The organism is Bacillus sp. ISL-75 (assembly GCF_018613095.1).
The window spans coordinates 1-55,156 of sequence record NZ_JAGGQX010000050.1 but is presented as its reverse complement, the minus strand read 5'-3'; the positions used below and the strand labels follow the sequence as shown (position 1 = coordinate 55,156).

Below are 55,156 nucleotides of genomic sequence, written 5' to 3'. Positions count from 1 at the left end.
CACAGACACTGTTAAAGTTATCTACTGTTTTAGATCTCCCAGCTGCAGAGTTATTAAAACAATAACAATATTCAACCATTTTTTTGATGCAATGATCCCCATGGTAAAATAATCCGTTTTTTCTTTTCACGACGGTATAAAAAAAGGGAATACTGGAAAACCTTTATATCATAAGGCTTTCTAGTATTCCCCCCTTTTTTGAAGTGGACATCCAATAATGGTATGTCCCTTTTTTTTTCCTAAATTGCTAAATGGAACAAGAATCATTTGCTTTAATAGCTAGTAATTCTTTTGCTACTTTCAGACATTTTTCCATCGGTATTACCTTTTCAAATGAAAATTCATAAATGCTTTGTATTTTTTTGGCCAACTCATCCGAGGCATCAAGTTCATGAATTGCTTGGATCGTATCAGCGATTTCTGTTTCATATCCTCCGTTGGTCAATTGGAATGGGTCCCACTCATTTAATACGTCAACATATTGCAAATTTATTTGAAGCTCTTTTCTCATATGCTTTTACTCCTAATTGCTTTTAAATTGTATACCATATTACACCGTTTCACTTACTTAAGAACATACTCAGCTAGGACACTTTGAAGCTCGTAGATGTTCAAGTTCTTGTTAAATTGTTTTTGCAATGGCAGGGCATTTCCAGAAATCCATATTTTCAGTTCCGCATCTAAATCAAAGTTACCCGCAGTTTCAATGCTGAAATGTGTAATGCTTTTATAGGGAATGGAATGGTATTCAACCTTTTTACCCGTTAGCCCCTGTTTATCCACTAAAATCAAACGTTTATTGGTAAAAATAAACATGTCACGAATTAACTTGTACGCTTTATCAATACGCTCATTCGGTGAAAGCACTTTTCCAAATTCCCGCTGTACATCGGCGGCATTTACCTCTGATGCGTTACCCATCAATCCATCTAAAAACCCCACTAACTTCACCCTTTCAAACTAATAATTTACTTCAAGTCCATCCTTACCTTTGGTTAAATAGGCACTTTTATATTGCCCTGGGGTCAACCCTGTATACTTTTTAAATAGGGAGGTGTAATAGATTTGATTGCATTGGGCCTCCCTGGAATGGAGGCCTATTTTGCGTTACGGGACTATTTTGCAGTTTCCAATATATGCTGCAGCATTTGCTCCCCTGACATCAGGGCTTCACCGCCCCCCTGGGCAAAGGAATCATTTCCACCGCCCTTTCCGTTTATAAGAGGAAGCGCCTTGGCGATTACTTTCTTCATACTTTCCGTTCCAAATTCCCCCTGGGCACAAACTAGCTGCAGCCGATTTTCAGTTTGTGAAACAAAGTAAACGATTGCTGTATCATCTTCCGCAGTGATGATTCGGGCAAGCTTTTGCAGATCTTGAAGCGATCTATTTTGAAATACTTCACTGACGAGTTTCTGCTCATTCGGATTACTTTTTCCAAGTAAGTCTTGCGCCTCATAACGGAGAAGGTTTTCCTGAGTTTGTTCCAGGGCTTTTTCTAACGTTTTATTATTTTCAAGGAGACGAAGGGCAGCTTGTTCCATTTCTTTTTCTGGTGCATTAAGAATCTTTGTTAATTCTAGCAGCACCTTTTGTTTTTGACCAAACTGCTTAAGCACTCGGTTTCCACAAACAAATTGGACTCGAACTTTTTTCTTTTGCCTTTCCCAATCCAATACTTTTATTGCGCTAACCTCACCAGTTGCCTTTGGATGCGTGCCACCGCAGCCGTTATAATCAAAATCTGGAATAATAACAAGGCGAATATCCTCTTTGACCTTGGTTTCTTTTCGTAGTGTAAATTGAGACAACTCTTCTTCAGACACCCATTTAATCTCGATCGGCCTGTTTTCAAGGATGATCTGATTCGCAAGTTCTTCTGCTTTTTGAACTTGGTGCTGGGTTATATTTTCTGTCTCTAAATCAATCGTGAGCAATTCCGCACCCAAATGGAAGCCGACGGTCTTGAACTCGAATAACTGGTCAAAGGCCGCAGATAAAATATGCTGTCCAGCGTGCTGCTGCATATGATCATAGCGTCTTTCCCAAGAAATGATACCAGATACTTCCTGCCCTATCCCTTGTAATGGCCCCACAAGATAATGACGAATTTCCCCGTCGATTTCTTCAACATTTATTACGTTTTGATCAGCAAGGGTTCCTAAGTCGTATGGCTGTCCGCCACCAGTTGGATAAAAAGCGGTCTGATTCAAAACCACGTACCAATTTCCAGTTGAGTCTTGCTCTTGTTTTAACACCAACGCTGTAAAGGCTTTTAAATATGTGTCCTGATAATACAATTTATTCTCCATTTTTGTTGTGCACTCCTATGTATTTAACATTTATTTATAACCACATTGTCATGAAAAAAGGAAAATAAATCAAGTTATAAGAAAACTGTTCCCTCGGTTATGAAGGAACAGTTTTCTCTAACCATATTATTTCTTATTTGTTATTTCTTTTCTTTACGCTGCGTGGGTTTAGTTGGTGGTTTTTGTCCACTTTGCTGGGAGCCGCCCATGCCTTGAGAGAAACCAGTATGCTGTTGTCCGCCCATCAGTTGCGGTAATCCGCCCATGCCTTGAGGGGATCCTGTTTGTTGTCCTCCCATCATTTGCGGAAACCCTCCCATGCCTTGAGGGGATCCTGTTTGTTGTCCTCCCATCATTTGCGGGAACCCTCCCATGCCTTGAGGGGATCCTGTTTGTTGTCCTCCCTTCATTTGCGGGAAACCGCCCATGCCTTGAGGGAATCCTGTTTGTTGTCCTCCCTTCATTTGCGGGAACCCTTGATGTGGGAATCCGTGATGGTATCCACCCATCATATGTGGATAGCCCGATTGTTGGTATCCCCCCATTTGCGGGTAGCCCGGTTGTTGGTATCCTCCCATTTGTGGATAGCCCGGTTGTTGGTATCCTCCCATTTGTGGATAGCCTGATTGTTGATATCCTCCCATTTGTGGATAGCCCATTTGTTGGTAACCAGGTTGTCCCGGAAATCCTCCAAAGAATTGCCTTTTTTCCATTACTTTCGCCTCCTAAACTGTCTCCATGCTAGTGTATGTCCACTTTTAGGATAAGTTTAGATTACTACCTATATAGAAGAAAATTTCTCAAAATAAAAACCATCATGTTGAAAAAAAAGACTATCACATTTCGGTGATAGCCATTAAAATTTTATTATTTCTCATCCTGAGCATTCTTTTGACCTGCTTTTTTATTTTTAGTAATTTCACCGCAAGCAATCCGTTTACCAGAATCTCCTGCAGGTGGTGTCATGCCATCATCTTTTCCTTCATCAACCACAATCGTGGTTCCTTCTTTTGTAAACAATGAAGTTTTTCCATCTTTTAAGGTGACATTGGGTGCCATTAAGTCTGCCTTAACTGACCCATCATCCTCGACGATTAAATTAGGCAGATCCCCTGCATGGGCACCTTTAGGATGGAGTAGCCCATGTTCCTTATTCTCAGGGTTAAAATGGTTCCCTGCAGATTTAAAATCTGGAGCCTCACATTTCCCACTGTCATGAATATGAATAGCATGTTCCCCAGCTGGAAGGCCCTTTAAATCCACTGATAATTTCACACCACTAGCTTGCTCAGCTAACTTAACTTTACCTAGCGAATCTCCCACCGCATTATACATTTCTACATCAATCTTTCTAATTTCCTTTTCAGTACAACCTGTAAGAATGAGCAGCGGAATGATCAACCAGCTTTTTTTCATATGTATACCCCCACACTAGCCAATTTGCCCTTAGTATGGACAATCTTACCCTCCTTTATCCAATGAAGGGATAAAGGAAAAAGGAACAGCTATTTGTTAACTGTTCCTTTGTGGAGGATGCTGATTTTTTAATTGTTCTTCTAATTCTTTTGCTTTTTGGGCCTCCCGTTTCGAGACTGAAATAATTATTCGCATCGTAAGAAAGGCTCCAATTAAAAAAATCACAAATGTAATGGCAGCAGGAATATATTCTGATTTATCTTCTGGAAAGTATAAAAATAAGGAAAGTACCAATGGTTGAAACATTTTCTTCTTCCTTTCTATCAAGGAACTGCTCTAAAAATTAATTATAGCAACAAAAAACGTTTCAATCCACTTTTCAATCCGATAACCTTTCTTTATTGTAAAACCTTAATCTCTTTAATAATAACATCTTTTTTGGGTTTATCTTGGGCACCAACTGGGGTGTTGGCAATTTTATCAACGATATCCATGCCATCAATCACCTGGCCAAAAACCGTATGACGATGATCCAGCCATGGTGTACCGCCGTTTTTATTATAAGCTTCAATAATTTCTTTTGGATAACCAGCCTTTTCCATTTGTTCTTTCATTGCTGGATCAAGTGAAGAGCTTTGTACAATAAAAAACTGACTCCCATTTGTGTTGCTGCCCGAATTAGCCATGGATAAGGCACCGCGGAGATTATATAGATTCTTTGAAAACTCATCTTCAAAAGGCTTTCCATAAATGCTCGCTCCGCCTGTTCCGTTCCCGTTCGGATCCCCGCCCTGAATCATGAAATCCTTTATGACCCTGTGAAAAATTAGTCCATCATAATAACCTTCTTCACTATGTTTTACAAAGTTTTCAACCGCTTTTGGTGCATGCTCAGGGAATAATTTGATTTTAATGGTTCCCATCGACGTTTCCATTTCAACGAGCTTTTCATCATCGGAAACCTCGGTTGAAAGTTGAGGAAAGCCTTCATTTGTCACTTGTTGGTCCCCTTCCTTCTGTTCCGTTTTTGGTGTCGTCGTTTTCTGTGTGGATTCTTCTTTCTTTGTGCTTGTCCCACATGCGGCCAATACTAAAACAATCGTCAATAATGTAAACAAGATTTGCAAATTCTTTCTCATATATCATTCCTCCATTTTTTTCACTTTAACCGAAATAATTTCCTCACAATGTTTTTAATTTACTATGTTTCATATTAAAATGAAAGAGGAAAAGCGAAAGGGGTGTTTGTTGTGTCAGAATTCCAAATCGGTGAAATCGTAACAGCCATTTATAAAACAGGAAAATATATCGGTGAAATAACAGAAGTACGCCCACAGCATTATTTAGTAAGAATCCTCGCAGTACTTAAACATCCGATGCAAGGAGATTTACATAATCCGAAAGATGCTGATGTACTTATTTTTCATGAGAGAAAAGCGCTCAGCTATCGTGAGCAAGCGAATATTCCATACAAAATGGTTAAGGCCTTCGAAAATGAAGTTCCAGACTATTTGGAGTCCTTAAAAGAGGCCGTAGCCATTATGAAAAAGGAACTAGCAGAGACATCTTCAGAATGGGCTGAGATGAGCTTAAAGGCATTAGAATCGCTAGAAAAAGATTATAAATTATAAAAATGCTAAAGGCCAAATCAGTTTGAATGATTTGGCCTTTTATGCGAATTCGCTTAATAACTTTGAGAAATCAATCCGATCACCAATTGTCGTTGGTTCTGGTTTCTCTAAATAACGTTTATCCTTTTCAACGAGCTTGAATATATTAAAGGTAGTCAACGCATCATCAAGTGCTCGGTGATGCCTGCCTGTCCCTTCTTTCCCATATTCCTGTACAGCTTTCCAGAGGCCAGTTTGATTTTGGTCACCAAAAAAGCGTTTATATTCCATGGAAAGATCTAATTCAGCAGCCTTGAGCGGAAAAGCAACCCCTGCCTTTAAGCAATTATGCCGAAGGACCTTCATATCCATATTTCCCCATGTAACAATGGTTGTTTCATAATTATGCTTATTGAACTCCTCCAATTTTTTTACAAGTTCAAAAATAGATAAACCCTTGTCTACCTGCTGCTGGGAAATATGTAAAAAGGATTTACAGCGTTCCGTAAGTTTTGGGAATTTAAGTGGAGTCACAAAGGAAGAAAACTGTTCCGTCACTTGGTCATCAACGACTGCAACTATTCCAACCTCGATAATTTCTGCATAAAAGTCCTTCATTCGTACATTTCGTTCAGGCATTGTAAACTCAAAATCGATAAACAAATATTGCCGCCTTGCTCTCATCAATTTCACCACCTTTACGTTTCTTCTTAATACATTATATAAAGAAACCTGTACAAAAAATTGTGCTTTTTTTCTATTTTTTTATTTCTTACATTATAACATGAAATTAAAGTTAATTTTTTAAATTTTTCATCAATATAAAAAAGAATGGGAATGACTCCATCCTTATTTAGAAACCTGGCATACATGTTTTTATCTTTTTAACTTAATGACTGCCATTGTACATCTAGACACGCAAACAAGGCGATCTTTCTCATCGGTAATTTTAATATCCCATACCTGAGTTGATTTCCCTTGATGAAGTACAGTACCTACTGCAGTTACAACCCCTTCCGTTTTGGGACGGACATGATTGGCATTAATCTCTTGCCCCGCAACAGCCTCTACTTCTTTATCAACCAGCTCATATGCCCCTACACTGGCAACCGTTTCTGCTAAAGCAACAGATGCTCCTCCGTGCAGTAATCCAAATGGCTGGCGGGTCCGTTCATCCACGGGCATTGTCGCAATGACCTTCCCTTTTTCGATTTTGGTAATCTCAATCCCAAGAGATTTTAATAATGTGTTTTCAATCATTTCTATTCCTCCAATATGTAAAATGTTGTCTATTTAATCTATTCGCTTTATTTTCTTATTTTCCTTTTAATTATAGTTCTCTACATAAAAAAACAGCCCAAGAGCTGTTTTTTCTCATTTAATAATAATACGGGGCACCATAGCCTGGATAAAAAGCTCCTGGGTAGCCTACTGGCGGTGGGGGTGGTGGATAAAAACCAGGATATCCATAACCTCCATAAAATGGCCGGCTAATTAACGCGCCTCCTAATAGTCCACCTAGAAAGCCCCCAATCAATGGCAAACCAAAACCAAAGCCAATAAATCTATGATCCTGTCCCTGCTGTGGGTTCCGATAATAAGGGTACATGCAGCAAACCTCCTTTCCTCTATACTTGCCTACACTATTTCATATGCGAAGTGAAGGGGTTTGGAGTGGGCAAAAGAGCCCCCGAGATTCATATTGGATTTCCTTAGTAAGGTGTTCATGAGGACAAATATCTCCATCTGAAAGCTAAAACTGGCCTCATGAGGTGTTCATGAGGACAAATATCTCCATCCGAAAGCTAAAACTGTCCTCATGAGGTGGTCACGAGGACAAATATCTGCATCCGAAAGCTAAAACTGTCCTCATGAGGTGGTCATGAGGACAGTACCAGTAATTATTTCTCAATTGGTTCAAACCGTTCTACAAATAAGGCAAGTGTCCGGGTCATGACTCCTGTTGCCCCGGCTGGACCTAAATCATATGCCTTGGAAGAGGTTGCCGTCCCTGCGATATCTAAGTGTACCCACGGTGTTCCTTCGGCAAATTCACCGATAAACGCCCCAGCAACAAGCGCATGGCCTTCACTGCCTGGGGAATTATTTAAATCGGCGACTTTACTGTTTCTTACCCGCTCGATCTCCGTTTCAAATAATGGCAGCTGCCACATCTGCTCACCAGCTTCCACCGAAGCTTCTAACACCTGTTGATATAATTGGTCATGGTTAGTCATTGCTCCAGTAGTATGGAGGCCAAGAGCTGTTATCACTCCACCGGTTAAAGTTGCCACATCTACCAGGTAATCTGCGCCGTGATGCTTGGCATAGGTAACTGCATCAGCTAACACAAGGCGGCCTTCTGCATCTGTATTTAAAACCTCAATGGTTTTACCGCTCATCGAGGTAATGACGTCATCAGGTTTAAAGGCATGACCGTTAATCATATTATCTGTGGATGGAATGACAGCGACCACGTTTTGCTCTGGCTGGGTCTCGCCGATGATTTCCATTGCCCCTAGCACTGCTGCTGCTCCGCCCATGTCCGTTTTCATCCCAACAATTCCAGCTTTTGTTTTAATAGAGTAACCGCCTGTATCAAAGGTAATCCCTTTTCCGACGAGGCCGATGACATCTTTCCATTCGTCTTTTCCTTGATATTTCAGGACAATCATTTTTGGCGGCTCTGTGGACCCTTGGTTAACTGCAAGGAAGGCTCCCATACCGAGCTTTTCGATCTCTGCTTTATCTAAGATTTCCACTTCGAAATCATACCTTACAGCAAGGTCTTTGGCATAATTAGCCATAACTGTTGCTGTCAACATATTGCCTGGGAGGTTAACAAGTGTTCTCGCCGAATTCGTTGCTTTTCCAAACGCAAACCCTACAGTTAGTGATGCTTCCACTTCATCTTCCTCATATTTATCACAATAAATCGTCACATGCCCGAGTTTTTTCTCAGGCTCGTTCGATTTTTGTTTGTAGCTTTCAAATTGGTAAGTGGAAAGAGAAAGTGCTTCACTCAACGCATGTGAGGCATCTAAACCATTTACTTCCACTGCTGTAAAGGAATCTAAATAAACAGCGGTTTCCTCAAGTTTACTCTTTTGTATTTCCTTAAAAAGCCTACCAAACGCTTCTTTTAGTTTATCGAAGGTTAAATCCTTTTCTTTCCCTAAACCAACAAACCAAATTCTTTTTGCGCCGATTTTACCAAAGCTATGTACTTTACTGATACTTTTTAACTTGGCCGATAAATCACCCGATTTTACTAGGTTTGTAAGCTGGCCTTCGAACCGATGATCAAGACTTGTCAATAATCCTGAAAATTTTTCTGGTTTATCAAAAAGACCAATGATTAAACCCTCATGCTCAGTAGATAGGTCTATTTCCTTTTTAACATCAAACAAACTACTTCACCTCCATAATATTGTATTTTTATTATAACGAGTAACCGCATTTATTTCGACTAACTAATTATCTTACAATTATATTAAAATAAAAAACAGGCCAGCAGCCTGCTTCTATCGTTTCTCCGAGCTAATGTACTGCCCGCGAAAAACTTGCATCGATTTATCTTCATTTAATGATTTAAGTGTTTGCTCTGTCAGTTTCCCATTACCTTTTTCGACGACATAAATATCTAACTTCTTTTTCCCCCATTTATTATAAACATCATCTACCGTTTCATAATAAAGGTCTAGTTCATTCCCTTTAATAGCCCCGCCTTTATCAGCTACAACCCCATACCCGTATCCAGGGATAAAGAGAATCGTTCCAATCGGAAAAACAGATAAATCTGCTGCGATCGTTGAAAATAAATCACGTTTAACCTTTACTCCTGAGTAGGTAATCCCGTATTCCGGATGACCTTTACTCTTTCCTGTTGATTCTACTCCCGCAGTATAACCAGTGGCTGTAACAGTTAGCTTAGGATATTTTGACCAATCAATTTCGTCTTCTAAGGAACGTGAGGTTCCAGCAACGGTTTCAGTGGTTGAGATAACCGATGCAAATTGCTTAATGAGCAACTCGGCATTTACTCCGGAAATAGATTGGAAGGTCGCTAATATTGCCATCAAGAAAAGACACACCATCGCAAAACGCCTAGTCCAATTTTTCATTTTATTCATAAAATTTTTCACTCCTCCCAAAATATTCATTCCCAAGCTAGAGGAAATTATTCAAAAAAGGAGGGGGAAAATTTTTAGAACTGATTTTTCTTTTCCTTAAATCCTTGTTCCCAAAAAAAGACCCTTACCTAGAGGTAAAAGTCTAATATCATCTGGTATTCATTTATTAAAAGTCTTAAAACATTTGGTATCCATTTTTTCGTAAAAGCTTGATTGTAAAACCAGCTGCGACTGCACCAGCAAGTCCACTTATTAAGATAAGAATATCTGCAGTTGCTAGCGAAGTAAACCTGTGGCCCAACTCGTTAAAGGCCATTTTACTATTTGTAAAATATTCACTAAACCTTACTTTATCTACAATAAAAATTGCCACAATCGGATAAACTACTGCCATAACCCATGACATTCTTAGAAGCATATTTAAGATAAATCCAATTCCAAAAAATAAAACAAAGAATAATAAAATCGAAATGATTAAGACCACAATGCTCATTTGCATCCGAGATTCCCCCTTATACATCAACATTTAGTGTACTTAATGTCGAAAAGGGAGTCAATATAAACGAATTATTTTTGCAAGGCAATACTTTCCTTAAGAAAAAAAAGCCCCTCGAAAGTCTCGAAGAAGCAGTTATGGCTCGTTATCCAACTGATACAGAAAAGGTAAAAAGCCTTATTCTTTTTTCTTGCCTGTTCCATTACAGCACGTACAGGTTTCTGATCCGCCTAGTACTAGTTGAAAATAGCCTTTCCCAGAGCAATAATCACAGGTTTTTGAATCCAAACTCTTAACTGTCATTGTCCATCATCTCCTTAAAAATTAACTTAATTTTCTGATAATATATCAAGGATTGGCTAAAATGGAAAGGTCTGAATTTGTGCGAATCGCCCAAAGAAAACGGATACACATTAAGTATTCTTTCATTTACTAAGTTTTCCTTAAATTTTCTAAAAATTATAAAAATAATTTATAGGCTGTATACCCGAATTGATCACCAGGGTTCAGGTCACTAGTACCTGGCTTCGAAAAGGAAATATCATTTTTTATCAGGTATTGGAGAATAATCGATGCGTCTTTCTCGAGCAGCAGTTCTTCTGGAGACATAAATCTCGCTTCAAAGAGTTCGTTTTCCTGATGGATAACCTCACCCACTTCTATCGGTTCAAGCAGGAAATGGAGTAAATTATCACTGATTTCGCCTTTAATAACACCGGTTCTCAATCCGATGAACCCCTTGACCTGACATTGAATACCGGTTTCTTCCTTGACTTCCCGAATGACTGCTTCATCCGCAGTTTCCCCCATCTCAACAAAGCCTGCTGGCAATGACCATTTTCCTTTTAAACCGCCATATCTTTTCTTCACGACAAGCCATTGTCCATCTTTAGACTTTACCACCCCAGCAACAGCCAACCAAACCTTCCCGCGTTTTTCACGATTGCTCACCCAAACTCCCCCTAACAAAGAATTCATTTGTTCAATCATATCAAAAAGGGACAGATTTCTCTGTCCCTTTCGCATTAAAATATTTTTAAAAAACATTAAACTTCCCTTTTTTCAATACAAGACCTGCGCCGCCAATCATGTATAAAGAGCGATTATCGACTACTTTTTTCATGAAGGATGCCTTGGCACCAGTTATTTTTTTACCAAAAACAACACCGATCGCATCATCTTCACCAAGGGAGCAAACAGTCCCTTTATTGTCAAACGTAAAAGTTTCTAACTCAGCTTTATTGCGAACTAGGGCCGCTATATTACGGGCACAAACTTCGCCTTGCTGCATAGCAATTTGAGCGGTCGGAGGATAAGGACGATTAATCTCCTCATTAATCATGAGTGAGCTGTCACCAATCATGAAGACATCCTCAAAGCCAGGAACACGAAGGTCCGGCTGAACTTTTACCCTGCCTCGCATTGCTTCGAAACCTGATTTTTCAACAATCGAGTTCCCGCGAATTCCAGCGGCCCAAACGACGGTACCAGCCTTAATCTCACGCGGTTCCTCATCACCTTTTGCTACAAAAATTCCTTCTTCCGTGCATTCCTTAATCGCTGTTCCAATTAAGAATTCGACACCTTTTCGTTCCAATTGTGAAACGGCGTAATTCACTAATTCTGGGTCAAAACCAGGGAGTACGGTTGGTGCAGCTTCAACACAAATAATTTTTACTTTATGGGAATCGACATCATATTCATGGCATAGTTCTGGTATTCTGTTTGTTAATTCACCTAAGAACTCGATTCCTGTAAATCCAGCACCACCAACAACAATAGACAAGCGATTGTCGTTCTTCACTTCTTCCATATTGTAGGTGGCAAATTGGTATTCAATATGTTCGCGCAATTGACGTGAAGAATTCACATTAGAGATTCCAAATGCAAATTCTTTTAATCCTTTAATACCAAACGTTTCTGGCTCACCGCCAAGAGCAATAACAAGGTAGTCATAGTTGACTTCACCTTTTTCTAAAATAACCTTTTTTTCTTCTTTGTTTATTTCTACTACTGTATCTTGAACAAAATCCACTTTACTGCGATCAATCACATCACGTATATCATAACGGACACGATCATGATGTAACGTACCTGCAGAAGCTTCATGGAGCCATGTGGTTTCATAATGGTAGTCATTTTTATTCACTAATACAATATCCGCTTCATTAACGCCGATTAATTTTTGTAAGCGAACTGTTGTCATTAGTCCACCATAACCAGCACCGAGAATAACAATTTTAGGCTTTCTCAAAGTGATCACTTCCACCTTTTATTTTTTTTGAATAAACTCTCTTTTTCTTAGCTTCCACTGCTTTAACCGTTTTTATTTTGAATAATAGAAAAATGTATGTGATATAATTCACGTATGAGTCTAAAAAAAACGAACTACTTGGTTTGGATATCGATTTTCGCAGAGGTTTATTATGCTAAGAAAGTAAATATTTTCCCATGATCGTCATAAAAATGTGCTTTTTATGTCACAAAAATTTAACAATCTATCCTCAATACATCTTATGCTACTTTCACAGGATTATCAAGCAATTTTTATAAATTAATTAACTTTAATAGATAAGGAATTGCATCTCCTGTTATCTTTTAGTCCTTGTTTTAAATATTGTTTCTATTGCGAATATTACCTTTATAATGATGTGAGAATTTTTTATTTTATGATATTATAGTGAGTGGAGTTTCTAACTACAAGTTGGGGGGATACGGAGTGCAGGAGAATCAAAAAGTTTATGACATTACAATCATCGGTGGCGGCCCTACCGGTTTATTTACCGCCTTTTACGGAGGAATGAGACAAGCATCCGTGAAAATCATTGAGAGCTTACCACAGCTAGGCGGTCAATTATCAGCGCTTTACCCGGAAAAATATATTTATGATGTGGCAGGTTTTCCAAAAATCCGTGCACAAGAATTGATAAATAACTTAAAAGAACAAATGCGCAAATTCGAACCTACAGTTGCACTTGAGCAATCTGTTGAAAAGTTAGAAAAGCAAGAAGATGGTACGTTCAAATTAACAACAAATAAGGAAGTTCACTATTCAAAAACAATTATAATTACCGCTGGAAATGGTGCTTTTCAACCGCGTCGTTTAGAGCTAGAAAGCGCTGCCCAATATGAACGGAAAAATCTCTACTACTTTATTGAGGATCTAAATCAGTTTGCTGGTCAAAAAGTTGTGGTTTTTGGTGGCGGAGATTCTGCCGTTGACTGGGCACTAATGCTTGAGCCTATTGCTGAGAAAGTATCCATTGTTCACCGCAGAGATAAATTCCGTGCTCACGAACATAGTGTCGAAAACTTGTTTAACTCAAAAGTAGATGTGAAGACACCTTATGTTCCTGCCGAACTTATTGGTGATGACGGTGGAATTAAGCAGGTAGTCCTTGAAACGGTTAATGGTGAAGAGAAAGTAGCACTCGATGTGGATGCTGTTATTTGTAACTATGGTTTTGTCTCATCCCTTGGACCAATTAAGGAATGGGGTCTAGAAATCGAAAAGAATTCCATTGTCGTAAATTCGAAAATGGAAACCAACATACCTGGCATTTATGCTGCGGGCGATATTTGCACCTATGACGGAAAAGTAAAATTAATTGCTTGTGGCTTTGGTGAAGCACCAACTGCCGTTAATAATGCAAAAGCTTTCATTGATCCTAAAGCAAAAATCCAGCCATTGCATAGTTCATCGATGTTTAATAAATAAGAAAAAAGCGTCCCTCAGCGGGACGCTTTTCCGTGTTCAATATTTTAGCATTCTTCTGGTGTACCTGTTGTTGTAGCCGTTCTAAACGAAGAGCCACAGCCGCATGATGCAATGGCATTCGGATTCTCAATCGTAAAACCGCCGCCCATCATTGATTCTTTAAAATCAATCTTCGTCCCTTGTAAAATTGCAGCACTCTCTTTATCGACCAGCACTTGAATCCCGAATTGTTCAAACGTTAGATCATCTTCATTAACTGTATGCTCAAAGCCCATACCATAAGACAAACCGCTGCAGCCACCGCCTTTTACGCTGACTCGTAACAGTGCACCTTCTTCTTCGTTATGCTTCATCATTTCTTTAATATGGAGCGACGCTGCTTCTGTTAAAATAACCACTTCATTACTCATTGTATTTCCCTCCCTAAATGAGGCTTTTATTAAATTATATACACAGATTGTAAACTACTCAACTAAATTGAATCTTATTAACTAATATATGGAATAATAAAAAATAAGGGAGCGGCAATGCTCCCTTATTTTATTCATACTGTTGAACTTAGCGCTTCCGCTTTTCTTAAAACATTGGATTTTCTTCTAGATATTGATAAATGTTATCTACCAACTCATCGGCTGTTTTTCCCGTTACCACTTCGCCATTTACAAGAGCATATAGTGTAGTTGCACATTTCCCGCAATATCCAAGACATCCATATTCAATAATATCCAAGTTAGGATCTTTTTCTAATTTTTCAAGTGCCTTTTGTGCACCATTAGCAAGATTGCTAATACAAAATTCAATGATGGGTTGAATCATTGCCTTCACCTCTCCACAACTACATATCCTACTCTATTTCATTTGCTTCGTCAATTACCATGTTTACCCTGCTGATGTCAAGAAAATCATGAATAATGTTGTTATTTCGACCCATTTTAGATATACTCGTATTTGGTAAAGAAACGAAAGAATTACACTACTTTTTTTTATTGCATTCAGCCAATTTTTTAATATGAAAACCGGATATTCAAAGGGGAAATAATAATGAAAAACCTTGTAATTTTAGGTGGTGGATACGGTGGGATGAAGATTTTAAACGAACTTCTTCCCAACAATTTACCAGAGGACGTAACGATTACTCTTGTGGACCGTGTACCCTACCATTGCTTAAAAACGGAGTACTACGCATTAGCCGCAGGCACGATTTCAGACAAAGAAGTCCGTGTTGCTTTTCCTGAACACCCTCGATTAGAAGTAAAATATGGTGAAGTAATCGCCGTTGATACAATGAACAGAAGAATCGTAATGAAAGATGCAGAACCCGTCGCCTACGATGATTTAATTATCGGTCTTGGCTGTGAGGACAAGTACCATGATGTTCCCGGTGCAGATCAATTCACTTACAGTATACAGAGTATCGAAAAGTCCCGCCTTACTTACTCCGTCTTAAACAATTTGGGACCTGGCTCGGTTGTGGGTATTGTGGGAGCCGGACTTAGCGGTGTAGAGTTAGCAAGTGAATTAAGTGAAAGCCGTGAAGATCTAAACATCAAATTATTTGATCGGGGAAAACATATTCTTTCCTCTTTCCCGGAACGTTTAAGCAAATATGTTGAAAATTGGTTTGTGAAAAACAATGTTGAAATTATCAACGGTTCCAATATTACCAAGGTAGAAGAAAATGTATTATACAATCACGATCAGCCTATTCATTGCGATGTGATTGTCTGGACGGCAGGAATTCAAGCCAATAAAATTGTCCGCGATATGGACGGGGAAAAAGACGGAATGGGCAGACTAGTCCTTACCCCAATTCATCATTTACCAAATGATGAACATGTTTTTATACTCGGGGATTGTGCAAGTCTCCCCCATGCACCAAGTGCTCAATTAGCAGAGGGACAGGCTGAACAAATTGTTGAAGTCTTAAAGAGACGTTGGAAAGGTGAAGAACCGCCTGCTTCCTTCCCACAAATTAAATTAAAGGGTATCCTTGGTTCCCTGGGGAAAAAGCATGGTTTTGGGATGATGGCAGACCGCGCTATTACAGGACGCGTCGCCCGTATGTTGAAAACTGGGATTTTATGGATGTACAAGTATCATAATGGATGAATAAACAAGAAGAAGCATTCCGATGTCGTTGGAATGCTTCTTCTCATTAAATTGCTTTATACCCATATTTCTCTAGTTCTGAAAAAATAGTTTTTAAGCGCGGGTTCCCTTCGCCAACGACTTTTTCTTTAATGACAACTACCGGGTAAAACATATCCTCTTCGACCACTTTTTTGGCAAAATCGAGTTGTTCATTCTCCCCAGTGGGCTGGTAAATATCAACGTACGTCATTTTAAAAGGTTGATCCGGAAATTTCCTAGCTATAGCTGCCTCCAGCCATTCAAACGTTTCTTTGGAAGAAGGTAAATTTACACAACTTGGGCATAATTGTTCCGCTCCATAAACAACAATTTCTACTTCTTGACTATTCATCATATGATTCCTGCCTTTTCCTTTAAGATTGACTACCTTATTTATACTATACAAACAAAGAAAATGTCTTTAAATGTGTGTTTTCCTAATTTCTGATAATGGATTTTTAACGCCGATGACATTATAATATAAACTATAGGAAGGGAGTCGATTCATTTGGCAGAACAAGAAATTTTTGAGCAAGTTCAAGAAGTATTAGATAAATTACGTCCATTTCTTCTTCGCGATGGCGGAGATTGTGAATTAGTAGATGTGGAAGAAGGCATTGTAAAACTTCGCCTGTTAGGTGCATGTGGAAGCTGCCCAAGTTCAACAATCACACTTAAGGCTGGTATTGAAAGAGCTCTTTTAGAAGAAGTTCCTGGTATTGTTGAAGTAGAACAAGTATTTTAAATAATACTTAAAAAGAGCGATTGCCTCCCGAGGCAATCGCTTTTTTGTGATACCTGAAATAAATTATTAATAAAGCCATTCCAATAGGGGAAGTTTTAAAGACTTAATAGGCGCATCCGTTAGTTGATAAAAACCAGCCAAAAACCGTTCATATTCGCCAGACTGCCGTAAAATTCTAGTTAACTTCTCCTCCAATACCTTTTTATCCTGTTCCGATGTCGTTATATAATAACTCTCGATGCATTCAAAGTAATGAAGAGGGAAAATTAAGCGCGAATATAGTAATCTCCATGTAAAAGGCGACAATGGTGAAATACTTTGGTACTCTTCAAAAAATCGTTTTAATTCCACATCATAGGTTTGAAAATTGTGAAGGTATCTTTCTCTTGTCCATTCAGCTAGGTCACGGCTGCGATGGTCAAAAACCCAATCGAATGGGTTTTTAATCATATAATTATTGAGTGGCCCCCATGTTTTTTGGGTAAAACGTTCATGACAAACAGTGCCGCTATCTGTTTCCAATGGTTCATCATCGATTTCGGTATCCACTAAATATTGAATAGCATTCTCTGTTAACCCTAGATAATAGGGGAATGAATCAATAAACATTCGTTGAAACTCATCTTCAGGTGTTTGAAAAAGCAGCCCATTCCAAACCTTTTCCATTTGCTCAAGCCGCTTTTCCCATAATGACTTCCATTGGCCAATCCTGCTGGACCTCTCTATTTGAAAGGGAACCCTTCTCCCACGTTCATGAAATCTAGCCAATTTCCTCCCTAATTTTATTTTTCGCTGTGCTTCCGTTTGTCGATTGGCCAAGACACAATATTTATTTTGTTCCCATGTCGTAATTAGATGACCTTCTTTCGATTGCAAAAAGACCGGGACATTTTGATCGCCATAATTTCTTAAATGCTGCGATATTTTTTCAAGCTCGGCAAGATCCTCTTCTTCCTTGCCAGTTGGTTTGGAGATTAAGTAGAGCCAGCCATTTCCTCTTAACGCATCGTAAGTATCTAATTTTACATATTCATCCACCGTAATGCCATATTGATTTTCCAGCATTTCCTGAAGCATTAAGGTCCACCTCATTTCTTTCCCTTTTCTTACCTCATGTATATGTATTTAGCTTAAAAAACTTGTTCCTGAATAACGAAGAAAAATGATGGAGAATATAAGGCTTTATCCATGCTCTTTTTTAAGGTGAATTTGCATAAGTTAGAATAATAAAGTATATATTTAGTGAAAATCTATGGAAAAGGTGATCAGAGGAATGGCAGATGACAAAAACGTAAATCTAACCGAAGTAACTGCACGCAGATGGCTGAAAGAAAGAGGCGTTGAAGTACAGGACATCGCTGATTTAGTTTTCTTTTTACAGGAAAAGTATCACGAAAATTTAAAAATGGAAGATTGTTTAGCGAACGTGGAACGCGTTCTTTCAAAACGTGAGGTACAGAACGCAATTTTAACAGGAATTCAGCTGGATATACTTGCTGAAAAAGGAATGCTTGAAGAGCCTCTTCAATCCATCATTGGAACAGATGAAAGCCTCTATGGCGTGGATGAAATTCTAGCCTTTTCCATTGTAAATGTATATGGTTCGATTGGTTTTACAAATTACGGTTACATCGATAAGTTAAAGCCTGGTATTTTAGCTCATTTAAATGATAAATCAACAGGAGAGTGCCATACCTTTTTAGACGATATTGTTGGTGCGATTGCAGCGGCCGCATCGAGCAGACTCGCACACCGGGCGGCCCGCGAGGAAAAAGAGAAAAAATAGGTTAGAAAAAGGATGGGGTGGCCCCATCCTTTTTTACATTTCCCATTGATCTAAGGAATCAACAGTATAGGTTGGCTTTCGGCTATAGCCGGAAAGCAGTTCTTTTGTCGTTACACCCGTATGAACTAATAAGGTATCCATGCCTGCATTCATACCTGCTAAGATATCCGTATCATAGTAATCTCCAACCATCAACGTCTTTTCTTTTGGTGTTCCTAGTACCTTTAAGGCCTGGTCCATTATGATTGCTTCAGGTTTGCCGATAAAAATTGGCTGTGTTTGTGTGGAAACCGTAATAACTGATGTAAGTGAACCATTCCCTGGAAGCAAGCCTCTTTCTGTAGGTATGGCAATATCGCCATTTGTCGAAATGAATGTCGCTCCATTTCGAACGGCCAAACAAGCCACCGCCAATTTTTCATAACTAATCTCCCGATCAATTCCCACTACCACAAAATCGGCATCTTCTCCACCAAAGTTTAATCCCTTCTCTTCTATGGCTGTCTGAATGCCTTCTTCCCCAATCACATAAACGGTGGCATCATTTTTTCGTTCATAGATATAATTAGCTGTCGCTTGGCTGGTTGTAAAGACCTGCTTCTCATCCGCGGGAATATCAAACTGGGTCAACTTCTCAGCCACCTGTGCCGGTGTTCTTGATGAGTTGTTCGTCACAAATAAATACGGTATTTGTTGATCGCGAAGTTTTTTTACAAAATCGGAAGCTGCTTCAATTCGCTCTGTCCCTTTATACATCGTTCCATCTAAATCAATTAAATAGCCTTGATATTTCTTCATGATTTATCACTCCTAAAATCTATTATGACCATATAAAACAAAAAGACCGCGAAAAACGGCCTGATCATTAGTTCTTAAACGCCGAAACCGGGCCTAATTCATTGGCAAGATAATCACGGACATTGGCTGCAAAATTAACCAGTTCATGTAAATGTTTTGAAAAGACCTCTTGCAGTTCCAGGTGATCAACATCCGTATAAGATTGGACAAGTCTTTTTCGATACTGAATCAGGATTTTTAAACCTTTCCCCGTTTCAGCTGAAATCACCTTTTCATCCATTAAAATATCAATGATGTCATCGTAACTGCCTGGGTCCCGCATAATAAACCCATCAATCATCGAATTTCCGACATCCAAAACCGACTCAATCATCATCTGGTTTAAACGCTCTAGTGCTGCCTTTTCAAGCGGTGTGGACCACTCTTTTTGACTTAAGAATAATTGTATTTGCGTTTCTAAATATTTTAAGATTTCTTCAATTTTTTCTCTGTCAACAAAATACATCGTATCACTACCTCCATTTTTCTATTTAATTGTAACATGATTTGACATCGTTCGTGTTTTTCGATTCCTAAAAACTTGTGAAAATTTAGGAAAATTCTTTACTCCCCTAGATTCACTTTATTTGTTACTATATAGAAGATGTCGAAAATACGTATTTTTTATTAAGGAGACGGTTAGATGAAAGAACGCTTTTTCTTATACGATGATACAGAAGATACAAAAACAAGATTTGTCAGCTTTGTTGGTGAAAATCAACGCTTCGATTTAGCGATTGTTCAAAGTGACCGCCATTTCGGGAAACATCTGGTTCTTGATATGCAAGGTAGCCGTTTTGCTATCATCGGTTTAGACGATTTGCAAGAGGAAGGCTATTTAGAGTACGCTTTTCAGTTGAATGATGAAGATGCAGAGGAATTAAGGTCCTTTTTAATGGAATTAATTTAATGTGTAGTCATGAATTACACTCCCTTTGAAAATAATAGTAGTAAAAGGGGGATTAAGCATGACAAAAAACGAAGTAGAAAAATATACGGAATTATCCAACGTCGAAAAACAAAGGAACTTTCTTACTGCAGAAGAATATCCGGAAGGTCCTTATGGTTCTCCAATCCGTGAAAACGAACCGGTTCAAAACAAAAGCACACCTTGGACAGATGGACAAAGGCCATACAGTGCCTTTAATTACGAAAATAAAACACTGCATCAAGATCTTCCACGGCAGATGGACGGGGCACATCCAACACATGATGACCCTGAGAAAGATGAACAGCCACCCTATATGGAGACAACGTAAAAGAAGGGCCAGTTTAGCTGACCCTTCTTTTATTTCTTTACTTTTTTCAAGACAAAATATGCACAGCCAAAATTGCAGTATTCATACAGGTATTCACTTAGTGTACTTATTTTTGTATCAAACGTGGCTTTTTGGTTTTGGTCGTCGAAAAAGCCCTTTAACCGAAGTTGACCATAACCCCAATCGCCAACAACATAATCATACCTTGTTAAAATATCACTAAACCTTGCTTTAAGGGCTTCCTCATTAAAGCCGTTTCTATGTTCTTGGACCATTTCATAAACAGTGTTGTTCATTATAATCATGATATTTCACCTCTTTTGCCAGCTAATTCCTAATGACCATTATAACCGATTCCCCATCAATTATAAAGAAAACTCGCTGACTGGCGAGCCGTTAGGCGAAGACAGAAGCGTAGTTGCACTTATACTTTATACTTAAAATTGGCGCCTACGTCGAGATACTCCATTGCTGCCAATTTATTCTATGTTAAAGTACAAAGAAAAAAAATCCTCTAAATGGCTATTCTAATAAAAGGAGGTGTTGAAATTGAAAAAATTAGTCATAATCTTGGGATTATGTACAATGACAGCTTTAACAGGGTGCACTAAGGATATGGGAAACCGTGATGTGTATGAGGAAAGCGGCAATACCATTAATGTTAACAATAAAAGACATGAGCTATACAATGAAGGGGCTAGCCGCGGTGTCCGTAACGTTAGTAACAATTATGGCTTTGTCCGTCACCAAAAGAGTCCGCTGATGAATGATAATACGGCTAATGACCACTATACAGCTCTAGACCGTGAACAGGTGGCAAACATCATCAGTAAATACAGTACAGAAATTCCCAATGTAAATGATGTCGCTACACTAGTGACAGACCAAGAAGTATTAATTGCGTATGATACAGATTCAAAAGATCGCAATTTGACGGCTGACCAAGTGAAGAAAACGGCGATGTCTGTCGTTCCAAGATATTACCATGTCTTCGTTACTGACAATAAAGTGTTAATGAGGGATGTTGAAAATCTCGCGAACCTTGACTCCACAAGCAGGAACGCCCGGAATTTAGTTAATGGGCTAATTAAGCAAATGAAAAAATCCCCACAAGGACAGCGAATGAACGCAAGTGAGGACGAAAATGGACTAACGCCTGACGACAAATAGAAAAGCGGAGGCGCCCGTTTAGCGACTATGGACTGGAGCTCGAAGTGCACTAGACGTCCGAGCTAGAACGTCATATTTCCAAGTAAATGAAAGAGTTCAGTCACTTTGACTGAACTCTTTGGTTTTAAGCTTGTTGTGCTTCTTGTTCACCAAGGATTTGCTTGTGTTTTGCTGCAGCATTAACTTGCTCATCTGCATGATAGGATGAGCGGACAAGAGGGCCTGCTTCACAATGGCTAAAGCCTTTACTAATTGCAATTTGTTGTAATTCTTTAAATTCATCAGGGCTATAATATTTCTCAACCTTCAAATGACCTTTTGTCGGCTGTAAATATTGGCCAATCGTCATAATATCGATATGATTTGCTCTTAAATCATCCATAACTTCGATTATTTCTTCCTTCGTTTCCCCTAAGCCAACCATTAAGCTGGATTTTGTTGGAATATTAGGCTGCATTTCTTTTGCCCGACGAAGAAACTCAAGGGAACGGTCATATTTAGCCCGGGCTCTAACTCTAGGTGTCATCCGTCTAACCGTCTCAATGTTATGGTTTAAGATATCAGGTTTAGCATCCATTAATACACGTAAATTTTCTTCTTTTCCTCCCATATCGGAAGGCAGAACTTCAATACTTGTAAATGGATTTTTCCGGCGAATCGCTCGAACCGTTTCCGCAAAAATGGCTGCCCCGCCATCCCTGAGATCATCACGGGCTACCGCTGTTACCACCACATGTTTTAAGTTCATCAATTGAACAGAGTCTGCCACTCGTTCTGGTTCTTGCCAATCAAGCTCTGTAGGTAAACCCGTTTTAACCGCACAAAAGCGGCAGGCACGAGTACAAGTATCCCCTAGAATCATGAAGGTAGCCGTACGTCTTTCTGCCCAGCATTCATGAATATTAGGACAGCGTGCTTCTTCACAAACTGTGTGCAGATTCTTTTCACGCATCATTTTTTTCAAGCCCGTATAGGACTCGTTAGTATTTAGTTTTATTTTTAACCATTCCGGTTTTCTTAGAATTTCTTCTTTCTTACTCACGTTCAGCACACCCCTTGAAACGATATATATGTTTCTATATGTTGTCACTTTAACATACTGAAATAATATCGACAAGCAAATCGGTTTATATTATTTAGTGCAAACCATCTTGATTCAGCTAAAATCTTGTTTACCATTTATTAACCATAATGAAATGGTTTAGAAAACATAAACTAACCTTGTACATTACTCGGAAGGAGGATTCTTGTGCGGGCTGTTCTAATCATCGGAACCTTTCTTTTATTCTTTACCACTTCATGCACGGTCAGAGAGGCTCAAGCAAAAACAAACGAAACTGATCCATATCAAGAAAGAATGAAGCTTTATAAGAAGGTTGAAACGGTTACCCAAATTCCTTGGTATTACTTAGCGGCTATTGATCAATATGAAAGAAGCATCCGCCAGGTCCGCAGAGACTTACCTAAACCAGATAGCGTAATCGGCATCTATTTTCGTCCAGAAGAATGGGCTGGTTTAACCAATCCAAATCCTTTGGAAGAAAACCCAGCAATCATCCAGTTTTTTGATGGAAAGGGTGTGGATGGGGATGGGGATGGAAAAGCGAGTCTTAAAAATGATGAGGACGTCCTTTATACGTTTGCCAATTATCTACTTTCATACGGAATTGATCATGATAATATAAAAATCGGCTTATGGAATTACTATCATCGCGATAAGACCGTAAGTATCATTGCTGGAAAAGCAAAAATATATCGACATTTTGGTCGGCTTAATTTAGATACACAAGTATTCCCAGTACCGATTCGCAGCAATCACAGTTACCGGAGTACCTGGGGGTCTGCGCGCGGGTGGGGCGGCCGAAGGATTCATGAAGGTACCGATGTTTTTGCTGGCTACGGAGTTCCGGTTCGAGCAACAAATTATGGCATTATTGAAATGAAAGGCTGGAACAAGTTTGGGGGATGGAGAATCGGCATTCGTGATATCAATAATACCTATCATTACTTTGCCCATCTAAGCGGTTTTGCTAAGGACTTAAAGGTCGGCCAAATTGTTGAGCCTGGAATGATTATTGGCGGTGTAGGGAGCTCAGGGTACGGTCCTCCAGGAACCTCAGGAAAATTCCCTCCACATTTACATTACGGGATGTACAAAGACAACGGTGTGACTGAATGGTCTTTTGATCCCTACCCTCATTTAGCTAAATGGAAGCGGATGGAGCGGATGAATGCTCGAAAAAAATAGGACTGTCCATGGTGGATAGTCCTATTTTTAGTTCCCCGATTTTTTGGAGTCCGTCTGAATACCTGGAAGCTGTATCGATGGAGTTGTACCAGCTCCGCCATTATAAAATTGCGGAACATCCCCTTGAATGAGCGATCCGTCGACTGGAATACTTTGGGTAAGCTTTGTGATTTTAGTCGCAAACGGTGTGATGATTTGGACGGATACTTCGATATGAATGGAAACATCGACCCAGGTATTGTTAATCCCCATATCTTTTGTCTCAATTTTAACATCTGGTTCCACTTCGCCAATGGCATGAAACTTTACGGGGATCTTCGGACCAAAATTTCCCAATAAGGAGATATTTGTTGCTTGACCTAGAGGGACATACCAAATAATTCCGTCTTCCTTTTCGGAATTTTGCGTTTCAATTTCAACATCAGTTAACTGCTCTAACGAAGCAAGGTCACCTTTTTTAGCTGCTTTTAGGTTTTTTTGAATTTGAGCAGTTGTTTCCGCTAAGACCCGGTTTATATAAACAGTATTGAGTTTAACGTTGGATGCCTTGCCATTTTCACTTGGTAAGATCACAATGACGTCATTGTCTTCACCTGTGTCTGTTGTCCGTTTTGTAATCGCCTTATTAATAACAAGGGAAGCAATATTACGGGTTTCGGAAGTAGCAATTCTCATTAATGTCGGCTCAATCCCCTTATTCACGAGCCATAAGCCGGTGGCAGTTGAAAATAGAAAAAAGACAAACGTCAATAGCATGACATAACGGAAAGGCAACGGTCCCTTCCTCGGAAGCCGCCTGCGAAACTTCGCCAAAAAAATCACCCCTTCAAGCTATATGTATGCTTTATAATGGGGAACTAATCCATAAAAAAAAGCCCGCATGGAGCAAGCTTTTTAAATCATTTTTAACAAGGCGTCCTTCCCAATCATTCCTTGGTGAATACCTAACGCCTCTGCCTCCCATGTCACCGACTCTAACGGTGCATTTAGGAGCTGTTCAATGGTTCTTACTCCAACAGCACGGCCGGCAATAATCTTGCGGGCCTTTAATTTATCATTTAATAAACCCACATCCAAGGCACCGCACATAATATATCCCTTATCGCTTGATACAGCAAGCAAGGTTGTTTTTGGAAGTAAAACCGAAACTGCCAAAAAGGTATGGCCGTTTATTTCAATTGGTGAAAGCTCAATCAAATGGTCCACACTCCTTTCCTCTCTATCACTTTATGACAGGTTATGAAAAAGCGTGTAGCCAATCTATGACTGTATTTGTAACTTCCATTTTAATAAATCTCTTAAGAATTCTGGCAAGAAATACTTCTTTTCTTTTTGCGGAAGAATGTCTTTGAAAAAGTGGCCAAACGTAAACATATCAGGCAGGGCTAACGTATAATTTCTTTCATGATCGACTTCCGTCCCATTAATAAACATGACGTCTCCATGAAAACTAATTCGGTCAAAGACAAATATCCCTAAAAGAGTTCCTCTGAATCCAAGTCCTTTGATATGCTTATGGATTAAGCCCTCGTCTTTTGTCTGCCAATAAACCTCCTCTAATTCTTTTCCAGTTAGTTCAACCACACACGGATTTATTGGATGTGGACAAATCTTCAGCAAATCGTAAACCGTAACATCACCCGATAAAGGCCCTAACAATAGCCCCGCGTTAATCATGGCACAATCAGTGTTACACCATTCTCTTAATGCCCTGCAAAGCATAAATGAAAACTCCGTTTCATGAAAAAGATCATTAATTAGAGGCTTAGCTAAGGTGGTTACTTTTTGATTTAAATCGGCTTTTCCTCTTGTAAAATAAGCATCGATTTGCTCCTGCTCATTTTTAGCTTTCGGCAGATCTTTACTGTCATATAAAATGGCCTTCTTAGCGGTAATCTCTTTTTGTTCATCTACTTTGAGGGTAACGTGGCCAACAAAATATCCATACTTCCCTGCAGCCCCAAGGAGCGTTTCCCCCACTAGCTTTCCTTTTTCAAGGAAGTGATGGGTATGTGATCCTAATATGACATCAATTTCAGGAAAATCTACAGCAATTCTTTCGTCTTCCTGAAGACCTAGATGGGAGAGTAAAATGATGATGTCAGATTCTGCTTTTACTTTTTCAATCCATTTTTTCAGCTCCTCAATCGGCTCTGTCACCTTCCAGCCCAGTAAACCATAAAGATGGGCAAACGGTGCCGTTAAACCGATGACACCCACCCTTGTGCCCTTTTTCGAATGATAAATCTTATATGCCTTTACCCAGCTAGGATAGCATCCATCTTGCTGATAAAGATTAGCTAACAGAACGTCAAACTGAGCATTTTCATATAGTTCATTTAAGTCTTCATATGGAAGGTTAACCCCTTCATTGTTTCCGATCGTAACCGCTGTATACTGGCTCTCATTTATGAGATCAATATTCCCTTTTCCTCTTGAAGCTTCAGTGAAAGGATGCCAGCGATCAATAAAGTCGCCGATATCAAATAGAAAGACATCCTCTTTTTTTTGGTGATGCCTCTCATGTTTTATTGCTAGGAACTGCTTAATTCGGGGCCAATTTTCTAAGTGACTGTGGACATCGTTTGTATGATAAATATGTATGGTTTCCATCCTAGACCTGCCCAAAAATTCCTTGATAAATTAACCTGATTCCAACAATGACAAGAATGGTTCGTAAAATTAACACAATTGTTTTACTCTTAAGCTTTGTGTTTAAAAAGACACCCACCTTTGCTCCAATCCAAGCCCCAGGAACCAATGCTAGAGCATAAAGCCAGTCCACATTTCCTAAAGTAATATGTGTAATCGAGCTCAGCAAGGATGTTGGTAAAATCATATACATCGACGTGGCCGTTGCCACATGTGGAGGAAAGAAAAACACCAAAATCATGGTCGGAACCATTAAGGACCCGCCGCCCACACCAAAAACTCCCGATAAAAAGCCCACTATAAAAGCAATCAGGACTCCCACTATTGGGTTATATCCATATTCAAAGGTTTTACCCGCATTATCTGTAAAAGTGCGGATGATTCCCCGATCTTTCCGATAAGGAATGGGCTTTAATTTGTCCTTCAGTAATAAAATAATCGAAATAAAAATAATAAATAGACCGAAAAAGATATTGAACGTCTTAATATGTAAGCCTTCAGTTACCCATGCGCCCAGAATACTCCCTGGACCACTTCCGATTAGAAAAATCAGGCCGCTTTTATAATCAACTGTTTTGTGTTTCATATAAGCTAATGTAGATGATAGACCCGTAAAAATCATCGTAAACAGTGATGTTCCTACCGCAACCTGAGGTGTTATATGTCCAAAGGCTGATAGGGTTGATAAATAAAGCAACGAGGGAACAATAATAATTCCGCCGCCTAATCCTATCAGCGAGCCTAACGAACTCGCAATAAGTCCAATCACTACTAGAATAATCCATTCCATGTTTTCTTTCTCCTAACCTCTCGCTGTTTTGTATCCCCTTTATAATAAATCTAGCTGGCGTGGAGCAAGTCCCTGATATTCAATTTGTAAAAGGGTGACCATTTCCTTGGCATTGTCTGCTGCATCTCCGCCAGAGTTGTTGTTAAAAAGGAGATACACATCTTTTGTGTCCTTGGCTAATTTTCGAATGGACTCTGCCCATTCATCTAATTCTTTTTGGTTATAGCGGTAAAGATAACGGACCTCACGCCAATCCTCTCCGATTCGTTTTTGCCAGCCATGGACATTACGGCCATGAAAACGGACAAGGACCTTCTCTGGAGTGGTCGCCTGTACTACCGTTGGGATAGAACCTTCTCCGGATTGTGGTTCATCGCAAATACTATGGATCCATTTTTCTTTTGTCATAAAATCAAGTGTTTTTTGACGATACTGGGGAGTGAACCATGACTGATGCCTAAATTCTAACGCGCTAGGAAGGTCACCCATCTCATGTTTGCACCATCTTAAGTATTCAACATTTTCGCGAGTACATGTAAACCATGGTGGAAATTGAAAAAGGGTCATCGCTAGTTTATTCGTTTCTATGTATGGTTCGAGCGACTCTTTGAAGGCTCTGAACATCGCCTGTTTATTTTCAAACGGAATTTCCCCTCGCATATGTCCGGTCATTCCCTGGTAGGTTTTTACAATAAATTGGAAGCCGGCCGGTGTTTCATTGACCCACTTCTCAGCATTCCTTTTAGGCTGAATCGCATAAAAGGCTGAATCTACTTCTACGATTGGAAAATGACCTGCATATGCCTTTAGCTTGTCCCTTGACGAAATTTGGCCTGGATATAAGCTATCATGGTCGCCCCAGCCGGTTACACCGATGTAGATCAAAAAACTCACCTCCAACTATTAATAATAGCATAACCATTTTTCGATTTGAGAAAAAGGGTGGAAGATATTTAGGTGCAAACAACAATTTCATGGCAAATGGGGGCAGTCGCCAGTAAAGTGGGGCTATCCGCAAGTTGGACACGCTTATCGCAAGTTGGACACACCTATCCGCAAGTTGGCGCACCTTATCCGCAAGTTGGCGCACCTTATCCGCAAGTTGGCTCACCTATCCGCAAATTGGCTCACCTTATCCGCAAGTTGGACACACCTATCCGCAAGTTGGCTCACCTATCCGCAAGTTGGCTCACCTTATCCGCAAGTTGGCTCACCTTATCCGCAAGTTGGCGCACCTTATCCGCAAGTTGGCTCACCTTATCCGCAAGTTGGCGCACCTATCCGCAAGTTGGCGCACCTTATCCGCAAGTTGGCGTACCTTATCCGCAAGTTGCGCACGCTTATCCGCAAGTTAATGGCGACTTCAGCAAATCCATACGCAAAAACCCGCCTGCCATTGCGGCAAAGCGGGTAAATTTTATAAAAAATATTAACCGATCGATCCTTCCATCTCGAACTTAATGAGACGGTTCATCTCAACGGCGTATTCCATTGGTAATTCTTTCGTAAATGGCTCAATAAAGCCCATAACGATCATTTCTGTTGCTTCCTGTTGAGAAATACCACGGCTCATCAAGTAGAAGAGCTGCTCTTCAGAAACTTTAGAAACCTTTGCTTCATGCTCGAGCGAGATGTTATCGTTTAAGATTTCATTGTATGGGATTGTATCTGATGTCGACTTGTTATCCATAATTAATGTATCACATTCGATATTAGAACGTGCCCCATCTGCCTTACGTCCGAAGTGAACTTGGCCGCGGTAGGTTACTTTACCGCCATGCTTAGAAATTGATTTCGAAACAATGGTTGAAGATGTATTAGGAGCTAAATGAATCATTTTCGCCCCAGCATCCTGATGCTGACCTTTACCGGCAATGGCAATCGAAAGCGTCATACCACGAGCGCCTTCGCCTTTTAAAATAACGGCAGGATACTTCATCGTTAATTTTGAACCGATGTTACCATCAATCCATTCCATTGTCGCATTGGCATCACAAACCGCACGCTTTGTTACAAGGTTAAAGACGTTATTAGCCCAGTTTTGGATCGTTGTATAACGGCAGTAAGCATCTTTTTTAATAACAATCTCAACAACGGCACTGTGCAGAGAGTTTGTTGTATAGACTGGTGCTGTACAACCCTCAACATAATGCACGTGTGCGCCTTCATCAACAACGATTAATGTCCGTTCAAATTGACCCATGTTTTCAGAGTTAATACGGAAGTAAGCCTGTAATGGTGTATCTACTTTCACACCTGGCGGCACATAGATAAACGAGCCGCCTGACCATACAGCAGAGTTAAGCGCAGAAAACTTGTTATCAGTTGGCGGAATTGTTTTTCCAAAGTGTTCGCGGAAAATATCTTCATTTTCCCTTAAAGCAGAATCTGTATCCTTAAAGACGATCCCTAAGTCTTCAAGTTCTACCTTCATGTTGTGGTAAACGACTTCAGATTCGTACTGAGCGGATACCCCAGCAAGGTACTTTTGTTCAGCTTCTGGAATTCCTAGCTTATCAAAAGTTGCCTTGATTTCTTCTGGTACTTCATCCCAAGACTTCTCTGATTTTTCGGATGGTTTTACATAATAAGTAATTTCATCGAAATTTAAAGAAGCCATATCCCCGCCCCATTGTGGCATAGGCATTTTGTAAAAATGCTCAAGCGACTTTAAACGGAAGTCTAACATCCATTGTGGCTCATTCTTCAATTTAGATATTTCTTTTACAATATCAGCTGTTAAACCACGTTTTGATCGGAATATGGAAACGTCTTTATCGGCAAAACCATATTTATAATCACCGATTTCCGGCATTTTTTTCGCCATCGTCGTGTTCCTCCATTCTTAGAAAAGCGGAAGCGCCTTGTTCAGCCCCGACAAGTGCTGGAGGGCCTTCCGGTGAAGTCGTTCTTTGACTTCATCGGAAGGACCGAAGCGACCTCGAGGGGCTAGGCGCTGGAGCTGGACATTGCCTTCTCCCACCCGCGTTTTCTTAATTTTATTCTTGTTCCTCTTCTTTCAAACTTTTTTCCATCGCTTTCCACGCTAGAGTGGCACATTTGATGCGGGCTGGAAACTTACAAACACCCTGAAGTGCTTCAATATCACCTAAATCAAGATCGTCATCGTCGTATTCAATTCCCTGCATCATATCAGAAAAGATCTTTGCTAATTTTAAAGCTTCTTCGATTGTTTTCCCCTTAATCGCCTGCGTCATCATCGAAGCAGATGACATTGAAATCGAACAGCCTTCCCCTTCTTGCTTTGCGTCGACCACAATTCCATTCTCCACTTTTAGGGTTAATTGAATACGGTCACCACAGGTAGGGTTATTCATATTAATAGTATGGCTGCCATTCTCTAAAACACCGCGATTACGGGGATTTTTATAATGATCCATAATCACCTGACGGTACAGTGTATCTAAATTATTAGAAGACATCGCTGAAATACTCCTTTGTTTTAACAAGTCCTTCAACAAGTTTATCTATATCATCTTCTGTATTATACAAGTAGAAGCTTGCACGTGCAGTCGCGGAGGCTTTAAGCCATCTCATTAGCGGTTGAGCGCAATGATGTCCGGCACGAACAGCAATACCTTCTGCATCAAGTACCGTTGCTACATCATGTGGATGAACATCACTTAGATTAAAAGTGATTAGCCCTGCCCGCTTCGCTGCATCAAGTGGACCGTAAATAGTCATTCCTTCTACAGCAGACATTTTTTCCAAAGCATATGCTGCAAGTTTATGTTCATGTTCGGCAATTTGGTCTAAGCCTACTTCATTTAAAAAGTCGATAGCAGCCCCAAGACCAATGGCGCCTGCAATGATTGGAGTACCGCCTTCAAACTTCCAAGGCAGCTCTTTCCAAGTTGATTCGTACAATTGCACGAAATCAATCATTTCGCCGCCGAATTCGATTGGCTCCATGTTTTCGAGTAGATGTTTTTTTCCATAAAGAACACCAATACCGGTCGGACCGCACATTTTATGTCCTGAAAAAGCTAAAAAATCACAATCTAAATCTTGAACATCAATTTTCATATGCGGAGCACTTTGCGCTCCGTCTACAACCATGATGGCCCCATTCTCGTGCGCAATTTGAGCAATTTCTTTGACCGGATTGATGACGCCAAGTACGTTTGATACTTGCATGACAGATACAACCTTGGTGTTTGCTGTAATCGTCGCACGTGCATCATCGAGAGAAATTGTTCCATCTGCTTGAAGTGGAATGTATTTCAACTGGGCGCCTGTCCGTCTGGCCACTTGCTGCCACGGAATGATATTACTATGGTGCTCCATATAGGTTATAACGATTTCATCGCCTGCTTTTAAATTTGCTGCCGCATAGCTTGCAGCCACCGTGTTCAAAGACGTTGTCGTTCCACGGGTAAAAATTACTTCTTGAATGGACTTGGCATTGATGAATTTACGAACCTTTTCCCTTGCACCTTCGTAAGCATCTGTTGCTCTTGTTCCTAGTGTATGAACGCCACGATGGACATTGGAATTGATTTCACGATAATATTTTTCAATTGCCTCGATTACTTGGAGCGGCTTTTGAGATGTTGCAGAACTATCCAAGTATACCAATGGCTTCCCATTGACCTCTTGTTCTAAGATTGGAAATTGTGAACGAATATCCTGGATATTCATTAGCGTACTTTCCTTTCAATTACCTCAGTTAACTGTTTCTTTACTCCTTCAATTGGGAGCTGATTCACAACCGGTGCAAGGAAACCATGAATAACTAAGCGCTCTGCTTCTTCTTTACGAATTCCGCGGCTCATCAAGTAGTAAAGCTGAACAGGGTCAACACGTCCCACAGAAGCAGCATGGCCTGCTGTTACATCATCTTCATCAATCAAAAGAATTGGGTTAGCATCACCGCGTGCTTTTTCACTTAGCATAAGTACGCGTGATTCTTGTTCCGCATTTGATTTAGAAGCACCATGTTCTATTTTTCCGATACCGTTAAAAATGGAGGTAGCACTGTCCTTCATGACACCATGCTTTAAGATATAACCTTCACTATTTCTTCCAAAGTGTACAACCTTTGTGGTAAAGTTTTGCGTTTGCTCGCCACGCCCAACAACGACTGTTTTCGTATCACCGTAGGAGCCATCACCGATCAAATTAGTTGTGTTATCTGAAATTGTATTTCCTTCATTCATTAAACCTAATGCCCATTCAATTCGTGCATCTCTTCCGACAACACCACGACGATTTACATAGGTTGTGATTCCTTTTGCAAGCGTATCAACTGCGCCAAATTGAACTTTAGCGTTTGTATTTACAATGACTTCCGTCAAGATATTTGCAACAGTAGTTGATACTTCCATCGTTGAAATGTAGTTTTCAACATAGGTTACTTTGCTATTGTCCTCAGCGACGACAATGACATGATTAAACAAGTTCGCCTGATCATTATCATGAACATAAATGGCATGTATTGGTTCAGAGACTTCTACATTTTTTGGAATGTATAAGAAAACTCCGCCATTAACTAGTGCAGCATTTAGAGCGGTTAAGCGATGCTCATCGGCATTGATGGCTTGTGTCATATAATACTTTTTCAATAAGTCACCATGTTCTTTAGCTGCGGTAAAAATATCTGTGAAAATAACACCTTGGCTCTTAAGCTCTTCCGATAAAGATAAAAAGGCTGGAGTTTGATTTCGTTGAATATATAAATTATTATTTTCTGCATCCACATCAATCAGTGCTTTTACTTCTTCTGGCAATTCAGCAAGTGAAGTATAAGGAACACTTTTTACAGTATGTTGTGAGAATTGGGTGAAATTCCACTTATCAATCTTTGTTTTGTCTGGTCTTGGCATTGGCAGTTGGTCGAACTCAGCTAATGCTTTTAGACGTAGTTCTTCAAACCAAGCAGGCTCGCTCGTTTCTTTTGAAAAGGAGCGAACATTGTCCTTGTCAAATGGTAATTTGGTTTCAGTTGTCATTGTAATCCTCCTAACCCTCTCTTACGCTTCTTGCCCAACTGTTTCATCTTCAATTCCTAGTTCTTGTTTGATCCAGTCATATCCTTCAGCTTCTAAGCGTTGTGCCAGTTCAGCTCCACCGGATTTTACAACACGGCCTTGCATCATCACATGCACATGGTCTGGAGTGATATAGTTTAAAAGTCGTTGATAATGCGTAATAACTAAGCAGCCAAAATCTTCGCCGCGCATTTGATTGATCCCTTTTGAAACTACCTTCAAAGCATCGATATCTAGTCCGGAGTCAATTTCATCTAAAATTGCAATTTTCGGTTCTAACATCATTAATTGCAGGATTTCGTTACGTTTTTTCTCACCGCCGGAGAAGCCTTCGTTTAAATAGCGTTGTGCCATATCAAGGTCCATTTCAAGGTATTCCATTTGCTTATCCATTTTGCGGATGAATTTCATTAATGAAATTTCATTTCCTTCACCAAGACGGCTATTAAGTGCTGAACGTAAAAAATCGGCATTGGTAACGCCGTTAATTTCACTAGGGTATTGCATTGCCAGGAATAGACCAGCTCGTGCACGCTCATCTACTTCCATATCCAGGACATTTTGTCCATCTAAAGTGATTGTTCCGCTTGTCACTTCATATTTTGGATGACCCATAATAGCAGAAGATAAAGTAGATTTACCCGTACCGTTTGGACCCATAATTGCGTGGATTTCTCCACCCTTTATTTCAAGGTTCACACCTTTTAAAATTTCTTTCCCATCAATTGCTACATGTAAATCTTTGATCGTTAAAGTTGATCCAGCCATATCTATACCTCCGAAAAGAAAGTGTTGTTTCTTGTAGATTGAGTTATTCTATAACTCTATTCTCATTTTATTCTCATTCCAATCTTATAACAAATGAAATGTATTAGCAACTCTTAAACAGTAAAAACAGTCCATCTATTTTCATTAAGCTTGTACCAAATGAGAATGAAAAGAGGATTTGGAGTGGTTTTGAATGAAAATTCAGTATATTATTGGTAATGGAAATGACACTCGATTAAAATCATACCTCATTTTTTTAGCATTTCCAAGTGAATTCAGGTCTAATGTTCTCTCTATTTTTCCCCATCGATAGTGTTTAAATGTATACCACTTTAAAACACAATTGCATAGAAAAAGCCAGTGTTTCTACACTGACTTTCTTCCTATTTATAACCTTATTCAGAAACTGGTACAACGGCACCTTTGTATTTTTCAAGAATGAAATCTTGAATTTCTTTTGAATGAAGCACTTCTACAAGCGTTTTGATTTCTTTTCGGTCTTTGTCCTCTGAACGAACGACAATTAGGTTTGCCGGAACAACGTCATCGCCTTCAAATGCGATTCCATACTTTCCGATGTCAATACCGCCTTCTAATGAGTAGTTCGTATTAATGACAACCGCATCACCTTCACCGCTTTCGAAAGAAGAAGCCAATAATTTCGCCTCAATTAAAGTAGAGAAATCAAGGTTCTTTGGATTTTCGACAATATCCTCTACTCTTGCATTCGCGCCAACGCCTTCTTTAAGCTTAATTAAACCTTCTTTTTCAAAAATAGGTAAGATACGTCCATGGTCACTTAGTGAATCACTCATAATGATTTTTGCACCTTTTGGAAGGTCTTTTAAGCTTTTATATTTTTTAGAATAAATTCCGATTGGTTCCTTATGAATTCCACCAACACTCACAAAATCAAAATCCTTATTTTCTTTCATTTGCAGGTCTAAATACCCTGGTGTTTGAAAATAATTAGCGTCGAGTTCTTTATCCCTTAACGCTACGTTTGGTAGGATATAATCTTGAAAAACTTTTACTTCTAGATCAATACCTTTTTTCTTTAATAAAGGTTTTGCGGCTTCTAGCACTTCTGCATGCGGTACAGCAGATGCACCAACGACTAATTTCTTGTTACCATCATTTCCTTCTTTTTCCCCTGTATCGTTTTTAGCACCAGCGCACGCTGTTAGGGCAAATGCTAATAGCGAAATTACAATCAAACTAAATACCTTTTTCATTAATTAACCCTCCTGTTATCGTTTATCTGTTTTCTTTGTAAAATAATCTCCAATAAATTGGATAATAAAAACTAAAATTAATATCGCAATCGTTGCAACTAAGGTGACAATCGGTCGATTACGCTGAAAACCTTCAAGGTAAGCAAAATGTCCAAGTCCGCCAGCCCCAATGACTCCGGCCATTGCTGTAAAGCTGACTAGAGAAATGGCTGTGACTGTAATCCCTGAAATTAATGCTGGCAAAGATTCCGGTATTAATACTTTAAAAATGATATGAACATGTGTTGCTCCCATCGATTGCGATGCCTCAATAACACCTTTATCGATTTCCCTAAGGGCTATTTCTACCATTCGTGCATAAAAAGGAGCTGCTCCAATAATTAGAGCTGGTAGTGCCGCATTCGCACCGAGCATAGTCCCAAGCAATAATTTTGTAAAAGGAATTAATAAAACAATTAAGATAATAAAGGGGATTGATCTGAAAATATTAACAAAGCCAGCAATAATAACATTAACAGCTCGATTAGCCCAGATATTACCTTTATCTGTTAAAAACAAAAACAGACCAAGGAATAATCCTATAATAAAGGTTGCAAACACTGAAATGGAAGTCATATAAATCGTTTCACGTGTTGCTTCTAATAATTGTTCCCAATTTACTATTTCCATAAGGTTAGCCATTACTGATCACCTCCACGCCTACTTGCTGTGAGTGAATATAATCGATGGCTTTCTGTATTTCGCTAGATTGCCCATCCAAGTGGATAAATAATGTTCCGTATGATCCAGTTTGCGTGTGGGAAATTTTCCCCTGAAGAATATTTACGATAACATCAAAGTCTCGAATGATGTTTGTGATTAATGGTTGTTCTGTTGTTTCCCCTACAAATGAAAGTTGAACCACTTTTCCATGCGGATAGCGTTCAAGTAAATGTTCAATCGTTTCCTTCGTTTCTTCCGGTTCCGTCACCTGCTGCACAAAGCGCTTTGTAATTGGCTGTTCTGGATTTTTAAATACATCTAAAACCGGCCCAATCTCTACAACCCTACCGTTTTCCATGACCGCAACTCGGTGACAAATCTTCCGGATGACATGCATTTCATGGGTGATTAAAACAATTGTCAGACCCAGTCTTTTATTAATATCGACTAACAATTCCAAGATAGAATCTGTTGTTTGCGGGTCAAGTGCGGAGGTTGCTTCATCACAAAGCAGCACTTTGGGATTGTTAGCGAGTGCCCTGGCAATCCCTACCCGTTGCTTTTGTCCACCGCTTAACTGGGATGGATAAGCATTTTCTCTTCCTTCTAGGCCAACTAGTTTAATAAGCTCTTCCACTCTTTTTTTCCTTTGTGGACCATTTACACCTGCAATTTCGAGTGGAAAAGCGATATTTTCACTAACCGTCCTCGACCAAAGTAGGTTAAAATGCTGAAATATCATGCTGATTTCCTGGCGTGCTTTTCGAAGCTCACTGCCTTTGATCTTCGAAATAACGCGGCCAGCTACTGTTACAGTTCCGTCGGTTGGCAGCTCTAATCCATTTAACATTCGGATTAAGGTACTTTTACCAGCACCACTGTATCCAATCACTCCGAATATTTCTCCCTCTTGTATTTCAAGGTTGACATCATCGACGGCCCTTAGCTGACCTTGTTTAGAAGGGAATATCTTCTGGACATTTTTTATTGATATCATTGAATCACCTGCTTCTTATCCAATTTACCTAACATTCTGAAAGATTTGTATTGTAATATACCGCTTATATAATATAGGGTTTGACTTTTTCAACAAAAAGATTCTGTTTTAACAAAATAAAAGCCTCTCTGCGCAGGCAGAAAGGCATCATTAAAAATAATCCTTTCTCCCATCTCCCAAAGCAATCGCTTTGTGTGAATTGGCACCATTTCAATAATAAATATTGACGGTTGCCGGGCTTCATCGGGCACATCCCTCCACCTCTCTTGATAAGAGCATCAAGTATCCTATATTCAATTAATATGTTAATTTGTTTAAGTAATTATATTACGAAAGTTATCGTATCATGGATAAAAAGGAGTGTCAATGAAAATAACTTCATATTCGGAAAAATAAGTTTTGGTAACTTTTATGCATTTACCTTTAATGAGATTACACCAGTAGCAGCCAAAATAGCTGATTCGAGATCTTCGATTAAATCCTCAACATTCTCGATACCGATTGAAAGGCGAATCAAATCCTCTGTTACACCTGTAGCTTTCAGGCCATCAGCATCTAATTGCTGATGGGTGGTGCTTGCTGGGTGAATAATTAAACTTTTTGCATCGCCAACGTTTGCCACATGCGCCCATAGAGTAATTGAATCGATTAATTTGGCCCCTGCTTCTTTACCGCCTTTAATCCCGAAGATAACCATGGAACCTGCACCTTTAGGCAAGTACTTTTTGGCTAATTCATAATCTGGGTGGGATGGGTGTCCTGGATAAGATACCCATTCCACAGCCGGGTGATTGGTTAAATATTCCACCACTTCTTTTGTATTAGCCACATGCTCCTTCATTCGAACATGCAGTGTTTCAAGACCAAGGATAAACTGGAAGGAATTTTGCGGACTTAACGCCGGTCCTAAGTCACGCAGCAATTGGACACGGGCTTTGATAATATAGGCGATCGCACCTAGGGCTTGGGCATAAACCAGGTCATGGTAGCTGGCATCTGGCGTTGTAAAACCAGGGAATCGCGGCGAATTCCAATCGAACTTCCCACCATCGACAATAACTCCACCTGTAGTTGTTCCATTTCCTAAGAGCCATTTGGTGGCAGAATGAATCACAATATCGGCACCATATTCAATTGGCCGGCACAGATATGGAGTGGCAAAGGTGTTATCAATAATTAATGGAACACCTGCTGAATGGGCAATATCGGCGACTTTTTCAATATCAAGTACACGAAGGCTTGGGTTACCAATCGTTTCAGCGAAAACAGCCTTTGTTTTGTCGGTAATAGCCGCACGGAAGTTTTCAGGATTTTCAGGGTCAACAAATTTCACTTTAATCCCGTATTTTGGAAGCGTCACTGCAAAAAGATTATATGTTCCTCCATAGAGATTTGATGCCGATACGATTTCATCGCCAGCTTCAGCAATATTTAAAATGGCGAGGGTAATCGCTGCCATACCGCTAGCAACTGCTAGGGCACCAACGCCGCCTTCCAATAATGCTACTCTTTCTTCAAAAACGGTAGTAGTAGGGTTATGAATGCGTGTGTATATGTACCCAGGTTCCGCTAAGCTAAATAGGTTTGCCGCATGCTCTGTATTCTTAAATTGATAGGCGTTGTTTTGATAAATCGGAACGGCACGAGCCCCCGTTACCGGATCCGGAGACAATCCACCATGAACACTCAATGTTTCAAAACGATACTTCTTTTGATTTTCACCCATACTACTTCCTCCTTTTTTGCAATTCAACAAACAAAACCCCAGCTTCATAGAAGAGGGGGTCTCTCTCCTCATCTCTCAGAGCATCGCCTCTCTGCTGGATTTAGCACCGTGTGATTGTGTTATAAACCGGTTGCTGGGCTTCAAAGGGCCAGTCCCTCCGCCACTCTCGATAAGAATGTTTATTGAATTGTCTTTATTATTTGATTATTCACCTAAAACTTTACAGTAAGTTTAATTCCGAGTCAATAGCTCTGATTAGAAATTTGTTATTTTTGGTAAATTTTCCTGTGCCTTTGTCAAATAGAAGACAGATTCTAGTAATAATGTGGTACGAATTGGAGCGGAAATACGTAATTGGCCGTTATGCTCAAGGGCCCTTAACCGTTCCTTCCCTTCAAGTAGTTGTTTCATTGCCTTAAGGTCACCGCGGATTTCGGATATCGTTCGTGTCACTTCGCTATCATGAAGTATGAAAATTTCTCCATTCTTTATGATAATCTGAATGGCTTTTTGTTCACAAACCAAATTCACTCGCAAATCGATTTGTTCTAGTAACGGCAGAACATGCCTTTGCTGTTTGATTGCTAATTGAAAGTTTTTCAGCATCTCTATCATAATCTACCACTCCGGTCTGCTCTCTTATATTAAATATACAGGAACGGGGCATGAAATCCTCTTTAAAGTGGTCGACAATTATCAACCTTTTAGAGGGGATTTACGGAGATTTCCTGAGAAATATGTCGGATGGAGAAATTTTTTTTTGAAAAGTGTTGAAAATTATTCAAACATTACTGCTGATTAAAGGGCAGCATTTTGTAAAATGAAGTTAGATTCGAAATCGAAAGGATGTGGATTATGAGTTTTAAAGACCGTATTGAATCAGATGAAATTAAAATTTTAAGATTTCTAAACTCGCGAATGAAATTAGCTGAAAAGGATAAAATTTGCTTTCGTAACCTTGTGAAAGGATTTGAAGGTGAAGTTATGTTTGACTCATTGACAGAGAAGCTTCAGTGTCCAAGTCATATTCTAAACGACCTGTTACTGGAAACTAATAATGGTAAATTCCAACTTGATACAGTGATGATTACTCAAGATCCGCTCTATCTTTTTGAAGTAAAAAATTATGAAGGTGACTTTTACTTTGAAGGTGACCGATTCTATGCTCTACCCAAAAAGGAATACAAAAATCCCCTGCATCAACTACAACGAAGTGAATCCCTACTCCGCCAGCTGTTAGAAAGCCTTGGGTATCGAATACCTATTGAGGCTTATGTAGTTTTTATCAACCCCCAGTTTACCTGTTATAAAGCTCCACTTAATGAACCCATTATCTATCCAAATCAGCTCCCCCGCTTTATGCACAATTTAAATAGGAGACCGTCAACATTAAATGGTATGCACAAAAGACTAGCTGACCAACTGGTTTCGATGCATCAAATCGAATCACCTTATGATAGGTTACCTCCATATGACTTCGGCAAATTAAAAAAAGGTAACATTTGTCGGGTCTGCCTCTCATTGAAGACTACTGTTGTAAATAATAAACTTGTGTGTGAGGATTGCGGCTGTCACGAAGTGATTGATCATGCCGTTTTACGTGTTGTGGAGGAAATTAAGCTGCTTTTTCCTGATTTGCGCATTACTACCAAAGTGATTTATGATTGGAGCCAGGGTAGCGCTTCAAAGAAAACCATTAGAAGAATCCTACTGGAAAACTTAAGAATAACAGGTAAGACAAAGGGCTCTTTTTTTGTATAAAACGGAATATGTCCCTTTAACTTTTTATTATAAGGGGACAATTAGATTTTTTTTGACCGCCGTGACTCTTTTTTCCTCTCTCGGGCACAATTATAATTTTTTGTGACCGCGGTGATACTTTTTTTCCTCTCTCGGGCACAATTAGATTTTTGTGATCACTGGAAGCACACTTATTCAAAAAGCAGATGCACTTTGCGCATCTGCTTAGGATAAATGCTGTTTTATTTTTTCAAGCAAAAATGGAACTGATTGAAAAGCGTAGAGGGTTTCTTTTAGCTTGCCGGCTTCAACAAATAATAGGCAAGGGACACTTTCAATTGCTAAATCCCTAGCAAGGTCTGGGTAGAAATTTAAATTCATTTTTCCCATATCTAACTCTACTAGTTGCTCAATGACCTGAAGCATTTTTGAAGCTACCTGACAGGTACCGCACATGGGTGTATAAAAATAGACTAACCCGGTCGCCTTTTTTTCAAGAAAGGCAGATAAATCTGTTCGATTCCATTCGTTCATATATCTTTTAACCCATTTCTAAAAATTCGGTATGAACATCGATATTCGCTCCTATTAGAACGGTTGCCAAATGGTGCACTGGCGCTGTTGCCACCTCACGATACATCCGGTCAATATACAAATGTTCCGCTTGTGGAAATTCTCGTTTTAACTGTTTGCGAAGCTTTTCACCAGAGGAGTCGGCATCCACAAGAATATAGACATCCTTATCCTCAAGAAATTCAATTAGTTCATCTAATTTTGTGATACTGATCGTACCATTGGTACAAATAATTTCTACTGGTTCCTTAACAATTCTTTTGACCTTATTTTTATCTGATTTTCCTTCGACAATAAGAACTTTGTCAACATACGAATCATTCATCATCCATCACCTGTATTAGAAGTTGTTTATGTTAACATATTCTAAAATATTGATTACGTGTGCATTCTTCTGCCTATGTTAACTTTATCATTATTGTCATTTTAAAAATAGGGATTTGCCTCAGAATTCACGTGAAATTTACCTAGTTAACACCATCCTCCATCATCACAATCTGTATATTTTGCATTAGGGTTTTCTGTTGTCGTGACATGTTGATAGATTTTTTGCTGATCCACTTCAAAATGATGCTCTAATTCTACTTGCATGTGATCTGAAAGCTTCATTTTTCCAATCGGTGTATTATCAAGAAACAGTTCCATTTCCCCATTTTTCATTTTGCCAATCACTCGATCAGTAACATCGACTCTTTGCTGCTTTAACGTCATACTCCCACCCTCTTCAATATATTTATTATAAGATTCCCTAAAATAGTAGAAGAAAAAGTGGGAAATTAAGAGAAAAAGCACCTTGACAAGGCGCTTTTTCGGGATTAATTAGTCTTCTTTAATCATTTCTTCATATTGTTCAGCCGTCATGAGCTTGTCTAGTTCGCTGCTGTCTGATAATTCAATGACAATCATCCATGCTTTTTCATATGGAGATTCGTTGACAAACTCAGGGCTATCACTTAAATCTTCATTTACTTCAACGACTTTACCACTAACTGGAGCGTAAAGCTCAGAAACAGTTTTTACAGATTCAACACTTCCAAATGGTTCGTCAGCAGATAACTCATCGCCAACCTCTGGAAGTTCAACGAAAACGATATCTCCTAATTCATGTTGTGCAAAAGCAGTAATCCCCACACGCACTTTTTCCCCTTCAACCTTTACCCATTCATGTTCTTCTGAATACCGTAATTCTTTTGGTGTACTCATCTTAAAAAACCTCCATTGTTTTTTTTAAAATCTATCATCGAAATAAATCGATACCCATTAGTAATGAAGGAAGAGCAGGCTTACTGCCACATTTTTTCATACTCTTCTTCTTTAAAGCCCACGGTGACACGTTCACCATCTGTTAAAATCGGCCGTTTGATTAACATGCCATCGGAAGCCAGTAATTCTAGCAGTTCTTCATCTGTTGCAGACTTCATTTTATCCTTTATCCCTAATTCACGATATTTCATACCGCTTGTGTTAAAGAATTTCTTTAATTCCAGTCCGCTTTTTTGATAAAATTCCTGCAATTCCTCACGACTTGGAGGATGTTCAACAATATGTACTTCTTCATAGGAAAGCTGATGGGCATCCAGCCATTTCTTCGCGTTTCGACAAGTGCCGCATTTCGGATACCAGTAAAACGTCAGAGACATCAATTTCACCGCCTTTTCCTATAAAATATCAATGACTTATTAGAGTCAATTGAATATTATCATACCGTTTTTCAAAATCCTAATGCAAAAAATATGTTCTACTTAAAAAAATTCGACTAATTTTTCAAAATTCCTTCCTTTTCTAATATAAAAATTTAAGCCCCCTTCCTAATAGAAAGGGAGCCTGATTTAATTAAACAAGATAGCGTTCGGCCTTAATTATGACATCAGCAGCTTCACGTTTTTTCGCAATGACATTAATTGGAGTATGACGTGTAAATTTACGAAGCGAGGACAACATCATGCGCAAGGTATCGCCTTGTTCAACAGCCACTAATGTTTCTTTGGCAATCGCCTCAAGCTCATTGAAGGCTTCTTGGCAGTAAATTTGTGTATAAAGAAGTTTCTGCTTGTTCTTATCTAAACCAGTTTTTGCAATCGCCTTTTCAGTACGTAACACAACGGATTCCATTGCATACACGTTAGAAATAAGATCCGCGATATTTGCTAAAACTTCCTGCTCTTTTTCAAGTGCTTTGCCATATTTTTGCGTGGCTAAACCAGCTGCTAAAAGGGCAATCTTTTTTGCATTTCTTACAAGATATTTTTCCTGTGCAAGTGGCTCATCACCAGGTTCTTCTGGTGTTAACATCATTAATTCCTCTTGAAGGGCCACTGCCTTTTGGAATAATGGGAGCTCACCCTTGAACGCTTTTTTCAATAAGGTGCCTGGCACTAGCAGGCGGTTAATTTCATTTGTTCCTTCAAAAATACGCTGAATACGTGCATCACGATACGCTCTTTCAATTGGATACTCCTTCATAAATCCGTATCCACCATGAATTTGTACACCTTCATCCGTTACATAGGCTAATACTTCACTTGCAAAGAATTTATTCAATGAACACTCAATCGCATATTCGGCAATTGAATTTGCCACTAATTTAATATCCTTTTCTTCTTCAGTTGAAAGTTTGCCTTGGTTTTCTTCGTACAGACCAATGGTACGATAGACAGAGCTTTCTGCCGCGTAAATCTTAGAGGCCAGGGTTCCGAATTTTTCTTTGGTTAAATTGAATTGTGAAATTGGTGTTTTAAATTGTTGACGCCCATTTGCATATTTAACAGTCAATTCAAAGGCCTTCTTGGAACCACCCACACTGCCAACTGCAAGCTTATAACGCCCGATATTTAAGATGTTAAAGGCAATCACATGTCCTTTACCAATTTCACCTAATAAATTTTCGACAGGAACGGGAACATCTTCTAAAATAAGCGTCCGAGTGGAAGAACTCTTAATTCCCATTTTCTTCTCCTCTGCACCAGTTGAAACTCCAGCGAAATCCCGATCAACAATGAATGCGGTGAATTGCTCGCCATCAATTTTTGCATATACAACAAATACATCAGCAAAACCGGCATTGGTAATCCATTGCTTTTCCCCGTTTAGAATATAATGAGTACCTGCAGCATTTAATTTAGCCGTTGTTCTGGCACCAAGGGCATCAGAACCAGAACCTGGTTCAGTTAAGGCATAAGCGGCAAGTTTTTCACCTGATGCAAGGGCAGGTAAATATCTGCGTTTTTGGTCCTCATTCCCGAACAACACGATTGGCAGGGAACCAATTCCCACGTGAGCCCCGTGAGAAAGAGAGAAACCACCGCCTCCAGCCATTTTTTCGGTAAGTAGCGATGAGGTAATCTTATCTAGGGCTAAGCCTTCATATTCCTCCGGTACGTCAACTGCTAACAGACCAAGTTCACCGGCTTTTTTAAGGAGCTTCACCGTCCGGTCAAACTCATGGTTTTCTAAATGTTCAAGCTGTGGAACCACTTCTTTTTCAACAAAATCTTCTGCTGTTTTCGCAATCATCAAATGCTCTTCGGTAAAATCCTCCGGTGTAAATAGTTGCTCATAAGTAATATCTTCAATTAAAAAGCTTCCGCCTTTAATGATTTTTTCTGTTTGGTTTGCCATTATTTATTCCTCCTAATCTTTGATTTGTGGGGGCAGATAGCCGCCCCCCTTATAAAAGGTATATGTTCAGGTTTGCTTGGGACAGCCCATAATGGATTAAAGTAATTCAAATACGCCGGCTGCACCCATTCCGCCGCCAATACACATCGTTACTACACCAAATTGTTCTTTCCTGCGTTTTAATTCGTGAATTAGTGAGAGCGTTAATTTTGCTCCCGTACATCCAAGCGGATGTCCTAGGGCAATGGCGCCTCCATTTACGTTAACAATTTCATCATTTAGACCTAATTCCCGAATAACTTGGAGGGATTGGGAAGCAAAGGCTTCATTCAATTCAAATAAGTTAATATCCGATAACTCTAGACCCGCAAGTTTGACGGCCTTTGGAATCGCAACAACCGGTCCCACACCCATAATTTCAGGGGGGACACCGCCAACAGCAAAGGATCTGAATTTTGCCAATGGCTTAAGACCAAGTGCCTCTGCCTTTTCACGGTCCATGACAAGCAAGACGGCAGCCCCGTCACTTGTCTGCGAGGCATTACCAGCCGTTACCGATCCTGTCACGGAGAAAGCCGGGCGGAGTTTACCTAATGTCTGCAAATTTGTATCTGGGCGAACGCCTTCATCCTGTGAAAATTGAATTGTTTTTTCAACAAGCTTATTGTCATTACCTACCGTCCGAATCGTCACATCGACTGGAACAATTTCATCGACGAACTTCCCTTCGGCAATCGCTTTTGCTGCACGCTGATGGCTTCTTACCGCAAAAGCATCTTGATCCTCGCGGGAAATTCCATATTTCATCGCCACTTGCTCGGCCGTGTGACCCATTCCCATATAATACTGAGGAGCCGTTTCTGCTAGTTTGATATTTGGACGGACGACATGCCCCATCATTGGGATCATGCTCATCGATTCTGCTCCGCCAGCGATAGCTGTATCGGTATGGCCTAGCATGATTCCCTGTGCGGCATAAGCAATTGCCTGCAATCCTGAAGAACAGAAACGATTGACTGTGATCGCAGGAACGGTATATGGAAGACCTGCTAATGCCCCAATATTGCGAGCCATGTTGTTGCCTTGTTCCGCTTCAGGCATTGCACATCCAATGATTAAATCATCAATATTCCCTTCATAATTTCCAGCACGCCTTAATGTTTCCTTTACCACCAATGCTCCCAAATCATCAGGGCGAACATGGGCGAGCGTACCTTTCTTCGCTTTACCTACCGGGGTCCTTGCTCCGGCAACGATTACCGCTTCTCTCATGGAAGTTCCCTCACTTTCTGTTAAATTAGAAAAATACGAATCTATATTGGGGTCTATCCCCTCGTTCTTAACGATCTAAGCGAAACCTTTTGTAAGAGGGGTCAGCCCCCTTTTTTTAAAATTAGTTTCTTAATGGTTTACCCTTCACAAGCATATGCTGCATGCGCTGCTGTGATTTTGGCTCCGAAATTAGGCTTAAGAAAGCTTCTCTTTCAAGATCCAATAAATATTGCTCATCTACTTCTGTCCCGAATGGTACTTTTCCGCCTGCAATCACATAGGCAATCTTCTTGGCAATTTTCAGATCATGCTCAGAAATATACCCAGATAAACGCATCGCTTCGGCACCAAGTAACAGGGTCGCATAGCCAGTTTCACCAACGACCGGCACCTTTCTGCGTACTTTCGGTTTATAGCCTTGTTCGTGTAAAGCTAACACTGCTTGTTTCGCATCATAAAGCAGGTGATCGTTATTAAAGCTGATTCCATCTGAAGAATCCAAGAAATTATTTTCACGTGCTTCTTCAGCGGATGTGGAAACTTTTGCGGTGGCAATTGTTTCAAACACTTTATTAGCGACATTTTGCAGGTCAAATGGTACACCGTTAGGAAGGTTTTCTAAGTGCTTCATATAAAGCTCTTTATTTCCGCCGCCGCCTGGAAGTAAGCCGACACCAACTTCAACAAGGCCCATATACGTTTCGGCTGAAGCTTGAATGTGCGCAGCCGGCAGGCACACCTCTGCACCACCGCCAAGTGTCATTCCAAATGGGGCAGCGACGACTGGCTTAGGACTGTATTTCACTTTCAGCAAGGCACTATGAAGGTGACGGACAATCATATCAAGTTCATAAATATTGTCATCCTGCACTTCCATGAGCATCATCGCTAGGTTCGCTCCGACACAGAAGTTCTTTCCTTGGTTACCGATGACTAGCCCCTTATAGTTCTTCTCAACTTCTTCCACGGCATAGTTAATCATTTGAACAATATCAAGACCAATGGCATTGTTAGGTGAATGGAACTCTAATAGGGCTACGCCATCACCGATATCAATCAGACTTGCCCCGCTATTTTTTTTAATGATACCTTTTTGTTTCTTTATCTTTTTCAGGTCGAGTGCCTTCGGATTAAATTCAACCAATCGATATTGGCCATTATCATAGAAGAACAACTCGCCATTTTCTTCTAAATAGAAGGATGAATGTCCTTTTTCTAACATTTCCGTTACCAAGGCTGGAACTTCAAGACCGGCTTCCTTCATTTTTTGAACGGATTTTTCCACCCCAATCGCATCCCATGTTTCGAATGGGCCTGTTTCCCAGCCAAAGCCCCATTTCATTGCACGGTCGATGGAAACGATATCGTCAGCAATCTCGCCTAATAGCTGCGCGGAGTATACAAGCGACTGTGCCATTGTATTCCATAAGAATTGTCCGGCCCGATCATTGGCATATACAAGCGCTTTCAATTTATTCGCTGTACCTTTTTCCTGCTTGCTAAGTTCAACCGCAGGTGTCGAAAGCTTTTTCCGTGGACCATATTCTAACGTGTTTGGATCCAATTCAAGAATCTCTTTCCCTTTTTTCAAAAAGAAGCCTTGACCTGATTTGCTTCCAAGCCAGCCTTTTTCAACCATTGCTTTCAAAAAGGCTGGGATTTCGAAAACTTCCTTTTCTTTGCCTTCGACTTTTTCATAGACGTTATTAGCCACATGATAAAATGTGTCCAATCCAACCACGTCTAGTGTTCGAAAGGTTGCACTCTTTGCCCGGCCAATGAGTGGCCCGGTGATGGAGTCTACTTCACCGACACTTAAGCCTGCCTTCAACATTTCCTGAACAGTTACGAGCAGACCGTAAGTCCCGATCCGGTTAGCGATAAAGTTTGGTGTATCCTTGGCGACAACCACACCTTTTCCTAAGACATCCTCACCGAAAGTTTTCATGAATGAAAGTACTTCTGGAGCCGTATATTGAGTAGGAATCACTTCAAGCAATTTCAAATAGCGCGGCGGGTTAAAGAAGTGCGTGCCAAGGAAATGCTTTTGGAAATCTTCAGAACGGCCTTCAACCATCGCTTCTACAGAAATTCCAGAGGTATTGGAACTAATGATGCTGCCAGGTTTACGGTATTGTTCGACCTTTTCAAATACCTGTTTCTTGACGTTGAGGTTTTCAACAACCACCTCAATGACCCAGTCCACATCTTTCAGCTTGACTAAATCATCCTCAAGGTTACCGGCTTCAATCAGGGCCAAATTCTTTTTCACCGCGAGTGGGGCAGGTTTTTGCTTCAATAATTTTTGAATGGACGTGGTACTGATGCGGTTACGGACTTGTTTATCCGCTAAAGTCAGCCCTTTGGCTTCTTCTTCTTTCGTTACTTCACGTGGCACAATATCCAATAATAGTGTAGGAATACCGATATTGGCTAGGTGGGCAGCAATTCCTGACCCCATGACTCCGGACCCTAGGACAGCTGCTTTTTTAATTAATTGGTTCAACATTGTCTCCCCCTTCAAACTTTGAATGAATACTCATTCATTTTTTTGTCAAAAAAAATTCACATGTGAATGAGTATTATTATTACTTACTATAGAATATTTTGAAAATTTGTGCAATCCATAAACGTGGAATTTTATAATTTTTTTTAAAAATAAATTTTTAAATATTTTGCTATAAAAGGGCACCCTAATATCCGAGGTGATAACGATGGCGAAAATGAAGAAGGATCCTTCTAAAGCAGGCGTTAGTGCTGCGAGTGTGAAGGGCAATGGCGGGCCAGGCGGCGAAGAGGCTCAAGTTGACAAAAAAAACAGCCAAAACAATCAATTTAAACGAGGATGAAGAAAAACAGGCTGAGTACGTCAGCCTGTTTCTCATTTTGCATAAAAATTCCTGTTTGAGAGACCATATAGTCGTAAAGATTACACGAATTAGGAGGGTTAATATGCAGCAACAAAATATGAATATGCCTAACATGAACATGCAAAATCAACAAACGAGGATGCCAGAACCTCCCGGAGTTGTATCAACAAAAGATGCCCTTTATTTAACAGATATGATGTCATGGAACTTGCTGTCTGCTAAAAAAGCACACTTTTTTGCCGGGCAGTGTCAGGACCCTGAATTAAAAGCAGAAGCAGATAAAGTGGGACAAATGCACCAGCGCCACTACCAACAACTGCTAGGTCACCTAGGCCAGCACGCCAACCAACAGCAGCCACTCAATAATATGCAATAAAGAATAGACGCAAAAAGGAGGAAAGTTGAAATGAATCAATATCAAAACCAACAACAAAAGATTAAAAACCCTGAGACTCAGGTACCAAAAACGCCGCAAATGAACGAACGCGATTTCATCAATGATTTACTAACAACGGAAAAGTATATGACAAGTGCTTACAGTATGGCCCTGCATGAAGCAAGCCACGAAGGATTGTATCAGGACATTATGCAAGTTTTTACAGAAACTCAACAATGCCAGCGCAACCTTTATGACCTCATGTTTAAAAAGGGCTGGTATTCAGTTGAAGCTGCTGATCAGCAAAAGCTGCAGCAGTCCTACCAACAATTTCAAGGGTATACTAACCAATTACCAAGTAGCGGGACTATTCAATAATTGTAAAAACCGGAGGCATTCGCTGTCCCCGGTTTTTGTATGAATTTTATTTTTGAGAAGATGAGCGATGTTGTTCATTCATGACTTTTATTTCATTAATAATCTGCATCATTTCTTCCTTCGCATCCGGGTAGAGCCCATTCCAGTGCTTAGCCAGAGCAGGCATTGACTTGGCGATATGCGAATACAACGCCCATACCTTCACCTTTTCCCTCGTTTCATCAGTGGATTCCCCAACCAATAGTTCACTATATTTTTCAAGCAAAGCTTCGAACTGCTTCACAAATGCTTTCTCCATCATGACACCTTCTGTCTTTAGTAATTTGGGTACATGGGCAAGTTTTGCAGCGTTTGCCTGCCGGCAGTTGATATGTATAACAACAGGTCTTTCTTACTCTTACTTCTTCATCCCGTTCTTCCAAATATGTCTTTTCAGCAAAGTATTTTTGCAGTGGATTTAAGTTGTAGCCGCCAAATAACTTTCCTTCGGCTTCTAAAATTAAGTAGCGAAAATCCTCTGCAACTTGATCATAATCTTTTAGTTCGCTTTCATAGAGCCAAAATAAGTAGACAGCGATATTTTCCCACAGGATTAACTTCGAAATTCCGACTGTTTTTTCCAGTTGTGAGATCAGTGGAAAAATGTTCTTCGCAAATAGATCTTTCAAAACGCTAGCTCGCCATTCAGAACGGTCGTTGCCATCCCAGTCCTGAACTGTAACATCCTTAAATGAAATCGCCGGAAGCCAATCTCTCCCTCGAACAGCCGACTCCATTTTTATATTATCCAACGATACATTTAGCTTTGTATTCAAAGCAGTCATCGCATAAAGTGACATCACCGCTAAAAAGGCATAGCGTTTGATAAAAATGGAAGCAGCTGCTTTTTCAGACGGCGCCTCAAGGGCATCGGTTAAATTTTTCAAAAAGTCCTTGAGGTACGATTCATCCAAGAGATCAGCAACATTGAATGAATGCTCTAAACTGGCCTTGAATCTGTATTTTTGCAATTGACTTTCCACGAATAATTTAACCATTCATCGCAACCGCCTTTTCGAGGATACATCTTCCCTTTCCATAAGGAATGCAGAGCGGTGTCCCAAATAGCGGGTCTATTGTTACTTCACAGTCCATGCCAAAAACATTTTTGACGAGGCTGCAATTAATGACATGTTCCGGTTTTCCTTGGTCATATACCTTCTGATCCTTGATAGCCACGATATTATGGGCGTAACGGCAGGCAAGATTGAGATCGTGAAGTACCATGACAACGGTCCGCTTTTTCTTTTCATTTAGTTCAAACAGCAAATCAAGGATTTCGATTTGGTGGGTCATATCCAGGTAGGTAGTCGGTTCATCTAATAGAATAACATCAGTATCCTGAGCCAGTGTCATCGCAATCCAGGCACGCTGTCTCTGACCTCCAGAGAGCGAATCAACCGTTCTTTCTTTTAGGTCCTCTAATCGAGTTGCCTTGAGGGCGTCATTGACCTTTTTCTCATCTTCCTCTGACCATTGTTTTAACCATGTTTGGTGTGGGTAGCGGCCTTGTTTGACGAGCTGCAGGACGGTTAACCCTTCAGGTGCTGCAGGCGATTGTGGTAAAATTGCCATCTTTTTCGCAATGTCCTTCGTGGACAGCTTGGCAATCGCTTTCCCTTCAAGCAAAACAGCGCCAGACTTTGGCTTCAAGAGACGAGCGATTGAACGAAGCAGAGTTGATTTTCCGCAGCCATTTCCGCCAATAAACACGGTAATTTCACCCTTTGGAATCTTCAAATCTAATTCATCTATAATGAGAGTCTCCCCATAGGATAGTGATAAATTCTTCGTTTCAATCGCATTCATCATCTGATAGCTCCTTTTCGACTTTTTGGTTTGCTTATTGTCTAGCTCCAGCGCCCAGCGACTAGTGTACTTCGCTAAACGGGCGCTTCCGCTTTTCTAGGCATTTCTAGTTTTAAAAAGTAAGTAAATAAAATACGGTGCTCCGATGCCTGCGGTAAACACACCGGCTGGGACTTCTAACGGTGAAAACATCGTTCTGCCAATTAAATCAGCGATCATGACAAGAATCCCGCCAATCAAGGCGCTCGCCGGAAGCAATGCTCCAAACGATGAACCCACTAACCTTCTCGCCATATGCGGTGCCATTAAGCCGACAAAACCGATGCCCCCGGCAAAAGCAACAGAACCTCCAATCAAGGCGGTGCTAATCATTAATAAGAGAAAACGTTGTTTTTGCACCTTGCCGCCTAATCCAGTTGCAACCTCATCACCGAGTTCTTGGAGATTAATCGTCCGTGCGACTGCCAAAGCAATAATCACGAAGACAACCGTCCACGGGACAAGAATCGCAACATTACTCCAATTGGAACCGTACACGGTTCCGGTAATCCATATATTAGCTTGGCTCGCCTGATAAATCGGGCCCATGACCATGGTTAAAGTAGTGATCGCTTGCGTTAGCGTTGAGATCCCAATTCCAATCAACACAAGCCTGATCGGTGAAACACCATTTTTCCAAGCAAGGAAATACACTAAAAATCCTATCACTGTTGCACCTATAAAAGCAGCTAATGGCAGCCAGGCGATACTTACCGTTAATGAATGATTTTTATCACTAAAAATCGCTAAAAAACTTACAACGGCAGCCGCTGCTCCACCTGTAATCCCTAAAACATCTGGGGAAGCTAGCGGATTTCGGATCATTCCTTGTAAAATACCGCCTGCAATCGCTAGTGAAATCCCAACCATTAAGGCGACAATAATTCTTGGGAGGCGAAAAGATGTAATTATAAGCGTTTCCATCTCAGGTCCGCCGCCGAATAACACTTTTATCACTGTAAGCGGGTTAATCTTCATTTCACCGCTTCCCGTGCTAATCACAAAAACAAAGCAGGCAACGACGAGAAGGATGGTAAAAGTTAATGATGCTTTTCGATCAACTAAAAAGGACAATCTGCCATTAAAAAGGCGGAAATTTTTATATTTACTCATCGTCCATTGAACCCCCTTCTTGCGATATAAATAAAGAATGGAGTTCCAATGATGGCTGTCATAACGCCAACAGGCACCTCAGACGGCATGAAAATGTATCTTGCGGCGATATCTGCCGCGATTAATAGGATCGCCCCTAAAACAGCAGAAAATGGTATGACCCAACGATGATCAATCCCAACAATCGATCTAGTAATGTGTGGGACCACAATTCCCACAAAACCAATTGGACCTGCGACAGCGACAGAACCGCCCGCTAGTAAAATAACAATTATTCCTATGGCGATTTTGATAAGTCCTGAGTTTAAACCAAGCCCCTTAGCAACATCTTCCCCCATGGACAGGATATTCATTTTACCAGCAATTAACACGGCACCAATCCAGCCGATCCCAATATAAGGTAAAACTGAGACAAGCGTCTCTAATTTTCGACCCTGGACAGAGCCTGCCAGCCAAAACAAAACCTGATCAAGCATGACCTCATCCAGTACAAGCAATCCTTGGGTAAAGGAGGAAAACATCGCTGACATCGCAGCCCCCGCTAATGTGAGCTTCATTGGAGTTAAACCTTCACGGCCAAATGAACCAATAGCGTAAACACTTATCGCTGCAACGGCAGCTCCTAGAAAAGCAAGAAGGCTAAATGCTTGTAAACTATTTACAGAAAACACAGTCATAGCTACGACAACTGCAAACCCACCACCGGCATTGATCCCAAATATACCTGGGGATGCGAGAGGATTCTTCGTTAGTGTTTGCATGAGGACACCGGCAATGGCCAGACTAGCCCCGACGGCTGAAGCGATTAATGCTCTTGGCAGCCTGACGGTTTGAATAATGATATGTTCATTGGATCCATTATTATTTGTAAATGCATTAAATGCTGTACGCCAGCTGGTATCTGTATAACCATAAATGACACTGGCACACATGAATAACACCATCACCAAGATGGCAATTAGTAAACCAATCCATTTTAATGGGGTACTTTTTAAGAGCATATCATGGTAACCTTTCTAACTTCTTAATAGTTTAATTAATTAATTTAAGTCTATCTCCAATTGATAATCATTGTCAATGACTTTGAAAATCATTTTCAATTATATCGTGTACGGTTCACAAAATTGTAATTAATTTTGATAATCATTTTCAATTAAAGCGTTGACATATAGGTACTACTCATTTTATGATTAAGTTGTCATTGAAAATGATTATCATTAACAATTAGCTAAGGAGGCTACATAAACAATGAAGGCAATCAAGACCATACTTACTCTTTTTTCAGTTATGGCCATTTTCTTATTAGCTGCTTGCGGCGGCGGTAATGAAGCAAAAAATGGTGAAAAGAACAATGAAGCAAAAACTACTACAGAAAAATCTTATACGGTTGAGCATGCGATGGGATCTACCACCATTAAAGGTACCCCTAAAAAAGTCGTTATTCTGACAAATGAAGGAACAGAAACACTGCTTGCACTAGGTGTAAAACCAGTTGGTGCAGTTCAATCCTGGCTTGGAGATCCTTGGTATGAACATATAAAAAAGGATATGGACGGCGTTGAGGTTGTTGGAGTTGAAAGTGAAGTCAATGTGGAGAAAATCGCCTCATTGAAACCAGATTTAATTATCGGCAACAAGCTGCGTCAAGAAAAGGTTTACGACCAGCTTAGTGCAATTGCCCCGACTGTTTTTTCAGAAACGCTTAGAGGAGATTGGAAGGATAACTTCAAATTGTATGCAAAAGCATTAAATCTTGAGGAAAAAGGAAACGAAGTGTTAAACGCATACGATACACATGTGGAAGATCTAAAAGCCAAGCTCGGCGATAAAGTGAATCAAGAGGTTTCTGTTGTGCGCTTCATGGCAGGAAAATCTCGAATTTATTACACGGATTCTTTCTCTGGAGTACTTTTCAATCAATTAGGCTTTAAACGTGCTGCCCAGCAGGAAGCACTTTTCACTCCAGATAATAAGCTTGGTTTACTAGCTGTAGAAGTAGGCAAAGAAGTCATTCCTAAAATGGATGGAGACCTTCTTTTCTACTTTACCTATGCGCCACCAGGTGATAAAGCAGCCTTAGATACGGCAAAAGAATGGACAAACGATCCACTTTGGAAAAACTTAAATGCGGTTAAGAGCGGCCATGTGTATGAAGTAAGTGACGCAACTTGGAATACCTCCGGCGGCGTTCTGTCAGCAAATATTATGCTCGATGACCTTGAGAAAATCTTACTAAAGAAATAAGCAATTTTTATAAAAAAACCTCCCATTATATATTACAAAAAAAACGAGGCTTGCCATGGCCTCGTTTTTTTGTTTACTTTGAATATTTTTTCTGCTTACTTGAATTGGGATTTTGGCGACCTAGCCTAGATACCTTAAATTATGTGGTATAGCTCTCCGATCCTGGCGGGATTCCGCTAACTTTTCTGGTTATTCCGCCAAACTTATCCGGAATTCCGCGAACTGCTCAATTTTATCCGCCAAACTTTATCCGGAATTCCGCTAAATCCCCGGTTTATTCCGCCAAACACCAATTTCAAGCACAAAAAAAGAGCGAACCCACGGAGACTGCTGAAAAAGTCTCA

Annotated in this window: 67 protein-coding genes, 1 pseudogene and 2 riboswitches (1 of these 70 cut by a window edge); of the genes and pseudogenes, 16 read left to right on the top strand and 52 right to left on the bottom strand. The window is 40.1% G+C overall.

Translation table 11 applies throughout. The annotated features are described in order from the left end of the window. A pseudogene (locus J7E63_RS19785) lies at positions 1-65 on the top strand (helix-turn-helix domain-containing protein) (its annotated part extends 205 nt beyond the left edge of the window); the annotation flags it as partial. 182 nt (positions 66-247) lie between these two features. Here the strand turns inward: J7E63_RS19785 and J7E63_RS19780 are convergent. The 7 genes from J7E63_RS19780 to J7E63_RS19750 form a co-directional block, all read right to left on the bottom strand. Next, on the bottom strand, positions 248-511 hold the full coding sequence (locus tag J7E63_RS19780) for a DUF1871 family protein (protein ID WP_215015418.1): 264 nt from the start codon (positions 509-511) through the stop codon (positions 248-250). Positions 512-564: 53 nt separating this feature from the next. Then, positions 565-942 carry a PH domain-containing protein gene (locus J7E63_RS19775; protein WP_088089458.1) on the bottom strand — a complete coding sequence of 126 codons (378 nt, stop codon included), beginning with the start codon at positions 940-942 and terminating at the stop codon, positions 565-567. A 173-nt stretch (positions 943-1,115) separates the two neighbouring features. Then, on the bottom strand, positions 1,116-2,312 hold the full coding sequence (locus J7E63_RS19770; protein WP_215015416.1) for an alanyl-tRNA editing protein: 1,197 nt from the start codon (positions 2,310-2,312) through the stop codon (positions 1,116-1,118). Positions 2,313-2,452: 140 nt separating this feature from the next. Further along, entirely contained in the window at positions 2,453-3,025 is a 573-nt protein-coding gene (locus J7E63_RS19765) for a hypothetical protein (RefSeq protein ID WP_215015414.1), read from the bottom strand. A 154-nt stretch (positions 3,026-3,179) separates the two neighbouring features. Continuing rightward, on the bottom strand, positions 3,180-3,728 hold the full coding sequence (locus J7E63_RS19760) for a superoxide dismutase family protein (protein WP_214714956.1): 549 nt from the start codon (positions 3,726-3,728) through the stop codon (positions 3,180-3,182). A 96-nt stretch (positions 3,729-3,824) separates the two neighbouring features. Next, positions 3,825-4,034, bottom strand: coding sequence for a hypothetical protein (locus J7E63_RS19755; RefSeq protein WP_088089462.1), 210 nt, complete (start codon positions 4,032-4,034; stop codon positions 3,825-3,827). A gap of 92 nt (positions 4,035-4,126) precedes the next feature. Further along, on the bottom strand, positions 4,127-4,867 hold the full coding sequence (locus tag J7E63_RS19750; RefSeq protein WP_215015412.1) for a peptidylprolyl isomerase: 741 nt from the start codon (positions 4,865-4,867) through the stop codon (positions 4,127-4,129). 111 nt (positions 4,868-4,978) lie between these two features. Between J7E63_RS19750 and kapB the strand changes: the two genes are divergently transcribed. Beyond that, positions 4,979-5,359 carry a kinase-associated lipoprotein KapB gene (kapB, locus tag J7E63_RS19745; RefSeq protein ID WP_215015410.1) on the top strand — a complete coding sequence of 127 codons (381 nt, stop codon included), beginning with the start codon at positions 4,979-4,981 and terminating at the stop codon, positions 5,357-5,359. Positions 5,360-5,398: 39 nt separating this feature from the next. Here the strand turns inward: kapB and kapD are convergent, their stop codons facing one another. The 9 genes from kapD to J7E63_RS19700 all read right to left on the bottom strand — a co-directional run bounded on the left by kapD (position 5,399) and on the right by J7E63_RS19700 (position 12,221). After that, complete coding sequence (kapD, locus tag J7E63_RS19740) at positions 5,399-6,022, bottom strand: 3'-5' exonuclease KapD (protein ID WP_088089465.1); 624 nt, start codon at positions 6,020-6,022, stop codon at positions 5,399-5,401. 192 nt (positions 6,023-6,214) lie between these two features. After that, a complete protein-coding gene (locus J7E63_RS19735; protein ID WP_214714950.1) occupies positions 6,215-6,598 on the bottom strand; it encodes a hotdog fold thioesterase in 384 nt (127 codons plus the stop codon). A 118-nt stretch (positions 6,599-6,716) separates the two neighbouring features. Then, positions 6,717-6,947 carry a hypothetical protein gene (locus J7E63_RS19730; RefSeq protein ID WP_214714948.1) on the bottom strand — a complete coding sequence of 77 codons (231 nt, stop codon included), beginning with the start codon at positions 6,945-6,947 and terminating at the stop codon, positions 6,717-6,719. A 292-nt stretch (positions 6,948-7,239) separates the two neighbouring features. Then, positions 7,240-8,748 carry a leucyl aminopeptidase gene (locus tag J7E63_RS19725; RefSeq protein ID WP_215015408.1) on the bottom strand — a complete coding sequence of 503 codons (1,509 nt, stop codon included), beginning with the start codon at positions 8,746-8,748 and terminating at the stop codon, positions 7,240-7,242. 114 nt (positions 8,749-8,862) lie between these two features. Continuing rightward, positions 8,863-9,471, bottom strand: coding sequence for a 3D domain-containing protein (locus J7E63_RS19720; RefSeq protein ID WP_214714946.1), 609 nt, complete (start codon positions 9,469-9,471; stop codon positions 8,863-8,865). A 175-nt stretch (positions 9,472-9,646) separates the two neighbouring features. Beyond that, positions 9,647-9,970, bottom strand: coding sequence for a YuiB family protein (locus J7E63_RS19715; RefSeq protein WP_214714945.1), 324 nt, complete (start codon positions 9,968-9,970; stop codon positions 9,647-9,649). A 174-nt stretch (positions 9,971-10,144) separates the two neighbouring features. Further along, positions 10,145-10,270, bottom strand: coding sequence for a YuiA family protein (locus J7E63_RS19710; RefSeq protein ID WP_168245575.1), 126 nt, complete (start codon positions 10,268-10,270; stop codon positions 10,145-10,147). Positions 10,271-10,426: 156 nt separating this feature from the next. Next, the gene (locus tag J7E63_RS19705; RefSeq protein WP_214715036.1) at positions 10,427-10,945 is read right to left on the bottom strand and encodes an NUDIX domain-containing protein; all 519 of its coding nucleotides are present in this window, start codon (positions 10,943-10,945) and stop codon (positions 10,427-10,429) included. A 58-nt stretch (positions 10,946-11,003) separates the two neighbouring features. Further along, positions 11,004-12,221 carry an NAD(P)/FAD-dependent oxidoreductase gene (locus J7E63_RS19700; protein ID WP_168245577.1) on the bottom strand — a complete coding sequence of 406 codons (1,218 nt, stop codon included), beginning with the start codon at positions 12,219-12,221 and terminating at the stop codon, positions 11,004-11,006. 465 nt (positions 12,222-12,686) lie between these two features. On the opposite strand from J7E63_RS19700, the gene J7E63_RS19695 reads away from it, so the two are divergent. After that, positions 12,687-13,685 (top strand): NAD(P)/FAD-dependent oxidoreductase, encoded by a 999-nt coding sequence (locus J7E63_RS19695; RefSeq protein WP_215015406.1) that lies wholly within the window; start codon positions 12,687-12,689, stop codon positions 13,683-13,685. Between the two features lie 44 nt (positions 13,686-13,729). Here the strand turns inward: J7E63_RS19695 and J7E63_RS19690 are convergent, their stop codons facing one another. Both J7E63_RS19690 and J7E63_RS19685 read right to left on the bottom strand, forming a co-directional pair. Continuing rightward, a complete protein-coding gene (locus J7E63_RS19690; protein ID WP_214716983.1) occupies positions 13,730-14,095 on the bottom strand; it encodes a HesB/IscA family protein in 366 nt (121 codons plus the stop codon). 166 nt (positions 14,096-14,261) lie between these two features. Then, positions 14,262-14,501: a YuzB family protein gene (locus tag J7E63_RS19685; protein WP_088089474.1), complete on the bottom strand. Its 240-nt coding sequence runs from the start codon at positions 14,499-14,501 to the stop codon at positions 14,262-14,264. A 225-nt stretch (positions 14,502-14,726) separates the two neighbouring features. On the opposite strand from J7E63_RS19685, the gene J7E63_RS19680 reads away from it, so the two are divergent. Beyond that, entirely contained in the window at positions 14,727-15,794 is a 1,068-nt protein-coding gene (locus tag J7E63_RS19680) for an NAD(P)/FAD-dependent oxidoreductase (protein ID WP_214716984.1), read from the top strand. A 46-nt stretch (positions 15,795-15,840) separates the two neighbouring features. Here the strand turns inward: J7E63_RS19680 and J7E63_RS19675 are convergent, their stop codons facing one another. After that, positions 15,841-16,167, bottom strand: a complete 327-nt coding sequence (locus tag J7E63_RS19675) for a YuzD family protein (RefSeq protein WP_214716994.1) — start codon at positions 16,165-16,167, stop codon at positions 15,841-15,843. 135 nt (positions 16,168-16,302) lie between these two features. On the opposite strand from J7E63_RS19675, the gene J7E63_RS19670 reads away from it, so the two are divergent. Beyond that, a complete protein-coding gene (locus J7E63_RS19670; protein WP_246869831.1) occupies positions 16,303-16,560 on the top strand; it encodes a NifU family protein in 258 nt (85 codons plus the stop codon). Positions 16,561-16,626: 66 nt separating this feature from the next. On the opposite strand, the gene yutH is transcribed toward J7E63_RS19670, so the two are convergent. Continuing rightward, complete coding sequence (gene yutH / locus J7E63_RS19665) at positions 16,627-17,637, bottom strand: spore coat putative kinase YutH (RefSeq protein ID WP_215015404.1); 1,011 nt, start codon at positions 17,635-17,637, stop codon at positions 16,627-16,629. Between the two features lie 196 nt (positions 17,638-17,833). On the opposite strand from yutH, the gene J7E63_RS19660 reads away from it, so the two are divergent. Then, positions 17,834-18,346 (top strand): phosphatidylglycerophosphatase A family protein, encoded by a 513-nt coding sequence (locus J7E63_RS19660; protein WP_088089479.1) that lies wholly within the window; start codon positions 17,834-17,836, stop codon positions 18,344-18,346. A gap of 33 nt (positions 18,347-18,379) precedes the next feature. On the opposite strand, the gene J7E63_RS19655 is transcribed toward J7E63_RS19660, so the two are convergent. Then, a complete protein-coding gene (locus J7E63_RS19655) occupies positions 18,380-19,144 on the bottom strand; it encodes a TIGR01457 family HAD-type hydrolase (RefSeq protein WP_215015402.1) in 765 nt (254 codons plus the stop codon). Positions 19,145-19,211: 67 nt separating this feature from the next. Then, positions 19,212-19,649 (bottom strand): DUF86 domain-containing protein, encoded by a 438-nt coding sequence (locus tag J7E63_RS19650; RefSeq protein WP_215015400.1) that lies wholly within the window; start codon positions 19,647-19,649, stop codon positions 19,212-19,214. A 177-nt stretch (positions 19,650-19,826) separates the two neighbouring features. Between J7E63_RS19650 and J7E63_RS19645 the strand changes: the two genes are divergently transcribed. Next, positions 19,827-20,093, top strand: coding sequence for a DUF3055 domain-containing protein (locus tag J7E63_RS19645; RefSeq protein WP_088089483.1), 267 nt, complete (start codon positions 19,827-19,829; stop codon positions 20,091-20,093). A 58-nt stretch (positions 20,094-20,151) separates the two neighbouring features. Beyond that, complete coding sequence (locus tag J7E63_RS19640; RefSeq protein ID WP_215015398.1) at positions 20,152-20,442, top strand: cytosolic protein; 291 nt, start codon at positions 20,152-20,154, stop codon at positions 20,440-20,442. 29 nt (positions 20,443-20,471) lie between these two features. On the opposite strand, the gene J7E63_RS19635 is transcribed toward J7E63_RS19640, so the two are convergent. Next, on the bottom strand, positions 20,472-20,747 hold the full coding sequence (locus J7E63_RS19635; RefSeq protein ID WP_066258581.1) for a YutD family protein: 276 nt from the start codon (positions 20,745-20,747) through the stop codon (positions 20,472-20,474). 244 nt (positions 20,748-20,991) lie between these two features. Here J7E63_RS19635 and J7E63_RS19630 point away from each other — a divergent pair, with 244 nt between their 5' ends. Then, positions 20,992-21,612, top strand: a complete 621-nt coding sequence (locus J7E63_RS19630) for a YhcN/YlaJ family sporulation lipoprotein (RefSeq protein ID WP_215015396.1) — start codon at positions 20,992-20,994, stop codon at positions 21,610-21,612. Between the two features lie 124 nt (positions 21,613-21,736). Here J7E63_RS19630 and lipA read toward each other — a convergent pair whose 3' ends face one another. Next, on the bottom strand, positions 21,737-22,654 hold the full coding sequence (lipA, locus tag J7E63_RS19625) for a lipoyl synthase (protein WP_215015394.1): 918 nt from the start codon (positions 22,652-22,654) through the stop codon (positions 21,737-21,739). Positions 22,655-22,861: 207 nt separating this feature from the next. On the opposite strand from lipA, the gene J7E63_RS19620 reads away from it, so the two are divergent. Further along, the gene (locus tag J7E63_RS19620) at positions 22,862-23,860 is read left to right on the top strand and encodes a M23 family metallopeptidase (RefSeq protein ID WP_308161979.1); all 999 of its coding nucleotides are present in this window, start codon (positions 22,862-22,864) and stop codon (positions 23,858-23,860) included. A 27-nt stretch (positions 23,861-23,887) separates the two neighbouring features. On the opposite strand, the gene yunB is transcribed toward J7E63_RS19620, so the two are convergent. The 5 genes from yunB to J7E63_RS19595 all read right to left on the bottom strand — a co-directional run bounded on the left by yunB (position 23,888) and on the right by J7E63_RS19595 (position 28,187). Further along, positions 23,888-24,673 (bottom strand): sporulation protein YunB, encoded by a 786-nt coding sequence (gene yunB / locus J7E63_RS19615; RefSeq protein WP_215015387.1) that lies wholly within the window; start codon positions 24,671-24,673, stop codon positions 23,888-23,890. 81 nt (positions 24,674-24,754) lie between these two features. Then, positions 24,755-25,057: a YunC family protein gene (locus tag J7E63_RS19610; RefSeq protein WP_215015466.1), complete on the bottom strand. Its 303-nt coding sequence runs from the start codon at positions 25,055-25,057 to the stop codon at positions 24,755-24,757. A gap of 63 nt (positions 25,058-25,120) precedes the next feature. Beyond that, the gene (locus J7E63_RS19605) at positions 25,121-26,473 is read right to left on the bottom strand and encodes a bifunctional metallophosphatase/5'-nucleotidase (RefSeq protein WP_215015379.1); all 1,353 of its coding nucleotides are present in this window, start codon (positions 26,471-26,473) and stop codon (positions 25,121-25,123) included. 1 nt (position 26,474) lies between these two features. Beyond that, on the bottom strand, positions 26,475-27,302 hold the full coding sequence (locus J7E63_RS19600; protein ID WP_215015377.1) for a sulfite exporter TauE/SafE family protein: 828 nt from the start codon (positions 27,300-27,302) through the stop codon (positions 26,475-26,477). Between the two features lie 39 nt (positions 27,303-27,341). Continuing rightward, positions 27,342-28,187, bottom strand: a complete 846-nt coding sequence (locus J7E63_RS19595; RefSeq protein WP_215015375.1) for a DUF72 domain-containing protein — start codon at positions 28,185-28,187, stop codon at positions 27,342-27,344. A gap of 72 nt (positions 28,188-28,259) precedes the next feature. On the opposite strand from J7E63_RS19595, the gene J7E63_RS30755 reads away from it, so the two are divergent. Continuing rightward, on the top strand, positions 28,260-28,763 hold the full coding sequence (locus J7E63_RS30755; protein ID WP_251033624.1) for a hypothetical protein: 504 nt from the start codon (positions 28,260-28,262) through the stop codon (positions 28,761-28,763). On the opposite strand, the gene sufB is transcribed toward J7E63_RS30755, so the two are convergent. The 10 genes from sufB to J7E63_RS19535 form a co-directional block, all read right to left on the bottom strand. Next, entirely contained in the window at positions 28,732-30,129 is a 1,398-nt protein-coding gene (gene sufB, locus J7E63_RS19580; protein ID WP_215015371.1) for a Fe-S cluster assembly protein SufB, read from the bottom strand. The genes J7E63_RS30755 and sufB overlap by 32 nt on opposite strands. 172 nt (positions 30,130-30,301) lie before the next feature. Further along, positions 30,302-30,745 (bottom strand): Fe-S cluster assembly sulfur transfer protein SufU, encoded by a 444-nt coding sequence (gene sufU / locus J7E63_RS19575; protein ID WP_215015363.1) that lies wholly within the window; start codon positions 30,743-30,745, stop codon positions 30,302-30,304. Continuing rightward, a complete protein-coding gene (locus J7E63_RS19570) occupies positions 30,735-31,964 on the bottom strand; it encodes a cysteine desulfurase (RefSeq protein WP_215015362.1) in 1,230 nt (409 codons plus the stop codon). The genes sufU and J7E63_RS19570 overlap by 11 nt, the downstream gene beginning before the upstream one ends. Continuing rightward, entirely contained in the window at positions 31,964-33,274 is a 1,311-nt protein-coding gene (gene sufD, locus J7E63_RS19565; RefSeq protein ID WP_215015360.1) for a Fe-S cluster assembly protein SufD, read from the bottom strand. Before sufD ends, J7E63_RS19570 begins: the two co-directional genes overlap by 1 nt. A 21-nt stretch (positions 33,275-33,295) precedes the next feature. Beyond that, entirely contained in the window at positions 33,296-34,081 is a 786-nt protein-coding gene (gene sufC, locus J7E63_RS19560) for a Fe-S cluster assembly ATPase SufC (protein WP_088089497.1), read from the bottom strand. Positions 34,082-34,476: 395 nt separating this feature from the next. Beyond that, positions 34,477-35,316, bottom strand: a complete 840-nt coding sequence (locus J7E63_RS19555; RefSeq protein ID WP_215015359.1) for a MetQ/NlpA family ABC transporter substrate-binding protein — start codon at positions 35,314-35,316, stop codon at positions 34,477-34,479. A 15-nt stretch (positions 35,317-35,331) separates the two neighbouring features. After that, entirely contained in the window at positions 35,332-35,997 is a 666-nt protein-coding gene (locus J7E63_RS19550; protein ID WP_215015357.1) for a methionine ABC transporter permease, read from the bottom strand. Further along, the gene (locus J7E63_RS19545; RefSeq protein WP_215015355.1) at positions 35,990-37,015 is read right to left on the bottom strand and encodes a methionine ABC transporter ATP-binding protein; all 1,026 of its coding nucleotides are present in this window, start codon (positions 37,013-37,015) and stop codon (positions 35,990-35,992) included. The genes J7E63_RS19550 and J7E63_RS19545 overlap by 8 nt, the downstream gene beginning before the upstream one ends. A 166-nt stretch (positions 37,016-37,181) precedes the next feature. Then, a riboswitch (SAM riboswitch) is annotated at positions 37,182-37,291 on the bottom strand. A 133-nt stretch (positions 37,292-37,424) separates the two neighbouring features. Next, the gene (locus J7E63_RS19540) at positions 37,425-38,741 is read right to left on the bottom strand and encodes an O-acetylhomoserine aminocarboxypropyltransferase/cysteine synthase family protein (protein ID WP_215015353.1); all 1,317 of its coding nucleotides are present in this window, start codon (positions 38,739-38,741) and stop codon (positions 37,425-37,427) included. A gap of 65 nt (positions 38,742-38,806) precedes the next feature. Continuing rightward, positions 38,807-38,917, bottom strand: a riboswitch (SAM riboswitch). A 79-nt stretch (positions 38,918-38,996) separates the two neighbouring features. Then, the gene (locus J7E63_RS19535) at positions 38,997-39,356 is read right to left on the bottom strand and encodes an SCP2 sterol-binding domain-containing protein (RefSeq protein ID WP_215015351.1); all 360 of its coding nucleotides are present in this window, start codon (positions 39,354-39,356) and stop codon (positions 38,997-38,999) included. A gap of 240 nt (positions 39,357-39,596) precedes the next feature. Here J7E63_RS19535 and J7E63_RS19530 point away from each other — a divergent pair, with 240 nt between their 5' ends. After that, complete coding sequence (locus J7E63_RS19530) at positions 39,597-40,502, top strand: nuclease-related domain-containing protein (protein WP_215015349.1); 906 nt, start codon at positions 39,597-39,599, stop codon at positions 40,500-40,502. A 204-nt stretch (positions 40,503-40,706) separates the two neighbouring features. Here J7E63_RS19530 and J7E63_RS19525 read toward each other — a convergent pair whose 3' ends face one another. The 8 genes from J7E63_RS19525 to J7E63_RS19490 form a co-directional block, all read right to left on the bottom strand. Further along, positions 40,707-41,015, bottom strand: coding sequence for a thioredoxin family protein (locus J7E63_RS19525; protein WP_215015347.1), 309 nt, complete (start codon positions 41,013-41,015; stop codon positions 40,707-40,709). Between the two features lie 7 nt (positions 41,016-41,022). Beyond that, entirely contained in the window at positions 41,023-41,379 is a 357-nt protein-coding gene (locus J7E63_RS19520) for a toprim domain-containing protein (RefSeq protein ID WP_088089506.1), read from the bottom strand. 146 nt (positions 41,380-41,525) lie between these two features. After that, positions 41,526-41,765 carry a YusG family protein gene (locus J7E63_RS19515; RefSeq protein ID WP_214715623.1) on the bottom strand — a complete coding sequence of 80 codons (240 nt, stop codon included), beginning with the start codon at positions 41,763-41,765 and terminating at the stop codon, positions 41,526-41,528. A 108-nt stretch (positions 41,766-41,873) separates the two neighbouring features. Continuing rightward, on the bottom strand, positions 41,874-42,257 hold the full coding sequence (gene gcvH, locus J7E63_RS19510; RefSeq protein ID WP_168245606.1) for a glycine cleavage system protein GcvH: 384 nt from the start codon (positions 42,255-42,257) through the stop codon (positions 41,874-41,876). 80 nt (positions 42,258-42,337) lie between these two features. Next, complete coding sequence (locus J7E63_RS19505; protein WP_088089509.1) at positions 42,338-42,694, bottom strand: arsenate reductase family protein; 357 nt, start codon at positions 42,692-42,694, stop codon at positions 42,338-42,340. A gap of 193 nt (positions 42,695-42,887) precedes the next feature. Further along, positions 42,888-44,672, bottom strand: a complete 1,785-nt coding sequence (locus J7E63_RS19500; protein WP_215015345.1) for an acyl-CoA dehydrogenase family protein — start codon at positions 44,670-44,672, stop codon at positions 42,888-42,890. Between the two features lie 96 nt (positions 44,673-44,768). Next, positions 44,769-45,944 (bottom strand): acetyl-CoA C-acetyltransferase, encoded by a 1,176-nt coding sequence (locus tag J7E63_RS19495; RefSeq protein WP_215015343.1) that lies wholly within the window; start codon positions 45,942-45,944, stop codon positions 44,769-44,771. Between the two features lie 121 nt (positions 45,945-46,065). Next, positions 46,066-48,453 carry a 3-hydroxyacyl-CoA dehydrogenase/enoyl-CoA hydratase family protein gene (locus J7E63_RS19490; protein ID WP_215015341.1) on the bottom strand — a complete coding sequence of 796 codons (2,388 nt, stop codon included), beginning with the start codon at positions 48,451-48,453 and terminating at the stop codon, positions 46,066-46,068. 205 nt (positions 48,454-48,658) lie between these two features. Here J7E63_RS19490 and J7E63_RS19485 point away from each other — a divergent pair, with 205 nt between their 5' ends. The 3 genes from J7E63_RS19485 to J7E63_RS19475 all read left to right on the top strand — a co-directional run bounded on the left by J7E63_RS19485 (position 48,659) and on the right by J7E63_RS19475 (position 49,568). After that, positions 48,659-48,793 (top strand): YuzL family protein, encoded by a 135-nt coding sequence (locus J7E63_RS19485; RefSeq protein ID WP_215015339.1) that lies wholly within the window; start codon positions 48,659-48,661, stop codon positions 48,791-48,793. A 103-nt stretch (positions 48,794-48,896) separates the two neighbouring features. Beyond that, entirely contained in the window at positions 48,897-49,190 is a 294-nt protein-coding gene (locus J7E63_RS19480) for a hypothetical protein (RefSeq protein ID WP_215015337.1), read from the top strand. A 30-nt stretch (positions 49,191-49,220) separates the two neighbouring features. Beyond that, the gene (locus J7E63_RS19475) at positions 49,221-49,568 is read left to right on the top strand and encodes a spore coat protein (RefSeq protein WP_215015335.1); all 348 of its coding nucleotides are present in this window, start codon (positions 49,221-49,223) and stop codon (positions 49,566-49,568) included. A gap of 46 nt (positions 49,569-49,614) precedes the next feature. On the opposite strand, the gene J7E63_RS19470 is transcribed toward J7E63_RS19475, so the two are convergent. The 5 genes from J7E63_RS19470 to J7E63_RS19450 all read right to left on the bottom strand — a co-directional run bounded on the left by J7E63_RS19470 (position 49,615) and on the right by J7E63_RS19450 (position 53,569). Further along, the gene (locus tag J7E63_RS19470; protein WP_215015464.1) at positions 49,615-49,866 is read right to left on the bottom strand and encodes a YusU family protein; all 252 of its coding nucleotides are present in this window, start codon (positions 49,864-49,866) and stop codon (positions 49,615-49,617) included. Then, positions 49,826-50,605, bottom strand: a complete 780-nt coding sequence (gene fhuF, locus J7E63_RS19465; protein WP_215015333.1) for a siderophore-iron reductase FhuF — start codon at positions 50,603-50,605, stop codon at positions 49,826-49,828. Before fhuF ends, J7E63_RS19470 begins: the two co-directional genes overlap by 41 nt. Next, positions 50,598-51,416 carry an ABC transporter ATP-binding protein gene (locus J7E63_RS19460; RefSeq protein ID WP_215015462.1) on the bottom strand — a complete coding sequence of 273 codons (819 nt, stop codon included), beginning with the start codon at positions 51,414-51,416 and terminating at the stop codon, positions 50,598-50,600. The genes fhuF and J7E63_RS19460 overlap by 8 nt, the downstream gene beginning before the upstream one ends. A gap of 96 nt (positions 51,417-51,512) precedes the next feature. After that, positions 51,513-52,568 carry a FecCD family ABC transporter permease gene (locus J7E63_RS19455; RefSeq protein WP_215015331.1) on the bottom strand — a complete coding sequence of 352 codons (1,056 nt, stop codon included), beginning with the start codon at positions 52,566-52,568 and terminating at the stop codon, positions 51,513-51,515. After that, on the bottom strand, positions 52,565-53,569 hold the full coding sequence (locus tag J7E63_RS19450; RefSeq protein ID WP_215015330.1) for a FecCD family ABC transporter permease: 1,005 nt from the start codon (positions 53,567-53,569) through the stop codon (positions 52,565-52,567). The genes J7E63_RS19455 and J7E63_RS19450 overlap by 4 nt, the downstream gene beginning before the upstream one ends. A 247-nt stretch (positions 53,570-53,816) precedes the next feature. Here J7E63_RS19450 and J7E63_RS19445 point away from each other — a divergent pair, with 247 nt between their 5' ends. Continuing rightward, the gene (locus tag J7E63_RS19445; RefSeq protein ID WP_215015328.1) at positions 53,817-54,812 is read left to right on the top strand and encodes an ABC transporter substrate-binding protein; all 996 of its coding nucleotides are present in this window, start codon (positions 53,817-53,819) and stop codon (positions 54,810-54,812) included. Positions 54,813-55,156 lie beyond the last annotated feature (344 nt).

What these genes read in the sequence shown, in the direction of transcription:
- J7E63_RS19780 (WP_215015418.1), bottom strand. Translation starts at nt 511, where the DNA reads ATGAGAAAAGAGCTTCAAATAAATTTGCAATATGTTGACGTATTAAAT.
- J7E63_RS19770 (WP_215015416.1), bottom strand. Translation starts at nt 2,312, where the DNA reads ATGGAGAATAAATTGTATTATCAGGACACATATTTAAAAGCCTTTACA.
- J7E63_RS19765 (WP_215015414.1), bottom strand. Translation starts at nt 3,025, where the DNA reads ATGGAAAAAAGGCAATTCTTTGGAGGATTTCCGGGACAACCTGGTTAC.
- J7E63_RS19760 (WP_214714956.1), bottom strand. Translation starts at nt 3,728, where the DNA reads ATGAAAAAAAGCTGGTTGATCATTCCGCTGCTCATTCTTACAGGTTGT.
- J7E63_RS19755 (WP_088089462.1), bottom strand. Translation starts at nt 4,034, where the DNA reads ATGTTTCAACCATTGGTACTTTCCTTATTTTTATACTTTCCAGAAGAT.
- J7E63_RS19750 (WP_215015412.1), bottom strand. Translation starts at nt 4,867, where the DNA reads ATGAGAAAGAATTTGCAAATCTTGTTTACATTATTGACGATTGTTTTA.
- kapD (WP_088089465.1), bottom strand. Translation starts at nt 6,022, where the DNA reads ATGAGAGCAAGGCGGCAATATTTGTTTATCGATTTTGAGTTTACAATG.
- J7E63_RS19735 (WP_214714950.1), bottom strand. Translation starts at nt 6,598, where the DNA reads ATGATTGAAAACACATTATTAAAATCTCTTGGGATTGAGATTACCAAA.
- J7E63_RS19730 (WP_214714948.1), bottom strand. Translation starts at nt 6,947, where the DNA reads ATGTACCCTTATTATCGGAACCCACAGCAGGGACAGGATCATAGATTT.
- J7E63_RS19720 (WP_214714946.1), bottom strand. Translation starts at nt 9,471, where the DNA reads ATGAATAAAATGAAAAATTGGACTAGGCGTTTTGCGATGGTGTGTCTT.
- J7E63_RS19715 (WP_214714945.1), bottom strand. Translation starts at nt 9,970, where the DNA reads ATGCAAATGAGCATTGTGGTCTTAATCATTTCGATTTTATTATTCTTT.
- J7E63_RS19710 (WP_168245575.1), bottom strand. Translation starts at nt 10,270, where the DNA reads ATGACAGTTAAGAGTTTGGATTCAAAAACCTGTGATTATTGCTCTGGG.
- J7E63_RS19705 (WP_214715036.1), bottom strand. Translation starts at nt 10,945, where the DNA reads ATGAATTCTTTGTTAGGGGGAGTTTGGGTGAGCAATCGTGAAAAACGC.
- J7E63_RS19690 (WP_214716983.1), bottom strand. Translation starts at nt 14,095, where the DNA reads ATGAGTAATGAAGTGGTTATTTTAACAGAAGCAGCGTCGCTCCATATT.
- J7E63_RS19685 (WP_088089474.1), bottom strand. Translation starts at nt 14,501, where the DNA reads ATGATTCAACCCATCATTGAATTTTGTATTAGCAATCTTGCTAATGGT.
- J7E63_RS19680 (WP_214716984.1), top strand. Translation starts at nt 14,727, where the DNA reads ATGAAAAACCTTGTAATTTTAGGTGGTGGATACGGTGGGATGAAGATT.
- J7E63_RS19675 (WP_214716994.1), bottom strand. Translation starts at nt 16,167, where the DNA reads ATGAATAGTCAAGAAGTAGAAATTGTTGTTTATGGAGCGGAACAATTA.
- yutH (WP_215015404.1), bottom strand. Translation starts at nt 17,637, where the DNA reads ATGCTTCAGGAAATGCTGGAAAATCAATATGGCATTACGGTGGATGAA.
- J7E63_RS19660 (WP_088089479.1), top strand. Translation starts at nt 17,834, where the DNA reads ATGGCAGATGACAAAAACGTAAATCTAACCGAAGTAACTGCACGCAGA.
- J7E63_RS19655 (WP_215015402.1), bottom strand. Translation starts at nt 19,144, where the DNA reads ATGAAGAAATATCAAGGCTATTTAATTGATTTAGATGGAACGATGTAT.
- J7E63_RS19650 (WP_215015400.1), bottom strand. Translation starts at nt 19,649, where the DNA reads ATGTATTTTGTTGACAGAGAAAAAATTGAAGAAATCTTAAAATATTTA.
- J7E63_RS19645 (WP_088089483.1), top strand. Translation starts at nt 19,827, where the DNA reads ATGAAAGAACGCTTTTTCTTATACGATGATACAGAAGATACAAAAACA.
- J7E63_RS19640 (WP_215015398.1), top strand. Translation starts at nt 20,152, where the DNA reads ATGACAAAAAACGAAGTAGAAAAATATACGGAATTATCCAACGTCGAA.
- J7E63_RS19635 (WP_066258581.1), bottom strand. Translation starts at nt 20,747, where the DNA reads ATGATTATAATGAACAACACTGTTTATGAAATGGTCCAAGAACATAGA.
- J7E63_RS19605 (WP_215015379.1), bottom strand. Translation starts at nt 26,473, where the DNA reads ATGGAAACCATACATATTTATCATACAAACGATGTCCACAGTCACTTA.
- J7E63_RS19600 (WP_215015377.1), bottom strand. Translation starts at nt 27,302, where the DNA reads ATGGAATGGATTATTCTAGTAGTGATTGGACTTATTGCGAGTTCGTTA.
- sufB (WP_215015371.1), bottom strand. Translation starts at nt 30,129, where the DNA reads ATGGCGAAAAAAATGCCGGAAATCGGTGATTATAAATATGGTTTTGCC.
- sufU (WP_215015363.1), bottom strand. Translation starts at nt 30,745, where the DNA reads ATGTCTTCTAATAATTTAGATACACTGTACCGTCAGGTGATTATGGAT.
- J7E63_RS19570 (WP_215015362.1), bottom strand. Translation starts at nt 31,964, where the DNA reads ATGAATATCCAGGATATTCGTTCACAATTTCCAATCTTAGAACAAGAG.
- sufD (WP_215015360.1), bottom strand. Translation starts at nt 33,274, where the DNA reads ATGACAACTGAAACCAAATTACCATTTGACAAGGACAATGTTCGCTCC.
- sufC (WP_088089497.1), bottom strand. Translation starts at nt 34,081, where the DNA reads ATGGCTGGATCAACTTTAACGATCAAAGATTTACATGTAGCAATTGAT.
- J7E63_RS19555 (WP_215015359.1), bottom strand. Translation starts at nt 35,316, where the DNA reads ATGAAAAAGGTATTTAGTTTGATTGTAATTTCGCTATTAGCATTTGCC.
- J7E63_RS19550 (WP_215015357.1), bottom strand. Translation starts at nt 35,997, where the DNA reads ATGGCTAACCTTATGGAAATAGTAAATTGGGAACAATTATTAGAAGCA.
- J7E63_RS19545 (WP_215015355.1), bottom strand. Translation starts at nt 37,015, where the DNA reads ATGATATCAATAAAAAATGTCCAGAAGATATTCCCTTCTAAACAAGGT.
- J7E63_RS19540 (WP_215015353.1), bottom strand. Translation starts at nt 38,741, where the DNA reads ATGGGTGAAAATCAAAAGAAGTATCGTTTTGAAACATTGAGTGTTCAT.
- J7E63_RS19535 (WP_215015351.1), bottom strand. Translation starts at nt 39,356, where the DNA reads ATGATAGAGATGCTGAAAAACTTTCAATTAGCAATCAAACAGCAAAGG.
- J7E63_RS19530 (WP_215015349.1), top strand. Translation starts at nt 39,597, where the DNA reads ATGAGTTTTAAAGACCGTATTGAATCAGATGAAATTAAAATTTTAAGA.
- J7E63_RS19525 (WP_215015347.1), bottom strand. Translation starts at nt 41,015, where the DNA reads ATGAACGAATGGAATCGAACAGATTTATCTGCCTTTCTTGAAAAAAAG.
- J7E63_RS19520 (WP_088089506.1), bottom strand. Translation starts at nt 41,379, where the DNA reads ATGAATGATTCGTATGTTGACAAAGTTCTTATTGTCGAAGGAAAATCA.
- J7E63_RS19515 (WP_214715623.1), bottom strand. Translation starts at nt 41,765, where the DNA reads ATGACGTTAAAGCAGCAAAGAGTCGATGTTACTGATCGAGTGATTGGC.
- gcvH (WP_168245606.1), bottom strand. Translation starts at nt 42,257, where the DNA reads ATGAGTACACCAAAAGAATTACGGTATTCAGAAGAACATGAATGGGTA.
- J7E63_RS19505 (WP_088089509.1), bottom strand. Translation starts at nt 42,694, where the DNA reads ATGTCTCTGACGTTTTACTGGTATCCGAAATGCGGCACTTGTCGAAAC.
- J7E63_RS19500 (WP_215015345.1), bottom strand. Translation starts at nt 44,672, where the DNA reads ATGGCAAACCAAACAGAAAAAATCATTAAAGGCGGAAGCTTTTTAATT.
- J7E63_RS19495 (WP_215015343.1), bottom strand. Translation starts at nt 45,944, where the DNA reads ATGAGAGAAGCGGTAATCGTTGCCGGAGCAAGGACCCCGGTAGGTAAA.
- J7E63_RS19490 (WP_215015341.1), bottom strand. Translation starts at nt 48,453, where the DNA reads ATGTTGAACCAATTAATTAAAAAAGCAGCTGTCCTAGGGTCCGGAGTC.
- J7E63_RS19485 (WP_215015339.1), top strand. Translation starts at nt 48,659, where the DNA reads ATGGCGAAAATGAAGAAGGATCCTTCTAAAGCAGGCGTTAGTGCTGCG.
- J7E63_RS19480 (WP_215015337.1), top strand. Translation starts at nt 48,897, where the DNA reads ATGCAGCAACAAAATATGAATATGCCTAACATGAACATGCAAAATCAA.
- J7E63_RS19475 (WP_215015335.1), top strand. Translation starts at nt 49,221, where the DNA reads ATGAATCAATATCAAAACCAACAACAAAAGATTAAAAACCCTGAGACT.
- J7E63_RS19470 (WP_215015464.1), bottom strand. Translation starts at nt 49,866, where the DNA reads ATGGAGAAAGCATTTGTGAAGCAGTTCGAAGCTTTGCTTGAAAAATAT.
- fhuF (WP_215015333.1), bottom strand. Translation starts at nt 50,605, where the DNA reads ATGGTTAAATTATTCGTGGAAAGTCAATTGCAAAAATACAGATTCAAG.
- J7E63_RS19460 (WP_215015462.1), bottom strand. Translation starts at nt 51,416, where the DNA reads ATGAATGCGATTGAAACGAAGAATTTATCACTATCCTATGGGGAGACT.
- J7E63_RS19455 (WP_215015331.1), bottom strand. Translation starts at nt 52,568, where the DNA reads ATGAGTAAATATAAAAATTTCCGCCTTTTTAATGGCAGATTGTCCTTT.
- J7E63_RS19450 (WP_215015330.1), bottom strand. Translation starts at nt 53,569, where the DNA reads ATGCTCTTAAAAAGTACCCCATTAAAATGGATTGGTTTACTAATTGCC.
- J7E63_RS19445 (WP_215015328.1), top strand. Translation starts at nt 53,817, where the DNA reads ATGAAGGCAATCAAGACCATACTTACTCTTTTTTCAGTTATGGCCATT.